72 protein-coding genes and 1 other annotated feature (1 of these 73 running past the window's edge) are annotated in these 57,671 nt (G+C 31.8%); of the genes, 1 reads left to right on the plus strand and 71 read right to left on the minus strand.

Going from position 1 to position 57,671, the window contains the following annotated elements; translation table 11 throughout:
• The coding region (locus tag CAAU_RS12595) for a UPF0236 family transposase-like protein (protein WP_192811226.1) at nt 1–352 on the plus strand (352 nt) is incomplete at its 5' end.
• Between the two features lie 80 nt (nt 353–432).
• Here CAAU_RS12595 and CAAU_RS12600 read toward each other — a convergent pair.
• From CAAU_RS12600 to CAAU_RS12955, 71 genes are all read right to left on the minus strand, one after another.
• Nucleotides 433–996 carry a site-specific integrase gene (locus tag CAAU_RS12600; protein ID WP_008909816.1) on the minus strand — a complete coding sequence of 188 codons (564 nt, stop codon included), beginning with the start codon at nt 994–996 and terminating at the stop codon, nt 433–435.
• Between the two features lie 34 nt (nt 997–1,030).
• Complete coding sequence (locus CAAU_RS12605; protein ID WP_008909817.1) at nt 1,031–1,228, minus strand: hypothetical protein; 198 nt, start codon at nt 1,226–1,228, stop codon at nt 1,031–1,033.
• Between the two features lie 9 nt (nt 1,229–1,237).
• The gene (gene spoIIM / locus CAAU_RS12610) at nt 1,238–1,843 is read right to left on the minus strand and encodes a stage II sporulation protein M (RefSeq protein WP_083852899.1); all 606 of its coding nucleotides are present in this window, start codon (nt 1,841–1,843) and stop codon (nt 1,238–1,240) included.
• Between the two features lie 87 nt (nt 1,844–1,930).
• On the minus strand, nt 1,931–2,461 hold the full coding sequence (locus CAAU_RS12615) for an NUDIX domain-containing protein (protein ID WP_008909819.1): 531 nt from the start codon (nt 2,459–2,461) through the stop codon (nt 1,931–1,933).
• A 59-nt stretch (nt 2,462–2,520) separates the two neighbouring features.
• A complete protein-coding gene (gene spo0A, locus CAAU_RS12620; RefSeq protein WP_008909820.1) occupies nt 2,521–3,324 on the minus strand; it encodes a sporulation transcription factor Spo0A in 804 nt (267 codons plus the stop codon).
• 136 nt (nt 3,325–3,460) lie between these two features.
• The gene (spoIVB, locus tag CAAU_RS12625) at nt 3,461–4,675 is read right to left on the minus strand and encodes a SpoIVB peptidase (protein WP_008909821.1); all 1,215 of its coding nucleotides are present in this window, start codon (nt 4,673–4,675) and stop codon (nt 3,461–3,463) included.
• Between the two features lie 161 nt (nt 4,676–4,836).
• A complete protein-coding gene (gene recN / locus CAAU_RS12630; RefSeq protein WP_008909822.1) occupies nt 4,837–6,546 on the minus strand; it encodes a DNA repair protein RecN in 1,710 nt (569 codons plus the stop codon).
• A complete protein-coding gene (locus CAAU_RS12635) occupies nt 6,546–7,007 on the minus strand; it encodes an arginine repressor (protein ID WP_008909823.1) in 462 nt (153 codons plus the stop codon). The genes recN and CAAU_RS12635 overlap by 1 nt, the downstream gene beginning before the upstream one ends.
• A gap of 20 nt (nt 7,008–7,027) precedes the next feature.
• Entirely contained in the window at nt 7,028–7,882 is an 855-nt protein-coding gene (locus tag CAAU_RS12640; protein WP_008909824.1) for an NAD(+)/NADH kinase, read from the minus strand.
• Between the two features lie 22 nt (nt 7,883–7,904).
• Entirely contained in the window at nt 7,905–8,711 is an 807-nt protein-coding gene (locus tag CAAU_RS12645) for a TlyA family RNA methyltransferase (protein WP_008909825.1), read from the minus strand.
• A gap of 18 nt (nt 8,712–8,729) precedes the next feature.
• Nucleotides 8,730–10,586, minus strand: coding sequence for a 1-deoxy-D-xylulose-5-phosphate synthase (gene dxs, locus CAAU_RS12650; RefSeq protein ID WP_156792100.1), 1,857 nt, complete (start codon nt 10,584–10,586; stop codon nt 8,730–8,732).
• 1,184 nt (nt 10,587–11,770) lie between these two features.
• The gene (locus tag CAAU_RS12660; protein ID WP_008909827.1) at nt 11,771–12,208 is read right to left on the minus strand and encodes a divergent PAP2 family protein; all 438 of its coding nucleotides are present in this window, start codon (nt 12,206–12,208) and stop codon (nt 11,771–11,773) included.
• A gap of 9 nt (nt 12,209–12,217) precedes the next feature.
• Nucleotides 12,218–13,093 carry a polyprenyl synthetase family protein gene (locus tag CAAU_RS12665; protein WP_008909828.1) on the minus strand — a complete coding sequence of 292 codons (876 nt, stop codon included), beginning with the start codon at nt 13,091–13,093 and terminating at the stop codon, nt 12,218–12,220.
• A 1-nt stretch (nt 13,094) separates the two neighbouring features.
• Nucleotides 13,095–13,334 carry an exodeoxyribonuclease VII small subunit gene (xseB, locus tag CAAU_RS12670; protein ID WP_008909829.1) on the minus strand — a complete coding sequence of 80 codons (240 nt, stop codon included), beginning with the start codon at nt 13,332–13,334 and terminating at the stop codon, nt 13,095–13,097.
• On the minus strand, nt 13,331–14,605 hold the full coding sequence (gene xseA / locus CAAU_RS12675) for an exodeoxyribonuclease VII large subunit (RefSeq protein WP_008909830.1): 1,275 nt from the start codon (nt 14,603–14,605) through the stop codon (nt 13,331–13,333). Before xseA ends, xseB begins: the two co-directional genes overlap by 4 nt.
• Nucleotides 14,598–15,446: a bifunctional 5,10-methylenetetrahydrofolate dehydrogenase/5,10-methenyltetrahydrofolate cyclohydrolase gene (locus CAAU_RS12680; RefSeq protein WP_008909831.1), complete on the minus strand. Its 849-nt coding sequence runs from the start codon at nt 15,444–15,446 to the stop codon at nt 14,598–14,600. The genes xseA and CAAU_RS12680 overlap by 8 nt, the downstream gene beginning before the upstream one ends.
• Entirely contained in the window at nt 15,446–16,369 is a 924-nt protein-coding gene (locus CAAU_RS12685; protein ID WP_008909832.1) for a tRNA (adenosine(37)-N6)-threonylcarbamoyltransferase complex transferase subunit TsaD, read from the minus strand. Before CAAU_RS12685 ends, CAAU_RS12680 begins: the two co-directional genes overlap by 1 nt.
• Nucleotides 16,362–16,784 (minus strand): transcription antitermination factor NusB, encoded by a 423-nt coding sequence (gene nusB / locus CAAU_RS12690; protein WP_242822593.1) that lies wholly within the window; start codon nt 16,782–16,784, stop codon nt 16,362–16,364. The genes CAAU_RS12685 and nusB overlap by 8 nt, the downstream gene beginning before the upstream one ends.
• Before the next feature lie 9 nt (nt 16,785–16,793).
• Nucleotides 16,794–17,015, minus strand: a complete 222-nt coding sequence (locus tag CAAU_RS12695; RefSeq protein WP_008909834.1) for a DUF2273 domain-containing protein — start codon at nt 17,013–17,015, stop codon at nt 16,794–16,796.
• Between the two features lie 10 nt (nt 17,016–17,025).
• Nucleotides 17,026–17,559: an alkaline shock response membrane anchor protein AmaP gene (gene amaP / locus CAAU_RS12700; protein WP_008909835.1), complete on the minus strand. Its 534-nt coding sequence runs from the start codon at nt 17,557–17,559 to the stop codon at nt 17,026–17,028.
• 65 nt (nt 17,560–17,624) lie between these two features.
• A complete protein-coding gene (locus tag CAAU_RS12705; protein ID WP_008909836.1) occupies nt 17,625–18,011 on the minus strand; it encodes an Asp23/Gls24 family envelope stress response protein in 387 nt (128 codons plus the stop codon).
• A 71-nt stretch (nt 18,012–18,082) separates the two neighbouring features.
• Nucleotides 18,083–18,568 (minus strand): SpoIIIAH-like family protein, encoded by a 486-nt coding sequence (locus CAAU_RS12710; protein WP_008909837.1) that lies wholly within the window; start codon nt 18,566–18,568, stop codon nt 18,083–18,085.
• Between the two features lie 59 nt (nt 18,569–18,627).
• Entirely contained in the window at nt 18,628–19,215 is a 588-nt protein-coding gene (gene spoIIIAG / locus CAAU_RS12715) for a stage III sporulation protein AG (protein WP_008909838.1), read from the minus strand.
• Between the two features lie 9 nt (nt 19,216–19,224).
• Nucleotides 19,225–19,782 carry a stage III sporulation protein AF gene (spoIIIAF, locus tag CAAU_RS12720; RefSeq protein WP_040306728.1) on the minus strand — a complete coding sequence of 186 codons (558 nt, stop codon included), beginning with the start codon at nt 19,780–19,782 and terminating at the stop codon, nt 19,225–19,227.
• A gap of 5 nt (nt 19,783–19,787) precedes the next feature.
• Nucleotides 19,788–20,939, minus strand: a complete 1,152-nt coding sequence (spoIIIAE, locus tag CAAU_RS12725; protein ID WP_008909840.1) for a stage III sporulation protein AE — start codon at nt 20,937–20,939, stop codon at nt 19,788–19,790.
• A 12-nt stretch (nt 20,940–20,951) separates the two neighbouring features.
• Complete coding sequence (gene spoIIIAD / locus CAAU_RS12730) at nt 20,952–21,338, minus strand: stage III sporulation protein AD (protein WP_008909841.1); 387 nt, start codon at nt 21,336–21,338, stop codon at nt 20,952–20,954.
• A gap of 11 nt (nt 21,339–21,349) precedes the next feature.
• The gene (gene spoIIIAC, locus CAAU_RS12735) at nt 21,350–21,547 is read right to left on the minus strand and encodes a stage III sporulation protein AC (protein ID WP_008909842.1); all 198 of its coding nucleotides are present in this window, start codon (nt 21,545–21,547) and stop codon (nt 21,350–21,352) included.
• Nucleotides 21,548–21,557: 10 nt separating this feature from the next.
• Nucleotides 21,558–22,076, minus strand: a complete 519-nt coding sequence (spoIIIAB, locus tag CAAU_RS12740; protein WP_008909843.1) for a stage III sporulation protein SpoIIIAB — start codon at nt 22,074–22,076, stop codon at nt 21,558–21,560.
• Nucleotides 22,077–22,088: 12 nt separating this feature from the next.
• The gene (gene spoIIIAA, locus CAAU_RS12745) at nt 22,089–23,024 is read right to left on the minus strand and encodes a stage III sporulation protein AA (protein ID WP_008909844.1); all 936 of its coding nucleotides are present in this window, start codon (nt 23,022–23,024) and stop codon (nt 22,089–22,091) included.
• Nucleotides 23,025–23,133: 109 nt separating this feature from the next.
• Complete coding sequence (locus CAAU_RS12750; RefSeq protein ID WP_008909845.1) at nt 23,134–23,535, minus strand: CD1247 N-terminal domain-containing protein; 402 nt, start codon at nt 23,533–23,535, stop codon at nt 23,134–23,136.
• 61 nt (nt 23,536–23,596) lie between these two features.
• On the minus strand, nt 23,597–24,154 hold the full coding sequence (gene efp / locus CAAU_RS12755; protein WP_008909846.1) for an elongation factor P: 558 nt from the start codon (nt 24,152–24,154) through the stop codon (nt 23,597–23,599).
• Between the two features lie 46 nt (nt 24,155–24,200).
• Nucleotides 24,201–25,277: an aminopeptidase P family protein gene (locus CAAU_RS12760; protein WP_008909847.1), complete on the minus strand. Its 1,077-nt coding sequence runs from the start codon at nt 25,275–25,277 to the stop codon at nt 24,201–24,203.
• Nucleotides 25,274–25,708 (minus strand): type II 3-dehydroquinate dehydratase, encoded by a 435-nt coding sequence (gene aroQ, locus CAAU_RS12765; RefSeq protein ID WP_008909848.1) that lies wholly within the window; start codon nt 25,706–25,708, stop codon nt 25,274–25,276. The genes CAAU_RS12760 and aroQ overlap by 4 nt, the downstream gene beginning before the upstream one ends.
• A gap of 58 nt (nt 25,709–25,766) precedes the next feature.
• Nucleotides 25,767–26,642: a TIM barrel protein gene (locus tag CAAU_RS12770; protein ID WP_008909849.1), complete on the minus strand. Its 876-nt coding sequence runs from the start codon at nt 26,640–26,642 to the stop codon at nt 25,767–25,769.
• Between the two features lies 1 nt (nt 26,643).
• Entirely contained in the window at nt 26,644–27,144 is a 501-nt protein-coding gene (locus tag CAAU_RS12775; protein ID WP_008909850.1) for a shikimate kinase, read from the minus strand.
• An 11-nt stretch (nt 27,145–27,155) separates the two neighbouring features.
• Nucleotides 27,156–27,602 carry a hypothetical protein gene (locus CAAU_RS12780; protein ID WP_207635477.1) on the minus strand — a complete coding sequence of 149 codons (447 nt, stop codon included), beginning with the start codon at nt 27,600–27,602 and terminating at the stop codon, nt 27,156–27,158.
• Nucleotides 27,544–27,915, minus strand: a complete 372-nt coding sequence (locus CAAU_RS12785) for a hypothetical protein (RefSeq protein WP_156792099.1) — start codon at nt 27,913–27,915, stop codon at nt 27,544–27,546. The genes CAAU_RS12780 and CAAU_RS12785 overlap by 59 nt, the downstream gene beginning before the upstream one ends.
• Before the next feature lie 20 nt (nt 27,916–27,935).
• On the minus strand, nt 27,936–28,346 hold the full coding sequence (locus CAAU_RS12790) for a hypothetical protein (protein WP_040306734.1): 411 nt from the start codon (nt 28,344–28,346) through the stop codon (nt 27,936–27,938).
• A gap of 8 nt (nt 28,347–28,354) precedes the next feature.
• Entirely contained in the window at nt 28,355–28,807 is a 453-nt protein-coding gene (locus tag CAAU_RS12795; protein ID WP_008909854.1) for a hypothetical protein, read from the minus strand.
• 8 nt (nt 28,808–28,815) lie between these two features.
• Complete coding sequence (locus CAAU_RS12800; protein WP_008909855.1) at nt 28,816–29,553, minus strand: prepilin peptidase; 738 nt, start codon at nt 29,551–29,553, stop codon at nt 28,816–28,818.
• 17 nt (nt 29,554–29,570) lie between these two features.
• On the minus strand, nt 29,571–30,044 hold the full coding sequence (locus CAAU_RS12805) for a type II secretion system F family protein (RefSeq protein ID WP_207635478.1): 474 nt from the start codon (nt 30,042–30,044) through the stop codon (nt 29,571–29,573).
• 110 nt (nt 30,045–30,154) lie between these two features.
• Nucleotides 30,155–30,670, minus strand: coding sequence for a type II secretion system F family protein (locus tag CAAU_RS12810; RefSeq protein ID WP_008909857.1), 516 nt, complete (start codon nt 30,668–30,670; stop codon nt 30,155–30,157).
• Nucleotides 30,671–30,683: 13 nt separating this feature from the next.
• Nucleotides 30,684–31,742, minus strand: a complete 1,059-nt coding sequence (locus tag CAAU_RS12815) for a type IV pilus twitching motility protein PilT (protein WP_008909858.1) — start codon at nt 31,740–31,742, stop codon at nt 30,684–30,686.
• A 13-nt stretch (nt 31,743–31,755) separates the two neighbouring features.
• A complete protein-coding gene (locus tag CAAU_RS12820; RefSeq protein WP_008909859.1) occupies nt 31,756–33,159 on the minus strand; it encodes a GspE/PulE family protein in 1,404 nt (467 codons plus the stop codon).
• A 44-nt stretch (nt 33,160–33,203) separates the two neighbouring features.
• The gene (gene aroE, locus CAAU_RS12825; RefSeq protein ID WP_008909860.1) at nt 33,204–34,019 is read right to left on the minus strand and encodes a shikimate dehydrogenase; all 816 of its coding nucleotides are present in this window, start codon (nt 34,017–34,019) and stop codon (nt 33,204–33,206) included.
• A complete protein-coding gene (locus CAAU_RS12830; RefSeq protein WP_008909861.1) occupies nt 34,012–34,530 on the minus strand; it encodes a YqeG family HAD IIIA-type phosphatase in 519 nt (172 codons plus the stop codon). Before CAAU_RS12830 ends, aroE begins: the two co-directional genes overlap by 8 nt.
• A gap of 114 nt (nt 34,531–34,644) precedes the next feature.
• The gene (gene sigK / locus CAAU_RS12835) at nt 34,645–35,328 is read right to left on the minus strand and encodes an RNA polymerase sporulation sigma factor SigK (RefSeq protein WP_008909862.1); all 684 of its coding nucleotides are present in this window, start codon (nt 35,326–35,328) and stop codon (nt 34,645–34,647) included.
• Between the two features lie 60 nt (nt 35,329–35,388).
• The gene (gene udk, locus CAAU_RS12840) at nt 35,389–36,012 is read right to left on the minus strand and encodes a uridine kinase (protein WP_008909863.1); all 624 of its coding nucleotides are present in this window, start codon (nt 36,010–36,012) and stop codon (nt 35,389–35,391) included.
• Nucleotides 36,005–37,237 (minus strand): peptidase U32 family protein, encoded by a 1,233-nt coding sequence (locus CAAU_RS12845; protein WP_040306740.1) that lies wholly within the window; start codon nt 37,235–37,237, stop codon nt 36,005–36,007. Before CAAU_RS12845 ends, udk begins: the two co-directional genes overlap by 8 nt.
• Complete coding sequence (locus tag CAAU_RS12850; protein ID WP_008909865.1) at nt 37,237–37,887, minus strand: O-methyltransferase; 651 nt, start codon at nt 37,885–37,887, stop codon at nt 37,237–37,239. Before CAAU_RS12850 ends, CAAU_RS12845 begins: the two co-directional genes overlap by 1 nt.
• Nucleotides 37,888–38,039: 152 nt before the next feature.
• Nucleotides 38,040–38,867, minus strand: a complete 828-nt coding sequence (locus tag CAAU_RS12855; protein WP_040306742.1) for a CPBP family intramembrane glutamic endopeptidase — start codon at nt 38,865–38,867, stop codon at nt 38,040–38,042.
• Nucleotides 38,868–38,954: 87 nt separating this feature from the next.
• Nucleotides 38,955–39,437, minus strand: a complete 483-nt coding sequence (locus CAAU_RS12860; RefSeq protein WP_008909867.1) for a QueT transporter family protein — start codon at nt 39,435–39,437, stop codon at nt 38,955–38,957.
• A gap of 13 nt (nt 39,438–39,450) precedes the next feature.
• A complete protein-coding gene (locus tag CAAU_RS12865) occupies nt 39,451–39,795 on the minus strand; it encodes a YlbF/YmcA family competence regulator (protein WP_008909868.1) in 345 nt (114 codons plus the stop codon).
• 24 nt (nt 39,796–39,819) lie between these two features.
• The gene (locus CAAU_RS12870; protein ID WP_008909869.1) at nt 39,820–41,484 is read right to left on the minus strand and encodes a ribonuclease J; all 1,665 of its coding nucleotides are present in this window, start codon (nt 41,482–41,484) and stop codon (nt 39,820–39,822) included.
• 123 nt (nt 41,485–41,607) lie between these two features.
• Nucleotides 41,608–42,048: a Fur family transcriptional regulator gene (locus CAAU_RS12875; RefSeq protein WP_008909870.1), complete on the minus strand. Its 441-nt coding sequence runs from the start codon at nt 42,046–42,048 to the stop codon at nt 41,608–41,610.
• A gap of 238 nt (nt 42,049–42,286) precedes the next feature.
• Nucleotides 42,287–44,128, minus strand: a complete 1,842-nt coding sequence (gene feoB / locus CAAU_RS12880; RefSeq protein WP_008909872.1) for a ferrous iron transport protein B — start codon at nt 44,126–44,128, stop codon at nt 42,287–42,289.
• A 17-nt stretch (nt 44,129–44,145) separates the two neighbouring features.
• Nucleotides 44,146–44,367 carry a FeoA family protein gene (locus CAAU_RS12885; protein ID WP_008909873.1) on the minus strand — a complete coding sequence of 74 codons (222 nt, stop codon included), beginning with the start codon at nt 44,365–44,367 and terminating at the stop codon, nt 44,146–44,148.
• A gap of 296 nt (nt 44,368–44,663) precedes the next feature.
• Complete coding sequence (locus CAAU_RS12890; protein ID WP_008909874.1) at nt 44,664–44,978, minus strand: DUF1292 domain-containing protein; 315 nt, start codon at nt 44,976–44,978, stop codon at nt 44,664–44,666.
• 64 nt (nt 44,979–45,042) lie between these two features.
• Nucleotides 45,043–45,456 (minus strand): Holliday junction resolvase RuvX, encoded by a 414-nt coding sequence (gene ruvX, locus CAAU_RS12895; protein ID WP_008909875.1) that lies wholly within the window; start codon nt 45,454–45,456, stop codon nt 45,043–45,045.
• Between the two features lie 12 nt (nt 45,457–45,468).
• A complete protein-coding gene (locus CAAU_RS12900; RefSeq protein ID WP_008909876.1) occupies nt 45,469–46,422 on the minus strand; it encodes an aldo/keto reductase in 954 nt (317 codons plus the stop codon).
• A gap of 51 nt (nt 46,423–46,473) precedes the next feature.
• The gene (locus CAAU_RS12905) at nt 46,474–46,728 is read right to left on the minus strand and encodes an IreB family regulatory phosphoprotein (protein ID WP_008909877.1); all 255 of its coding nucleotides are present in this window, start codon (nt 46,726–46,728) and stop codon (nt 46,474–46,476) included.
• Between the two features lie 112 nt (nt 46,729–46,840).
• The gene (locus CAAU_RS12910; RefSeq protein ID WP_008909878.1) at nt 46,841–47,428 is read right to left on the minus strand and encodes a peptidoglycan recognition protein family protein; all 588 of its coding nucleotides are present in this window, start codon (nt 47,426–47,428) and stop codon (nt 46,841–46,843) included.
• 172 nt (nt 47,429–47,600) lie between these two features.
• A complete protein-coding gene (locus CAAU_RS12915) occupies nt 47,601–48,917 on the minus strand; it encodes a pyridoxal phosphate-dependent aminotransferase (protein WP_008909879.1) in 1,317 nt (438 codons plus the stop codon).
• Nucleotides 48,918–49,089: 172 nt separating this feature from the next.
• A complete protein-coding gene (gene alaS, locus CAAU_RS12920; RefSeq protein WP_008909880.1) occupies nt 49,090–51,726 on the minus strand; it encodes an alanine--tRNA ligase in 2,637 nt (878 codons plus the stop codon).
• Between the two features lie 42 nt (nt 51,727–51,768).
• Nucleotides 51,769–51,971: a binding site (T-box leader), on the minus strand.
• A 49-nt stretch (nt 51,972–52,020) separates the two neighbouring features.
• Entirely contained in the window at nt 52,021–53,025 is a 1,005-nt protein-coding gene (locus CAAU_RS12925) for an AI-2E family transporter (RefSeq protein ID WP_008909881.1), read from the minus strand.
• A gap of 8 nt (nt 53,026–53,033) precedes the next feature.
• Nucleotides 53,034–53,528 carry a PRC-barrel domain-containing protein gene (locus CAAU_RS12930; protein WP_008909882.1) on the minus strand — a complete coding sequence of 165 codons (495 nt, stop codon included), beginning with the start codon at nt 53,526–53,528 and terminating at the stop codon, nt 53,034–53,036.
• A gap of 79 nt (nt 53,529–53,607) precedes the next feature.
• Nucleotides 53,608–54,687: a tRNA 2-thiouridine(34) synthase MnmA gene (gene mnmA, locus CAAU_RS12935; RefSeq protein ID WP_008909883.1), complete on the minus strand. Its 1,080-nt coding sequence runs from the start codon at nt 54,685–54,687 to the stop codon at nt 53,608–53,610.
• A 43-nt stretch (nt 54,688–54,730) separates the two neighbouring features.
• Entirely contained in the window at nt 54,731–55,162 is a 432-nt protein-coding gene (nifU, locus tag CAAU_RS12940; protein ID WP_008909884.1) for a Fe-S cluster assembly scaffold protein NifU, read from the minus strand.
• A gap of 2 nt (nt 55,163–55,164) precedes the next feature.
• Complete coding sequence (nifS, locus tag CAAU_RS12945) at nt 55,165–56,352, minus strand: cysteine desulfurase NifS (protein ID WP_008909885.1); 1,188 nt, start codon at nt 56,350–56,352, stop codon at nt 55,165–55,167.
• Between the two features lie 2 nt (nt 56,353–56,354).
• Nucleotides 56,355–56,795 (minus strand): RrF2 family transcriptional regulator, encoded by a 441-nt coding sequence (locus CAAU_RS12950; protein WP_008909886.1) that lies wholly within the window; start codon nt 56,793–56,795, stop codon nt 56,355–56,357.
• Nucleotides 56,796–56,891: 96 nt separating this feature from the next.
• On the minus strand, nt 56,892–57,671 hold the 3' portion of the coding sequence (locus CAAU_RS12955) for a replication-associated recombination protein A (protein WP_008909887.1). Its footprint extends 534 nt past the window's final position; the window shows 780 of its 1,314 coding nt (coding positions 535–1,314); its start codon lies off the right edge, out of view — the gene reads right to left on this strand; its stop codon occupies nt 56,892–56,894.

A 57,671-nucleotide genomic window follows, 5' to 3' on the forward strand; every position in this document is an offset into this window, starting at 1 on the left:
AGAAATATATAAAGATGACGATGATGTAATAGGATGCAGCGCAGAAGGGCATGTAAGCCATGTATTATCGGCGAGATTAAGCAGCAGGCCATTAGGATGGAGCAAGGAAGGATTAAAGATAATGGCAAAGCTAAGGGTATTTAGCAAGAATGGAGGAAATTTAAGGGAAATAAGTGTGTTTAAGGAAGATGAAAAAGCCTTCAAGGTAAGTAAGAAGAAAATAAAAGAAGCGATAAGAAAGATAAATAAATCTTCACGTGAAGTTATGAATAATATAACGATATTGAACATAGGGAAAGTAACGCCAATTTACAGGATATTAAAATCAATAAAATATGAAAATATAATTTAAGTTTTTTAAATTTAACAAACGCCTTGAAACTAGCTAATTTAAGGGGTTGTCTATAAAAATTAACCTACAATATCTTGACACTATCTATATTTTTCTAGGGATTGTAATGCTATTTTCCCCAAAGGTATAATCCTTTCTTTGCTGCCATTACATCTTAAATATCCCAATTTTAAATTTACATCATCTACATTAAGATTTATTATTTCTGAGACCCTAATACCCGAAGCATATAAAACTTCAAGCATTGCTTTATCCCTTATTGCTTTAAAATCTTCTCCTTTAGGCATTGCAAGTAACATTTCAATTTCTTCTAAGGATAAAATAGATGGAAGCTTTTTTTCTATTTTAGGGGTTTCAATCTCTAAAGTAGGATCCGATTGAATTAATGATTTTTTATAAAGCATCCTATAAAAGGATCTAATTGCTGCCAAGCTTCTTGAGATAGACGAAGTTGCTCTGCCCCTTTTTTGCATATTTAAAAAATATGCTATAATATTCGACTTTTTAATATTCTTATAATCTAAATTATTTTCTTCCAAATACATCAAAAAATTTTTAATATCTCTAACATAAGATTCCAATGTATTTTCCGATAATCTTTTGTTCTTTAAAAATACATTAAACTCCTTTAACAACTCTTCCATCGTAAAATCCCCTTTATTTTAGATTTAAATACATCTATCTAGGAATATTTATTATTTTTTTTACTATATCTAACAGCCCTTTATCATCCAAGCCATAGTTTACAACAAAGATAGCATCATCTTTATTGATGTTATGATTTTTTACCAATATTGAATTTATAAGGAGAGGAAATACAACACCAATTGTCAATATAATAATTAGTATCTTTAAAAACAATTTTATTTTTTTCATTCCATCACCTTACTGAATTACTAAATATGTAGATAATGCTTTAATAATCTTTGTTATCACAAAGGATTCTAATATGTTGCCAATAAATATAATGAAAAACAAAGCTAAAATGTTAAAAGAATATCCTATAACATCATTTTGGTTTCTAAAATTACTATGTTTTTTAATTAAGTTTAAGCTATAAACAAAACTAAAGGAGCAAATAAATAAATAGGCAGGGACATAAAATAAGTTTTGTGGTAAAAATGATAATAGTATAAATAAAAATCCCTTCATCCCAAAGGCTTGAAGTATAAAGGCTACATTAAAGCCAATAATAAATCCTTTAAAAAGAGATACTAAATTTGAAAAAATTAACCCTAAATATGTCAAGCTTAAAATCCATAATATAAAAATTATTATAAAATTATTCTTTAAAAGTTTCAAAAATATTATAAAACTATTAGTATTTTCCTTATTAATTACCTGAAAAAAATTATTTAAATACATTACAAGTTCCTGTTTTTCTGTGTAATTAATTCCCTTTGCACTTAAAGCTCCTAATGCGATACCAAAGGTAAACATTAGGGTTATTATAAAATAAATCCATAGGTTGTCCTTAATATTTGTATATATTTTATAATTTACTCGTTTTCTCGTAACAACCCCCCCTTTATTAAATGTTCCCTACAATAATATATGTGAAAAAGGGGGGTAAAATGATTAAATATAATCTTTAGCTAGTAATATACCAATAATTGTTTTTGCATCCTTGATTTCTCCTGTTTTTATCATGTTAAGTGCTTCCTCCCATGTCACTTCAAAAGTCTCAACATGTTCCCCTTCATCTAAGTTAACCTTCCCATTTTCTAATTTATCACTAAAATAAATATAAAGTATTTCAGAAGAATATCCTGGCGAAGGATAAAATTTAGTCAATAATTTTATTGATTTTGGAATTTTTCCCGTTTCTTCCTCAAGCTCCCTTATCGCACATGCTTCAGGATCTTCATTAAATTCAAGCTTACCTGCAGGTATTTCTATCAAAACTTCCTCTGTAGGCTTTCTAAATTGTTTTATAAGCAATATCTTCCCTTCATCTGTTATAGCAACAACACCTACTCCTCCATTGTGTTGAATAATCTCCCTTGTTGCCTCTTTTCCATCAGGCAATAATACCTTATCTTTCCTTACACTCAAAATCCTTCCCTTATACTTTACCTCAGATTCTATTGTTTTTTCATAAAAATTCATATATAACACCTCTTTAGAACTACATTAATAAGGCCATTCCTTTCGGAATAGCCTATTTTTTATCCAAGTTTCTGTTTTAATCTTAATTTGTCAGCAATCATGGCTATAAATTCTGAATTTGTCGGTTTTCCCTTGTCATTATGAACTGTATATCCAAAAATTTTATTAATCGTTTCCACTTTTCCTCTTGACCAAGCAACTTCAATGGCATGTCTTATAGCCCTTTCAACTCTGCTTGCTGTTGTATTATATTTCTTAGCTATTGACGGATATAATTCCTTTGTTACTGCACTTAATAACTCTATATCATTTACAACCATTTGTATTGCCTCACGCAAATATAAATACCCCTTTATATGAGCTGGAACCCCTATTTCATGTATAATATTTGTTATTTCTGCTTCTAAAGAATTTGAATTATTTATATGTATCGTTTCTGATACACTAACATTAGTTCTCCTTACTTCTGGTGCTGATCCTGAAGATGCAAATAGTTGTCTGATTCTTTTGCTAAATATATCCATGTCAAAGGGCTTAACTACGTAATATTCTGCTCCCAAGTTAATAGCCCTTTGAGTAATCTTATCTTGCCCAACTGCAGATAAAATTATTACCTTAGGCATTGGAATATCATCCATCGAATTTAACTTTTCCAAAACACCCAATCCATCCAAATGAGGCATTATTATGTCTAAAACTAAAACATCCGGTTTGTTAGCTGCTACAAGCTTAACTGCCTCAATTCCATCCTTTGCAACACCAACCACATCAAAATCCTCTTGAGTTCTAAGGTATTCACTGAGAATTGTTGTAAATTCTTTGTTATCGTCTGCAATTACTATTTTTATTTTTCTATCCTCCATCGAATAACCCCCTCACATTTCCATTATCTAACAATATATCTATTCGACAAATGAAATAAAAATCCTGCTAACAAATTAAAAAATTTTTTAAAAATTGAAATAAAATGAAAAAAAACTGTTAAAAAAATTAAGGGGACTATAAATCATACCCTTGTTCTTTAAGCATCCATTCTATATATATTCCATATCCCATATCAGGTCTATTAATAAAAACATGGGTTATTGCCCCTACTATTTTCCCATTTTGTAAAATTGGGCTACCACTCATCCCTTGAACAATTCCTCCAGTTTTTGCTAAAAGCTCAGGATCTACTATTCTAATTATCATGCTTTTAGGACTTGGTTTTGTTTGTTGAATAATTTTTTCTATTACAATATCATACTCCTTAACTGTATTTCCGTCTAAAGTTGTTAAAATTGTAGCCGGTCCTTCCTTAACTTCATATTGATGTGCTATTGGCATCGGATTTTCGTATATATTATTATTATAAACTTTTAACAATCTTCCGTAAATACCACAAACAGTATTTTTTTCAATTTCCCCTAATGAAGAATCATCCATGAATATCCCCTTTAATTCTCCTGGTTTGCCTCTAAGTCCTTGTTCTATTGCTATTATATTGGCATCATATATCTTTCCCTTTTTTAACGGAAATAGCATCCCTGTATCAACATCATTTATAGGGTGTCCTAAAGCTCCAAAATTTTTGTTTTTAGGATCATAATAGGTTAATGTTCCTATGCCTGAAGTTGAATCTCTAACCCACAATCCTATTTTATAATCATTGTTTTTTGCCTTTATAGGCTTTAATTTTATGATTTTAATATCTCCTTTTCTTTTTATTCTTAGCTTTATTTCTTCTCCTTTTGAGTTTTTAACAATACTTAGAAGGTCATATACGTTTTCTAATTCCTTGCCTTCAGCTTCTATTATAAGATCTCCTATCTCAACGCCACCTATTGCAGCAGGACTTTGTTTAAATCCTTCACTGGTTTCTATATCCGAAAAGCCTACTACTATTAGGCCATAACTATATATCTTAACTCCGATCGGCTGTCCACCTGGAAATAGCCTAATTTCAGGAGTAACATTTACCGTCATTGTTTTAACTGGAATTAACCCTAACAACTTTATCTTAAAATCAATTTTGGGTTGATTTTTATTTATATTCCCCTCTACTTTAAATAAATATTTATTCTTTAAAACATTTTTATAAAGAAATTCACTTGATATTTCGTTTTCTGTAGCATTTATAGTAGAAGGCATATATAAAATTTCACTTACTATTATTAAGGATAGGAATAAAGTTATATATATAAACTTTTGTTTTAAGCTTTTCAAACATTTCAAATTTATCACTCCTTATTCCTTTTTATTCCTCTCACCTTCCTTTCTCTATATCTAAATTAACCTTTTTATTGTCCATATATACTAGAATAATACTGTCATATTGGGCATTCTTGGACAATGTCTATTTTATCTATAAAATTAAAAAAGACTAGTAGAAGATATTAAATTCTTCCACTAGCCTTTATTGTTTGTTTCAATCTATTCGCTATTTCAATCATTTCCTTAGCATGTTTTATAGTTAATTCTGTTACAATCGCCCCACCGACCATTCTCGCGATTTCATTAACCTTTTCGTTATCATTAAGGTGATGAACAGTTGTTGTCGTTTTCTCATCACTTGTCTCCTTATTAATTACAAAATGTTTGTCTGCCATTGCAGCAATTTGAGGTAAGTGAGTAACACAAAGTATTTGATGAGTTTTTGAAATAAGGCACATTTTCTCAGCAACTGCTTGGGCAGTTCTTCCACTTATTCCCGTATCAATTTCGTCAAAAATTAGAGTTGGAATCTCATCTATATCTGCAATAACTGTTTTTATAGCTAGCATAATTCTTGAAATTTCTCCACCTGATGCAACTTTATTTAATTTTTTTAAAGATTCACCTGGATTGGCGCTAAAAAGAAACTGAACTTCATCTTTACCGTTTTGTGAAAATTTATCCATTTCATTAACACAAACAAAAAATTTAGCTCTTTCCATACCTAAATATCTTAATTCTTCTTCAATCCTTCTAGATAGATTTTCTGCTGCTTCTTTTCTTAATTTAGTCAACATATCAGCATAATGAGTTAACTTATTGAAGCATTCTTCACGTTCCTTCAATAGCTCGTCTATTATTTTTTCACTGTTTTCTATATTTTCATATTCATCTTTTATTTTTTCATAATATTCCATTATCTCTTCAATACTTTTTCCATATTTTCTTTTAAGCCTATTAATTAAGTCCAGCCTTTCTTCAATTAAGTTCAATTCATCTGGATTAAATTCGATTTTTTCTTTAAAGTCCCTTAATCTATCTATTATATCTTCAAGCCTATAATAAACATCCTCCAAATCCCTTTTTAAATTTTGGTAGGAATCATCAAATTTACTTATGTTATCTATTTGGGAAAGGCTAAAGGAAATTTCATCAAATGCAGAATAGCCTTCACTTTTTTGATAAAGACTTTCATAAGCATTTGCTAATGAAGAATAAATTTTCTCAGCATTTGAAAGTAAATTTCTTCTTTTAATAAGTTCTTCCTCTTCTCCAATTTTTAAATTAGCTCTTTCTATTTCATCAATTTGAAAAGACAAAATATCTAATTTTTGAAGCTTATATTGTTCATCTCTTTTTAACTCTTCTATTTTTTTGTCTATTTTATTAAATTTTTCATAATGTTCTACATATTTTATTTTAATAGAACTAAGTTCCTCACCAGAATAAAAAGAATCTAATATGTAAATATAATTTTCTTCATTTAAAAGGGACTGATGTTCATGCTGTCCATGGACATCGATTAAATATTGAGCTATTTGCTTTAAAAAGTTTACAGTTATCGTCCTACCATTTATCCTGGATATATTTTTTCCATTAATATTAATTTCCCTGGAAATTATTACATGTTCGTCAAAATCAATTCCGAAATTCCTCAATTCTTCTTGAAGTTTTTCATTATTACATAAAAATACGCCTTCTACATAAGCAAAATCCTTGCCTCTTCTTATTATATCTTTATTTTGTTTTTCTCCCAAAAGAAAATTAATACTATCTATTATAATTGATTTTCCAGCACCAGTTTCTCCTGTTAATATATTTAAATTGTTGGAAAATTCTAATTTTACCTCATCTATTAAGGCAAAGTTTTTTATATATAACTCAAGGAGCATTAATCTACCTCCTTATTTAAAATCCTTTTCATCCTCAGAGCAATCTCCTGAGCCTTTTCGTTAGTTCTTGCAAGAGCAAATATTGTATTGTCCCCCGCTATTGTCCCAACTATTCCATCAAATTTCAAAGAATCAATAGACTCTGCTGCGGCTGAAGCTGAACCTGATAATGTTTTAATCACTATCATATTTCCAACACAGTCTATATCTAAAACAGTTTGTGAAAAGATACTAACAAGTTTATCATAAAGTGCATTGTTTTGATACGAAAAGGGAGCATATTTATATTTTCCATCCTTTGTTTGCACCTTTATAAGCTTGAGTTCTTTAATGTCCCTTGAAACTGTAGCTTGAGTAACATCGAATCCCTCTTTTTTTAATTCATCAACAAGTTCTTCTTGAGTCTCAATATCTTTTTGGGTTATTATTTCTAGTATTTTTGAATGTCTGGTAATTTTCATAATAAAACCCCTTTCTTCCCTCAGCTGGAAAATTCCTTTAATTTTTTTTGCAAAACTTCAAAAAAACTTCTATTGTAAAGTTTTATAAACTCTGCGTCATAAGGAGCCTTTGTTATCAATACCCTATCCCCTCTTTCAAGTTCTAATCCTAATTGGCCATCGGCGGTTAGGCAAACACCTTCATTTGCACTTACAATATTTATTTCTAAAGTTTTATTGCTCCCTATTATTATTGACCTTGAATTTAAACTATGTGGACATATAGGGGTAACAACAATAATATCAAGCTCAGGATAAACGATTGGTCCTCCTGCAGAAAGGGAATAGGCAGTTGAACCTGTAGGAGTAGAAACGATAAGGCCATCTCCCCTATATGTTTCCATTACCTTATCATCTATAAATGTATCAAGTTCAATTATTCTTGATAATGTTCCTTTAGTGATACAGATATCGTTTAGACTATAAAGCTCCTTTATTAGTTGCTCTTCTCTGTAAATTTGTGCCTTTAACATCATTCTTCTTTCAATTTTAAAATCATAATTTAGAAGTTTTGAAAGAGCGTCAAACATAAACTCTTTTTCGACTTCCGTAATAAAGCCTAAATGTCCAAAGTTAATGCCCAATATTGGCTTTATAAAAGGAATTTGTCTTCTTGTAACATTTAATATGGTTCCATCTCCGCCTAAAACAACTAAATAGTCTGAACTTTTAAAGATATCTTCTTCACTATATCCTAATCCTTCTAGGTTAAGCTCGCCTGCTATATCCCTTTCTAAAATAATATTACAATTTCTTTCTATTAACCAATTAACAAGCTTTCTTGTTACTGTTAAATTGAAATCCTTTGTTCTATTTACTAATACTGCTATGTTCATCATGTTCATCCCATCTTTTCATCTATTTTAATTCGCTATGGGCTTCATTTACTATATTTATTATTAATGATTCTATGTTTTCGATGCCGTTATCGATATTTTTAGAAAGATAAAGAAGATATTCTATATTCCCCTCCGGACCTTTAATTGGAGAAAATTGCAATCCTTTTATCGTTAAATCAATCGATTTTGCAAAATCGATTATTTCTTTTATCACTTCCCTATGAACATCAGGATCCCTTACTACTCCCTTTTTCCCAACCTTTTCCCTTCCTGCTTCAAATTGAGGCTTTATCAATGCAACTATTTCGCCTTCATCTTTTAATAAACCTTTTACCACAGGTAGCACTAATTTAAGGGATATAAAGGATACATCTATTGATGCAAAGTCGGCAAATTCTCCTAAATCTTCAGGTTTTACATATCTTATATTTGTTCTTTCCATAACTACAACCCTTGGGTCATTTCTTAAATCCCATGCCAATTGGCCATACCCAACATCTATAGCAAAAACTTTTTTTGCACCTTTTTTGAGCATACAATCTGTAAATCCACCAGTTGAAGCTCCAATATCAATTGTAACTTTATCTTTTAGGTTAATGTTGAAACTTAATAAAGCCTTTTCTAATTTAAGTCCACCTCTACTAACATAAGGTATTGCGTTTCCTTTTATTTCAATTTCTGAATCAATATCCACCTTTTCCCCAGCTTTATCAACTCTAACTCCATCAACAAATACCAATCCTGCCATTATATTTTTTCTTGCCTTTTCCCTTGTATCGAAAAACCCCTTGTGAACTAATAATACATCAATTCTTTCCTTGCTCATAATCACCTTACCCTTTTCCTAAATTTCTTTTAAAATAGTGTTGTATAAGCCCTCAATATCCAAATTATACTTTTTGTAAAGTAAACTTATATTCCCATGTGTTACAAACTCATCAGGATAACCAATGTTTCTAATTTTGCCTTTATAGTTTTTCTTTGCTGCATATTCAAGAACTGCAGAACCAAATCCTCCACTTAAATAATGATCTTCAATTGTAAAAATTATATTGTAATCTTTAAAAATCTCATCCAATAATTTATAATCTAATGGTTTTATAAACCTTGCATTAATCAAAGTTGGAAAAATATCATGTTTATTTAGCTTTTCTATAACCAATTTAGCGTTTTGTGTTAATCTTCCTGTTGATATTATGCATACATCCTTGCCTATAGTTAATTCTTCCCATTTCCCATAGTTTATCTCATCATACTTTTCAAATTGAACATTTAAATCTCCACCTCGTGGATATCGAATAGCAATTGGTCTATTAAAATCTATAGCCCATTTAATCATCATTTTAAACTCTTCTATATCCTTTGGAGATATTATAGTTAAATTTGGAATTACCCTCAAAAATGATATATCTAAAATTCCCTGATGAGTTTCTCCATCCTCTCCAACAATTCCTGATCTATCTATTGCTAAAACCACAGGTAAGTTTTGAAGACAAATGTCATGAACAACTTGATCATATGCTCGTTGAAGAAAGGTTGAATAAACAGCAAAGATAGGTTTTAAGCCCTGCGTTGCAAGCCCAGCTGCAAAGGTAGCAGCATGCTGTTCTGCTATTCCAACATCAAAAAATCTGTCCTTAAAATGTTCTGAAAAGGGTTTTAACCCTGTTCCATCAGGCATTGCTGCAGTTATAGCGACTATTCTTTGATCTTCCTTTGCAAGTTTAATTAGCTCCTCACCAAAAACCTCAGAATATGTAATTTTAGATTGAGTAAAATTGTTTCCAGTTGCAACCTCAAAGGGCCCTACTCCATGATAAACATCCGGTTGATCCTCTGCATAAATATATCCTTTTCCTTTTTTAGTAATAACATGAATTAATATTGGCCCCTTTAATTTTTTTGCTCTTTGAAAAACATCAAGTAAATTTTCAATATTATGCCCATCTATTGGTCCTAAATATGTAAATCCTAATTCTTCAAAAAGCATTCCAGGTATTACAAGTTGTTTAACTCCCTCTTTTATTTTTTCCATCGACTTATATATGTTATTACCCAAAGCAGGTATTTTTTTTACTAAAAGCTCTATATCATTTCTTATTGTTATATATTTTGGACTTGTTCTTATCTTACTTAAATACATAGCCAAACTTCCAACATTTTGTGAAATAGACATTTCATTGTCATTTAAAACCACAATAAGGTCGTTTTTTGATGCCCCTGCATCATTTAACGCCTCAAGGGCCATACCTCCAGTTAAAGCACCATCTCCAATAACTGCAATAACATTAAATTTTTCTCCCTTTAAATCCCTCGCCTTGGCAATTCCAAGGGCAGCAGATATAGATGTGCTGCTATGACCCGCACCAAAAACATCATATTCACTTTCTTTTCGAGTAGTAAAACCACTCAAACCACCATACGTTCTTAATGTATCAAATTTATCCTTACGTCCTGTTAAAATCTTATGAACATAACACTGATGTCCAACATCCCAAACAATCTTATCCTTAGGCAGATCAAAAATCCTATGTAAAGCTATTGTAAGCTCAACAACCCCTAAATTTGATGCTAAATGTCCCCCCGTTTTAGAAACTTTATCTATTAAAAATTTTCTTATCTCATTAGATAGAATATTTAATTCCTTTAAAGATAAATTTTTTAAATCTTTAGGATAATTTACCTTTTCTAGCACCGCCATTATTCTTACCTCTTTTTCTTTTGATTTTTTTCTTTTTAGTATTCCTTCTAAAAAATATCCAAAGTAAAAAACAATATTGTTAGCTTGAGTAAAAGCAAAATTTTTTCCTATAGCCTTTCCGCCAATTGTCAGTGCTGCAATAATTGAACTTATTATTAATGCTATTAATGACTTATTTATATAAAAAACGTAAACTGATAAATTAGCTGCTATTACAGCACCAGTTGCTCCACTTATAATACCTACTATATCACCAATAACATCATTACAAAAATTTGAAACTCTATCTGCATTTCTAATAAGATAAACTGCCCAACTTGCCCCCTTAACCTTCCTCGATGCTAAGGAATGAAATGGTTCTTCATCAGCAGCAGTAACTGCAACACCTATGATATCAAAAAAAACACCAATTGAAATTATAAAAAGTAATAGGACGATCGCATTAAAAATGCTTACATTTGGAACTAAAAATTCAGTTAAGGAATTTATAACAAAAGAAATAATGAGAGTCCAAAAAATAATAACCAAAATCCATCTAATATTATTCTTATTATTAGTTTTTTTCTTATAAAGCTTAATTTTTTTATTTTTCCCCATGTCATCACCTTTATTTAATTTAGGTGGCAGCAGGATGAGTTAAGTTTGCGGCTTAGGTCTAGCAGGCTTTCCCATTTTCAGACCCAGGCGTCGCCGCCTAGGCGGTTTCCCTTTAACTGAAAATTCACACCGTTGCCGAATGTGAGGCTAGATTACCACTTAGTCCACACTGCAATCCCCATCCTGCCTCAAAACGAACAGTCTAGGAGCTTTCCTCGACGGCATCATCTATTCCTAGCCTCTTTTGCAAAAATGGTTTCCTATAGCGATAATCCATATTCTTAGGCCCTTATGAATATGGATCTGATCTATCCTCCACCATTCTTGCTCAAGGCAGGCTACGCTGCACGCAGCTTAACACCGCTTTGCAGGTTTAATCCCTTGCCGTAGGTTTCCCCACGCACAAGGGTCTCCGCGGGGGTAGGGTCGATTGCGCATGCCATTGCGGTCGCCCCATCCCCCTTACTCCCAGCACCAACCCACCACTGGGCGTAGCGAGCCAGCACAAGGAACTTCATCGATGTGCCCTTTAGCGGATTTTTAGCCCCGCCTTCAGAATAGACTAGCCGACTAGAATACTGCGCCACCTATTTATAGTATAATCCAATTATTAGCCCCAATATTGCTCCAGCTAAAACCTCAATCGGAGTATGTCCTATTAACTCCTTTAATTTTTCTTGTTTTAGTTTATTATGCATTAGATCATCGATAATTCTATTCAGAATTTCTGCTTGCTTACCTGCAGCCCTTCTAACACCTGCTGCATCATACATTACAACAAGTGCAAAACAAAAGGCAATAGCAAACTCAACACTATCATAACCTTTTAAAGAACCTATTCTTGTCGCTAAGGCAACAACAAAAGCAGAGTGGGAACTTGGCATTCCGCCTGATCCAACCATTCTTGATAAATCAATTTTCCTATGTTTTATAGAAACAATGATTACTTTTAAAAGTTGAGCAACAAACCATCCTAAAACAGCTGTAAGCAGCACTTCATTTCTTAGAATTTGAAGCAAACCCACTTTTTCCACCTAACTTTCACGATTCAAAAGGTATTTTGTTAAGTCTTTTAGAAATCCTGTATTATCTATTTTATTAGCAAGTTCTACAGCTTTCAAACTAAATTCCTTAGCTAATTCCCGCGATTTTTCCAAACCATATAAAGTTACATAGGTAGGTTTATTATTTTTCGCATCTTTTCCAACACTTTTACCTAATTTCTTCTCATCTCCTATAACATCAAGAATATCATCAACTATTTGGAAGGCTACACCAAGGTTTTTACTATATTCCCTTGTTATTTCTAAATATTCGTATCTATTTGCTATTATTGCCCCTACATTACATGAGGCTTCTATAAGCTTTCCAGTTTTCCTTTCATGCATTGAAACCAATAAATTCTCGTCTATAATATTGCCAACGTTAGTAATATCTATAACTTGACCTCCAATCATTCCCGTAATGCCACTGGCTTTTGCTATCTCGAAGGCCGCATCTACAAATCTTTTGTCATTTTTTCTTTTAATAACTTTTAGCAATGTCTCAAATGCATAATTTAAAAGACCATCACCAGCTAAAATCGCAATAGCATCTCCATAAACTTTATGATTCGTTAATTTACCCCTTCTATAGTCATCATTATCCATTGCCGGTAAATCATCATGAATTAACGAGTATGTATGAATCATCTCAATGCTACAAGCAATATCCAATACATCCTCCAAATTCCCCTCTAAAGCCTCACATACTGCAATGCATAAAATAGGCCTTATTCTTTTTCCTCCTGCAAACAAACTGTATTTCATTGCCTCTATAATAATTTGAGGAGCATCAACATATGAAAGAAGTTCTTCAAGCCTTTTATTTATAAGTTGTTGTTTATCTTTAAGTGCTTTTTTAAAATCCATCTTATTCCTCCTCGAGTTTAAACTCCTCTTCTGTTACTTCACCATTTTGACCCTTCAATATAATATTGATCTGTCTTTCAGCTTCATCAAGTTTTTTATTGCAATAATCTGAAAGCTCAATTCCTTCTTTAAACAATTTTAGTGACTCATCTAAAGATAAACTATCACTCTCTAATTTTTTTACAATATCCTCCAGCCTTTTTATCGCCTCTTCAAAGTTCAAATTAATCTGTTCCTTCATAAATTTACCTCCATCTTCTCTAGAACATCGCAATTTAATTTTCCATCATTAAGATGTAAAACTATTTTATCTCCTATTTCTACTTCATTAATACTCTTAACTATATTATCATCCTTTTGAACAAAGGCATAACCCCTAGTTAATATTTTTAATGGGCTCAAAGCGTCCAGCTTACCAACCAAAGCAGAAAAATCTCCTTTGCGTTTTGACAAAATATTTTTTCCTATATTACTAATTTTGGTCTTTTCTAAATCCAATTTTCTTTTTTGTTCATCAATTTTTCTAGTTACAATATGAATAAGTTTATTATGCAAATTATCAATATACTGGACATTTTGGACAATCCAATTGTTAGGTGAATAGCTTAAAAGCTTTTGATTTAAAGTTTCAATAAACATTTGATTCCCTTTAATTTTGTTTTTTAAAGACCTATATAAAGCTTCTTGATAACTATTTATCTTAAATTTTAATTCATCAAATCTTGGAACTGCAATTTCTGCAGCATGGGATGGAGTTGATGCCCTTACATCAGCAACAAAATCTGCAATTGTATAATCAGTTTCATGTCCCACTGCTGAAATTACAGGAATCCTACTTTCAAATATTGCTCTTGCCACAATTTCCTCATTAAAAGCCCAAAGCTCCTCTATTGAGCCTCCACCTCTTCCTATTATTATAACATCTATGTCATCTCGCGTATTAAAATATCTTATCCCTTCAACTATGCTTTCAGCAGCTCCATCTCCTTGAACCTTTGCAGGATAAAGAAGAATACTAATTCCACAAAAGCGTTTTGAGGATACATTAATAATATCTCTAATGACAGCACCTGTGCTAGATGTTACTACTCCAATCTTTCTTGGGAAAACTGGCAGTTTCTTCTTGTATTTTTCATCAAAAAGTCCTTCCTTTAGTAATTTTTCCTTCAATTGTTCAAATGCAAGATAAAGGCTTCCATACCCATCGGGTTCCAACTTGCTACAATAAAGCTGGTACTGCCCATCCCTCTCATATACAGTCACAGAACCATAGGCAATTATGTTCATCCCATCCTCTGGCATAAATTTTAGTCTAGAACTATATCCCTTAAACATAACGCATTTTATTTTTGCTTCATTATCTTTTAAAGTAAAATACATATGTCCTGAAGAATGTAATTTAAAATTTGATACTTCTCCCTTTACTATTACATCATTTAGCACTTCATCAAAGTCAAACACTTCTTTTATATATCTTGTTAACTGACTTACACTGAAAATCAAATTATCCATATATTCCCGCTGCCTCCAGAACGTTTTCTATCAGCATTGTTGTAGTCATCGAACCTACGCCACCTGGAACAGGAGTTATCATAGAAGCTTTTTTTACTACATTTTCAAAATCCACATCTCCTACAAGCTTTTCCTCTACCAAAGTTGTTCCAGCATCAATGACTACAGCACCTTCTTTAATCATATCTGCAGTTATCAATTTAGGTTTACCAACAGCACTTATAACAATGTCTGATTCTAACAAAATATCCTTTAAATTTTTAGTCTTAGAATGGCAAATAGTTACTGTTGCATCATTGTGGAGCATCAAAGCAGCAACTGGCTTTCCAACGATATTGCTTCTTCCAACTACTGCAGCCCTTGCACCTTTTATTTCAATTTGCATTTCCTTTAAAATTCTTAGTATGCCTTTAGGAGTGCAGGGCATTAAACATCTTTCCCCTCTATAAAGTTTTCCTGCATTGATAGGGTTAAAACAATCAACATCCTTATTTACTGCTATTGCATTAGCTATTTTGTCTTCATCAATATGTTTTGGCAATGGAACTTGGACCAAAATCCCATGAACAGTTTCATCATCATTCAATTTTTTAATCAAATCGAGTAGTTCTTTTTCCGAGGTACTTTCAGGCAATTCATATGTAATGGATTTTAGTCCTGCCTCAATACAAACCTTTTCTTTATTTCTAACATAAGAGACAGATGCAGGATCTCCGCCGACTATAATAGTCGCTAAGCATAGTTTTTGTCCATTCTTATCCTCATACTGTCTAATTTTAACCTTTAACTCTTCCCTTATGTTTTTAGCTATTGATTTACAATCTATTATTAAGGCTGCCATTATATTTCCCCCTTTAATATTTTATTTAATCCAATATATGCTACCCCAACTGCATTATCTGAAGCAAATCTTTTATTGGAAAAATAAATATTATTACCAAAGATCTTTTCTAACCTTCCTCTTAAAAATTCGCTTGAAGCAACACCTCCTAATAAAAGTATAGGCAATTTATATTCAATTATCAAATTGTTTATTAATTTTTCCAAAGTTTTAGCTACACAAGTCATAGCTGCATGTGCTATTTCTTCTTTTGATTTAGCTTCAGCTATATACTTTAACGCTAAGGTCTCTTGCCCCGAAAAATTAAAATCAAATCCATCTACCTTGGATGGTATTCTTAAAGGGCTATTTCTTACACCCATAGCTAATTGATCTAAATATTTTCCTGCTGGAAAATCAAATCCAAGTGCCACTCCTATCCTGTCTAAAAATTGACCTATACTTATATCCCTTGTTCCGCCAATCTTTTTTATTGTATAATCTATAAATCTATCAACCATCAAAACTTCAGAAGTTCCTCCTGAAATATGTAAAGCTATAAAACGTTTTAAATTGAGATTAGCTGTCCTTATTGCAGCTTCAATATGTCCCTCTTGATGGGTGGTAAAAAATAATGGAATTGAATTAGTAACAGATATCACCCTCCCAAAGGATTCTCCTGCCCTAAATACGGGCATATATGACCCCTCCACAGGTCTTGGTGCTATGCTTACACAAACAGCATCTAAATTGCTGCAACTTAAATCTTCAAATAACGTAGGCAAATTCATTACATGTTGAAAAAGGGCTTCAGATTGCCTTAAGCCCCTTTCACCCATCTTAACATTTAAAATTTTTCTTGAATCTAATTCTATTCCATTTTCACTAACGACTGCAATTGAAGTTGTATAATTGCTTGTATCAATTCCTAAAACTCTAACCATACAAGCCAATCTCCTCAACAACTTTAGCTAATACCCCATTAATAAATGCCGGTGACTGGTCAGTTCCATATATCTTTGCAAGTTCAACAGCCTCATTTATTGCAACCGGAGTAGGCACATCTTCTCTTTCCATTATTTCATATATAGCAAGTCTCATTATCGATAGATCCACCTTAGCTAATCTGTTAAGTTTCCACCCATGCGCATGCTTGTCAATCAATTCATCAATTTTAGCTAAATTTTTTTCTACTCCATAAACGCAATCCTTTATGTATTCAATATCTTCATTAGAGAATTTTAATTCATTGTTATCAAAAAAGTCCCTAATTATCTCATCTGCTGGATAATTTGTCAATTCCATCTGGTAAATTAACGTCATAGCTTTTTCCCTTGCATTTTTTCTTCCCATGATCATTCCTCCATATTATCTCCAGGTGTTTAATATATTTTGTATGTCATTTAGAAGATTTTCATTATTATCTATCTTCTTACCTATATAATAACCAAAAAATATGCAAATAACAATAAAAATAGTTTTAAAAAAGCCTATAACAAGGACAAGAATAGAAAATAATAAACCTAAAAGGGTTCCTATAAATTTACCCGTATGGTTTTTAAACAAATTGATTAAATATTCTTTCCACATAACTATCCCTCTATTCCATTCGAAGCTTCGTATTGCTTGCAATTTCATCTACAATTACCTTAACTTCAGCAACAGGGATCTCAGCAACAGACTCTAGGTAGGTTTTTGTAGCCGTTTGAACTTGTAATACTAAATTGGGAATGTTGTGATCCGGAAATACTATGGCTTTAATCATTACACTTAATTTATCTTTGTTGGGTTTTAGAAACACCTTAAAATCCTTTAATCCTTTTACGTCACTTAGTGATTTCGAAATTAATGCTTTTATAGCTTCATTTGATATAATAAGTTCTCCTTCAGAAGTATATCTTGAAACACCAAGCTTAAAATTTTCCCTCTTAAAAAGATTTAATAAAACAATTAAATTTATAACTAAAACTATAAAGGCGAAAATAGTCACATAAAAATTTTTATTAGCTTCCTTAACAAAGCTTACAATAAAATCATTAGATAAAATATTTAAAGGCATCAACCCTACGACAAAAACTAAAATAGAAGTTATTATTAAATAAAAAAACAGAAAAAATTTGTTTAAACTGTTCATTCGTAACACTCCCTATTCATAAATTAACCAAAATTAACCCTCTGCAAGCAGAGGGTTAATTTTGGTTATTTTTTTAACTTATCGTCATCCTTTACTTCTTTTTGAAAGTTTACGCCTTGAATATGGACATTTACTTGAGTTACATTAATTCCTGTCATTGTTTCAACAGAAAGCTTTACCTTCCTTTGAACTTCCTTTGCAAGTTCAGGAATAACCACTCCATATTCAACGATTAAATAAACATCTATTAAAACTTCATTTTCTCCTAATTGAACCTTTATGCCCTTACCTGGTGATTTAACACCTACCTTTTCAAGCATATCCCCAGTAAAGCCAGCAGTTAAATCTGAAACTCCTTGAACTTCACTTACAGCCATAGACGCTATAAGGGATATAACCTCAGGAGCTATTTTTACTTGCCCCATTTCATTCACATTTATTTCTGTTTCCATTAATTACACCTCCTGTCGTATCCATCCTTATCATTAGTTTATTACTATTAAATAAAAAAATCAAGTAAAAATTATTTCTGTCTTACAGTAATTCTTGATGGCGATATCCCTGTAGTTTTTACTATAATATCCTTTATTTGATTAGCCTCTTCACTTGTTAGTGGGTTATCAGCTCTTACGCAAACCTCTACACCATTATCATCGATAAAACATAATGCATCTTCAAATCCCTTTTCTTTAATAAGAGTCTCAATCTTGCTCTCCTTAAGTGCTCTGTCGTTAAGCTGCATTAATTTAGTTGTGGCAGCTTCCTTTGCAGACTTTGTTGCCTCCTGGCTATTTATTATTTTTTCAAGCTCTTGTTTTACTACGCTTCTTTCCTGTTGCCTTGTGATCCTGCTTTCTGCAAAATAATTAGTAGCTTCTAATTTTTCAGCATTTTTACCTATTGTAGTTAAATAAGCTGAATCGTTAAATCTCTTGGCTGCCCATCCCGCCACTGCTATTAACATTATTAGCACAGCAATTATAGCAGTTTGTCTTTTTACATCAGACATAGTCCCCCTCCTAAAATATAATCTAATAAATTTATATGATATATATAATTTTTATATAATTAATTTTTCATAGGAAGAACAGATACTTTATTTGCCGGAATGTTTAAACCAGTTTTCACCGCATTTATGATTTGTTCCTTAATTATAGGACTCTTAGCTCCCTCTGCTACTACAATAACACCTCCAATCCTTGGGCGAATTTCTTTTATAATAAAAGGTTTATTCGAAGTCCCCTCATTCATAAGAACAACATTTATATTTCTGCTATTTTCTGTTGTTATTCTGGTTCCTCCTTGGTTATCTTTTTCTTCTATTTTTCTTATGCTATTATTTTCATTGTAGGCTGGAACTGTGCTTGCACCCTCTTCAAAATAAATCATAGCATTAACTTTTCCTACACCATCTATTTGCATTAATATATCTATTAAATCCTTCTTTAACTTTTCCTCATATGTAAGCTGTGGAGCATATGTTGAAACCTCAATAACAGACTTTTCCTCCTTTTTCTTTTTGTCTGCTAAATTGATACTTTTATAAACATTTGAGATAAGCATCATCAAAATACCTATCAAAATTACTATAATCATGTTTAAAATAAACTTCTTTGGATTTTTCATATTTTTATCTAAAAGGCCCTTTAAATTCATACCCATCCCTCACTTTATAACAATTATTTCATCTTGATTTATTTTAAGATACTCAGATAAATATTTTTTTACCTTTATTGTCTCAGCATCTTCCTCATTTGTCCTTCCTATTACTACCTTTTCAACTGGTTTCACATTACTTTTGTAGCTTCTAATTAAAGTTAAGGAATATACCTTACCAAAGCTTAGCGAACTCATATTTTCATCAATTTTTATATCTTTAACAACATATTCAAGGTTTAACCTATTTTTTATATCCTCTTCTATCCTCTTTGATAAATTATTTTTAAACTCCAAAATTAATTGCTTATTGTATTCATTCAAATTAGTATTCTTTCCATCCTCTAAACTATATTTTTCATAATATGACGCGACGGTATTTTCAACATCAATATTTTTGCCTATAAATTGAAATATAGGCATAATTATTGTAATTAAGATTATAAAGCCTAAAACAAACCTAACATATTTTTTAAATTTATTTGTAGGCAAGACTATTTCTACTAAAGTAGCGAAAATATATATACTCAATATCATCTTAACCCAAGAACTTAAAAAACTCAGCATACCCATCACCCAACATTAACAATAACTTTGCCAGCAGAAGCTAAAATAGTTATCATTATAAAAAACATAACAGCAACGGATAAAACAGCAGCAAACACAATCGTTAAAGATTTACTAGCTGCATTTAAACCCTCTACAATTTTTTTGTCTACTATAGGTTCTAAAACTACACAAGTGAATTTATAAATTAAACTAATAACCATTATTTTTATAAGAGGAAAAACACAAATTCCAACAATCATAACTACACCGAATACGCTCAAAGCATCTTTTAAAATTAAAGAATAGCTTGCAACAGTTGCAACCGCATCCGAAAGAGCACCACCAACAATTGGGATCAACTTATCAACAGCAAACTTAGTGCTTTTAAGAGCCACTTCATCAAAGGTATTAGCTGTTATTCCTCTAACTGTAATAATCGCTATAAAAACCGTCATTAAAAATCCTAAAACTAAAGTATTTATTGTATTTATAAAATCCCCTAATTTCCCAATTTTTATATCATCGCTTAAATTATCTACTATATGGACAGCTACAACGATTATAGTTACAGGTAAAACAAAGTTTTTTATAATATCGCTGGAAAACTTTATAAAAAACATAATGATCGGATCTAAAGTTGTTGCTGTTGCTACGCTACCTGTTCCAATCAAAATACTAATCATCGACGGAATCAATGCATTCATAAATTCAACCATATCAGTTATAGCTTTAGCTGCAATTGAAATAGCATATGTAAAACTTTTAATTATAATAGTAGTTATTAAAAGAAATATTGCAAAATTAGCGATTTTAGCTATACTATTTTCATCAAAGGAATTTTGAAGGTTATGCATAAGAGCCGAAATAATTCCAATTACCAAAAGTTCAATCAACAATTTATAATTAATCAAGATTTCTTTAATCGAAAATCCAATAATATTCTTAGTAAAATCCTTAAAAGTTAACTTCAACGATCCAGAACTTTTATAATCATCTAGAATCTTTTTTAAACTTAATTCTGGGAAATATTCATACGTTTGTTGTAACGATTTCGATACTTTTTCTAAAGAAGAAAAATCAGTATAAGTTGGATCTTTATTCATAGAAAATACATATATGTTAATAAAAAACAAAAACAAAAATATTAATGCTGATGTTTTTAACATTATTTTCATATTTACCACATCCTATGGTAGAATTTTAATTATTAAGTCGATTACCGCAAGCATTATAGGCAAGGATAAAATCAATATCAATATTTTCCCAGCAAATTCAATTTTACCCGCAATAGAACTTTGACCTGAATCTTTACAAATTTCAATCCCAAAGGAAGCCAAATATGCTATTCCAATTATTTTAAAGACAATGCTTAAATATGTGTAGTCTATATTAGCCTTTACAGCAATTTGTTGAATGGCTTGTATTACTATAGTAAGTTTAGAAATCATCATAAAAAATATTATTAAACCTGTAACTATACTCAAGTGAACTGCATACTCAGGCCTGTCTTCTTTGATAAATAATATTAATACTGAAGCTATAAAAGCAATTGAAATAACCTTTATTATTTCCATGAAATCACCTTCTAAAATTGGAACATGGATTTTACAGTATCAAAAAGTTTTATTAGCATATTTATTGTTAAGAATAAAATTATAATTATTCCCCCTAGTGTAGTTAAGGTAGCAAAATCGCTTTTACCTTGGCTATCAAATATTTTATCGAGAATAATTATTACAATTCCTATCATTCCAATCTTAAAGATAATATTAACATCAAACATAATCCCCCTCCTAAACTAGTATAACAACTATAAGTATTCCTGAAGCAAACCCTAAGTATTTAACCAGTTTATCATTCCTTTGTCTTTTATCATCCGCCTTCTTTTCAAGCATATCTAGTTTTTTCATAGTTAAATTAAAATTCTTTTTTTGTCCCTCTAAATCGCTTGTCCCTAAACTAGAAAAGAAACTAACTAAAACCTCAATTTCTTCCTTTTCTAGCAAAAAGCGATCCTTGTGTCTGTCAAAAGAATTTATAAATATATCATGCAATGTGTCCTTCTCAAAATCCTTTATTGAATTTGCTAAATCTATGAAAAGAGCTTTTAATGGTTCATTTACTTTTAACGATAAATTTGATAATGCCACATATAAAGGTTCTGCCGAATAAATTATCTCACTTTCTAAAATCTGAAGAGCATATTGCAGTTCCCTAAGCTGCCTTACCTTCTCATAAAGCAAATGAGATATGTAAAAACCTGTTATAGTAGATGCTATAATAATAATTAATCCCCCTATTAACTTTAGCATTTTACCCCTCCTTTATGTTAGGTAAATAATTTTTTCTATTGTGCCCGGTCCCCTTTTATTACTTAAAATTATAACTACATCAAAAAAACTATTTTCTATCATTTCCTTAAAACCAGCTCTTACCTTAATCTCATCAAAAGTTCCTGCATGGGCAGTTGCAATAATTTTTACTCCTGCCTTTAAAGCATCCTGAATTGCTTTTGTATCATCTAATCCACCTATTTCGTCAACTGCAATAATTTCAGGTCCCATAGACCTTAAAAGCATATAAATTCCTAATGTCTTTGGACAGGAATCTAATACATCCGTCCTTAAACCCACATCAAGCTGTGGAACTCCTTGATGACATGCTGCTATTTCTCCTCTTTCATCAACAACACCTATTCTATATCCTCTTACATTTAATCTCTTATTGCCATCACTTAAATTTCTTATTATATCCCTTAAAAGGGTTGTTTTACCACATCCTGGTGGTGATATAATTAAAGTATGCTTTATACCATCTGAATATAATTTTTTTACAATTGCATCAGAGCAACCCTTAATTTCCCTTGCAATTCTTACATTTAATGCAGAAATATTCTTAAGCGTTTTAATACCTTCACTGCCTAAAACCGTTCTCCCTACAATTCCTACCCTATGACCACCTTTTAGTGTCAAATAGCCATTTCTAAATTCATCTTCAAAGGAATACAAAGAATAATTTGTCATCCTTTGAATCGTCCTCTCAATATCCTTAATATTAACTAAAAACGCACTATTACAATCATAAGTAATGCCGCCATTTATCCCAATAAAAAAATCTGAATTGTTTTTTACAATCATGAGGGGCTTATTTGCTCTTAGCCTTATTTCTTGAATGCCTTGCATATCGTTAGGCTCTGTCCTTCTAAAAACTAATGATATTTCTTCAGGAAATATTTCTATTATTTCTTTCGTTAAAATCAAACATATCCCCCCTTTCTTAATATAAAGTTTATTATTGTCCTCAATTTTTTATGATAAAAAGTTACTTATTATTTTACGCATAAAAAAAGAGTCCCTAAAAATTTAGGGACTAACAATTGCAATTTTCATCATCACAGTTGCATTCATCTTTTATAAAAATAGGTTCGCTGCAGTTAGGACATATAATTTCATCTTCATCCTCATCTTCAAAAACATCTTCATCAAGATATATCTTCTCATGGCAGTGTGGGCATTCAACTTCAACAAATCCGTCGTCCTCATCATCCTCATCATATATTTCATCCTCTAATCTTGTTAAATCTTCGTCTATTGCATCAACATAATCCTCAAGATCAGACTGTTCATCGTATATTCTTTCTATTTCCTCTGCGATTTCATCCAAAACATCGATTATAGCTATTAATAGCCTGCCTTCCTTTGTATCTTCATTGATCCCAAGACCATCAGCCAACCCTTTTAAGTATGAAACCCTTTCCTTAACTATGTTCATAAAATCACCCCATTTTAAAATTTAAGCAGTGGTATTTACCACTGCTTAATAATAGTATGCATCAAACTCTGCTCATATATTCACCTGTTCTTGTATCAATTCTTATAACATCGCCAACATTTACAAATAGCGGAACCATAAATGTAGCACCAGTTTCAACTGTTGCTGGTTTTAATGCGTTAGTTGCTGTATCACCTCTAACACCTGGTTCAGTTTCAACAACTTCTAACTCAACAAATGTTGGTGGTTCAACTGAAAAAGCTTCTCCTTTGTAGAACTTGATTATAGCAGTCATATTTTCCTTTAAATATTTGATAGCATCTTCTACCTTATCATAGTTTAATGGAATTTGTTCATAAGTTTGAGTGTCCATAAAGTAATATAAAGTTCCATCATTGTAAAGATATTGCATTTCCTTTCTTTCAATAACTGCTTCTGGGAACTTTTCAGTTGGGCTAAAGGATTTTTCAATAACTGCTCCTGTTACTACATTCTTTAGCTTAGTTCTTACGAAGGCAGCTCCTTTTCCAGGCTTTACATGCATAAAATCAACAACTGTAAAAACTTGTCCATCGAGTTCAAAAGTAGTTCCTTTTTTAAAATCACCAGCTGAAACCATGAATATTATCCCTCCATATTGTGAATTTTATCTAAATTATTAAAAATTACTCGATTTCAATTAAATGCTTTGGTGAATGAGAAAGAACTCTATATCCATCTTTAGTCACAACAACTAATTCTTCAATTCTAACTCCACCAAAGTCTGGAATATAAATCCCTGGTTCATCAGTAATAACCATTCCTGCTTCTAAAACTTCATTGCTTCTAAAGTTAACCCTTGGAAGTTCATGAACCTCCATTCCAACTCCGTGTCCTAAACCATGGCTAAATCTTTCCCCATATCCTCTTTCAGTTATTATATCCCTTGCTATTTTATCAAGGTCAAAGCAGCTAATACCTTCCTTTACTGCCTTTAATGCCGCTTCATTTGCATCTAAAACTGCATTGTATATCTCCTTTTGCTTTTCTGTTGCCTTACCAACAACAATTGTTCTTGTCATATCAGAACAATATCCATTATATATACATCCAAAATCTAAAGTTACAAAATCCCCATACTCTAACTTTTTATCAGTTGGAGTTCCATGTGGCAAGGAAGACCTAGCACCTGAAACTACTATTGAATCAAAGGACAGCCCTTGTGCACCCTGCTTTTTCATAAAGTATTCTATTTCTAAAGCAATATCTCTTTCTGCAACTCCTGGCTTGATAAATTTTAAAATATGTTCAAAGGCCATATCGGCAATTGAAGCAGCCTTTGCGATAAGTTCTATTTCTTCTTCTTCCTTTATCATTCTTATCTTTTCAATAGTATGATTTAGTTTAACTATTTTTATGTCTCCTAATTTTTCTTTATATATTTCTAGATCTTGAAATGTAAACCTATCTTCTTCTACTCCTAAAACCTTTACATCGTTTTCTAACAATATGTTTTTAACGGCATCGTGTATAGGTGGCTTATATTCTATAACTTCGTAGCCTACAACTTCCTTGTGAGCTTGTTCTATGTATCTACCATCAGTTAGAAAGTAAGCTTTATCCTTTAAAATGACTGAAAAACTTTCATGGCCTGTAAATCCACTTAAGTAATTTCTGTTGTAGTCACCAATGATTAAAGCAGCATCAATTCCTAATTCATCAAAATGACTTCTAAAATTTTCTAATCTTTTTAAAATATTCATACTTCTTCCCCCTTTGTAAAATAAAAAATTGCCAAAATATATGAATAATAGCCAAAACCACTTATTTGGCCAACACAAGCAGGAGCAATAACCGACTTTCTTCTAAATTCCTCCCTCGAATAGATATTTGTCAAATGAACTTCAATAGCTGGTATTTGAATAGACCTTAATGCATCATAAATAGCGATACTATAATGTGTATAAGCACCTGGATTTATAATAATCCCATCATAGATTCCCTCAGCAGAATGAATTTTATTTATTATCTCACCCTCTACATTGCTTTGATAAAAATCAACTTCAACATTATGCTGTTTAGCAAAATCAGATATCTTTTGGCACAATTCATCGTAAGTTAATTCTCCATAAAGGTCTACTTCACGTTTTCCAAGCATGTTTAAATTTGGTCCATTGATTATTAAAAGTTTCATAAGATCACATCCTCTTAAACAACAATTGTATTTTATCAAATTTATGCCAACAATGCAATTAATATTTGTCTTTTAAGCTGCTTAATGTATCAAGATATATTCTTTTAAGCTTTAATGCATCTTCCGCCATGTTTTTTCTTGATTCACATATTATCCTCAATGATAAATCTTTTTTAACGAGAACTATTGCAAGATCCTTAAATTCAGGACCAAAGTCTATATCGTCAATCGTCCAATGCTTTTTTTCACCTGCATTTGTCCACTCTATTCTGCTAAAATGGCAATGGATATCTTTAACTCTATCTTTTCCAAGTTTCTCTTCAACTTTATTTATAATATACTCAAAATCATTAACGCTATTTAATGCTCCTCGTCCTAATGCATGAATATGTCCAAAATCTATTGTGGGAACTATTTTTTCGTCAAACTCACAAATCTCTAAAATTTCATCTAAAGTTCCTATTTGGTTTTGTTTTCCCATAGTTTCAGGGCATATCATTATATCTGGATATAGTCCTTCCTTTACAAGCTCATCTATTGCTTCATATATTCCTCTTTTACAATTATCAAAGGCTCTTTTCCTATCTGTCTTTGCTGAAGAACCTGGGTGAAAAACTACCCTATCTGCTCCCATTATTTTAGCAAAATATGAACTTTTTTTTAAGTATCCTATTGATTTTTGGACAATATCTTCATCTTCGCTTGCAAAGTTAATATAATATGGTGCATGAATAGATAATTGAATACCATATTTTTGGGAATTCTCTCCTATTTTTATTGCTGTTTCTTCCTTTAAATTTATTCCCCTACCAAAGGAATATTCATAAAGTTCCAATCCCATCTTATTTAACCACATTGGATAATCAATAGATAATTTATAACCATCCTCATAAAAAGAATCAGAAATCCCCGACGGTCCAAATTTTGTTGTCATATTAAACCTCCCGTCTAACAATCATCATTATATGCTTTGCAGTTTCATAAGCTGATTTGTCATTGATAACTAAAAAGTGTGCACATTTTTGATATATCTTATGCCTTTTATTATATAGCTCATATATTGCATTATGATTATCCTTCAGCAAAGGTCTTTTTTCAATATCAATATCCTTTAATATATCCTTTAAATCTCTTTTTATATAAAAGACTAAAGAATTTTCCCTCAATATCTTTATGTTTTCTTCAACTGTAATAACGCCCCCGCCCGTGGCTATCACTTTTTTTGATCCTGCTATAATCTCTTTTAAGGATTCTGATTCTAATTTTCTAAAAAATTTTTCTCCTAAATTTTCAAAAATATAATCAATTCTCATCCCACATTTATTCTCAATGTATTCATCTAAATCAACAAAATAGTATCCTAATCCTTCTGCTAATATTCTTCCAATTGTAGTTTTCCCACAGCCGGGCATTCCTATTAAAGAAATATTCTTCACTCTTTAACCTCCTAATCATTTTTAATGGTTATCTGCTCACTTAAATAAGTTAAATAATCGTCATAAACTCCCTTGGCAGATATATTGTAAGTAATGTATCCTACTCCATTAGTGCAGATTATCTTTATATAAGCATATCTTTTACCAAGTAGGGTCTGTGAAACGTTAATATAGTCACCTTCGAATAATAAATAAAATTGCCTGTTTCCAGTAAAAATCTTATTTTTAATCCCTTCTATTGCATAATTAAGTCCTATTTCAGCATAATATTTAGATTGAGTTTTATTTTTTATTTGATATATCTCATTGAAATTATTGTAAGCTGTATTTAATGCAAAAAATGATATACTCATTAAGACAGCAAAAATAATTATAAGGATTAGTTCTACAAATCCCTTTTTACCGTTTTTTAACGATAACTTTATTAACATAGCTTCCCGATGATATATGAATTTCATAAACTCCCCTTCCAAGATCTATAACGTTAAAATAATTTATTTTATCTACTACTGGAGTAGAGTTATATTCATAAATTAAAACATCTTTGTTTAGATAAATTTTTTTGTTGTCAACCGTCAAAATACCATTATTAAAATAAATATTTTTAGAACTAAGTATTTTATCTTGTAAAAATTCTGTAGCAATTCTTATATTTTCTCTACCCTCTAGACCTTTAAAAATATTTTTATATAACTTGTTTGAAAACATAAAAAACTCAATAGTCAGAATAAATGTTAGACTAATTACTAAAAAATATATAATAACTTCCATTAATAAGTAACCTTTGTTTTTCATAATGGTTTAGCATAAAAAAGCTCTACCTCACTCCTTATTCCTTTACATTTAATTTTAAATATTTCAAAACCATAATTATTGAATACTTTTATCATCAATTGATATCTTTTATCTTCTTGAACATTAAAATTTAAATTTAAAAAATTTCTAACACCAAATAAAAGTATTTCACTTTTCAATTCATCAAAATCATCAAATGGGACGATAACCTCTAGTGGCCCTATCCTTTCTTCTTCAGATTTATACAACTCAACAATGCTTCTACATGTATTTAGCATATATTCAATTTCATCGGCTTTAAATATATTGTTTAACATTTTATTATTTAAATTAATAAATGACATTAAAAGAATTGATACAATCCCAGCAATCACAATTGTTCTAATAACAATAAACCCCTTTTTCATAATCATCACTACTTATCTGTAATCCTCGTAAATCCAATTGTTAAAGTTATCTTTTTTATCGTATTAGTTTTTTTATTTATTAAAACAATCGTGCAGGCATAAGGAGAAACACTTCCATTAGAATTAAAGGTTAATAGACCACTAGTTGGAATAGTGCTTAAACTTTTTGAAATAATTATATCCTTCGGAAAATAGGTCTTTTTTACAAACTTAAGTCCCTGTGAAACATTATAGCCTATGTAATCATTAGATTTATCGTCTTTAATAAAAGCGAAAGTTACTTCTACCCCCTTTGAATATGCCATAATTTTGCTAAGTTTTAAATCGCTTATCAGCATATTCTTCGAATATCCCAAAAAAATATTACTATAATTTTTAAAAGGGAAAACAAGTCCTGAAAAAACTAATAGCATAATTGATATTGATAAGGTAAATTCTAATAAAGTAAACCCCTTTTTCATAATCACCACTAAAACAATAATTTATTAATTATAAACTCCCCAAACAAAATAGAAATTACTGCTCCAATCGAAATAAAAGGACCAAATGGGATATAATCCTTTCTTGATTTAATTTTTAATATTATTAGGATACCTCCGACAATTCCACCAATTATAAAAGATAAAAATAAAGTAACTAATGTCAACCTAACTCCCAAAAATAGACCAATAATGAATAAAAGCTCTGCATCTCCCCATCCCATTCCATTAGTCAATAGAATAATCAACGAAATGACTCCTCCACCGATTAAAGAGCCAATTATATAAATCATAATACTTCCTTCAACAAAGAAACTAATAATTGCAAAAGCTATTCCTACAATTAATCCCACAATTATAGTATTAGTATAAATATCAGTAGTAAAATAATCGATAACACCAATTACAATAACTAAAGATGCCAAAAAAGCAAATTTTATAAACTCTAAATTAAGCCCATATTTAATATAGATTAAAAAATATAAAATAGCATTTAAAAATTCAATAAATGGATAAACAGGAGATATCCTGGCTTTACAATATCTACATCTGCCTCTTAAAACCGCATAACTAATCAAAGGAATTAAATCTTTCAATTTAAGGTTTAATTTACAGTTCGGACAATGGGAGGGAGGAAAAACTATCGATTCCTCCCTTGGAATTCTATATATACAAACATTTAAAAAACTTCCTATTATAAGCCCAATAATAAAAATCAATATTGCCAAAATAATTCCCCCTGTATCTATAAATTAAAATTATTTAAAAGTTCAAACATCGGAAGCATTATAGATAAAACCAAAAAACCTACATGCACTGATATGATAATTATTATTATGGGGTTGATTATATTTACTAACGATTTTAATCTTTTTAAAATCTCTGCATTTAAAAAATTCGATATATTTTTCAGTGAATCTTCCAATTCACCAGTTTCCTCACCAACTGAAATTAATTCAATAAAAAACAAAGGAAAAGTTCTACTTATATTGAAAGCTTCTGATATACTTTTCCCCAGTTTAATGTCATTTATTGCTCTTTCAACATCTTCATACATAATTAGGTTCCCTATAAGTTTTTTTGATGATTCAAGAGCTTCTATAATGGAACCTCCACTTTCTAATATTAAAGCTAAACATTTTGTGAATCTTGATATTTCTAAATTAGTTTTTATATCTTTATATAAAGGGACACTTAACATAATCCTGTGATAAAACATTTTTATCCTTTTGTTCCTTACAATGGACAAAACAAAAAATGCCAAAATCATAAAAGTAAAACCTAAAATAAAATAATAAAAAATTTTGTTAAAATAAATTGCATATTTTGTTATTTGCGGCAACTCTTTAATATTAAGTTCCCGGAATAAAACAAAAATTTAGGAATTACTTGTTTGGAAATAATTAAAAAGGCAACAAATGATGTCGATAGTAAAAATATAGGATAATAAATGGCTTCCTTAAGTTTTGCTTCAAAATTGTATTCTTCTTCATAATAGCTAGAAAGTTCTAAAAAAATTTCCTCAAGTTTTCCTGTATTTTCACCAATTTTTATTAATTCAATTACAAAGTCAGGGAAGCATCCAGTAAGTTTCATTGACTCGCTCAAACTATTGCCAATAGCTATATATTGAAAAATATTATTAAGAATATTATTGTATTTTCTATTCCTCAAAAAACCTTTTAATATATTGATACCTTTAACTAAATTAATTCCTGAAGATATAACAAAATAAAAGCATCTAAATAAATTTGACAAATCACGTTTTGAAAAGCAAAAAGTTTTTATATTAACAGAACCCCCCTTAAGGATTTTATTTTTTAATTCAATCCTAAGGGGTAGCATAAAAAACACCTCTTTATAGTCTCATTAATCTTTCCATAATATCCCTATCTACAGCATGGGTTAAAGCGTCTTCTTGTGATATCAATCCTTTTTTGTAAAGTTCAACCAAAGATGAATCCATAGTCTTCATTCCATATTTTCCACCTGTTTGAACTACAGAATCTATTTGATGCGTTTTCCCTTCTCTAATTAGATTTCTCACTGCAGGAGTTGCGACCATTATTTCCATAGCACAAACTCTTCCAGAAGCATCAGCTCTTGTTATAAGCTGTTGAGAAATAACACCCTCTAATACAGCTGCAAGTTGCACCTTTATTTGCTGTTGTTGATGGGGTGGAAAAACATCAACTATTCTATCTATAGTTTTTGAAGCTCCAATGGTATGGAGTGTTGATAATACCAAATGTCCAGTTTCTGCAGCGGTAATTGCTATTGATATAGTTTCAAGATCCCTCATCTCGCCAACCAAAATAACATCAGGGTCTTCTCTTAGGGCAGCCCTTAGTGCACTTGCATAGGATTTTGTATCATAGCCAATTTCCCTTTGATTAACAATGCTTTTTTTATGTTTATGTAAATATTCTATAGGATCTTCCAATGTAATTATATGGCAATTACGGGTATTGTTAATTTCGTTTATCATTGCTGCTAATGTTGTAGATTTTCCACTTCCTGTTGGTCCTGTGACCAATATCAATCCTCTTGTTTTTGTGCAAAGTTCTTTTAAGACTGGAGGCATTCCTAATTTTTCAAGGGTTGGAATCTGAAGAGCAACTATTCTAATCGCCAGTGCATCGCTCCCTCTTTGTTTAAAAATGTTTATTCTAAATCTTCCAACACCTTGAATAGAGTAGGATAAATCTATTTCACCATTTTTTATATAATATTCATACTGATTTTCATTTAAAATGTGTTTAACAAATTGTTCCGTATCCTTAGGAGTTAACTTTTCTTCACCTATATGTTGTAGAACACCATTAATTCTAAAGGTTGGTGGAATACCAACAGTTATATGAATATCTGATGCTTCAAGTTCAACAGCCTTTTTTAGCAATTCATCTACACTAAGCAATGTCCATTCCCCCTTAATCATATAAATAAGCTATTTTTAAATATTCATCAAAGGTTGTAATCCCTTGGACAACAAGCGTTTTGCAATACTCTATTAAATTTTTATAATCTGAGCATGTTTCTTTTATTTTTATCTCATTAAAATTGTTTGCAATAACCTCCCTTTGTTTTTCTTTAATCTGCAAAAGTTCAAAAATACCAATTCGGCCCTTATAACCAGTAAAATTACATTTTCTACATCCTTTAGCCTTATAAATATTTTGGTCCCACCCCAAAGTCTTCATTTCAAAATTTGAAGGCTTATATTCTTCTTTACAATTGGGGCAAATTTTTTTTACAAGTCGTTGTGATATTATAAGATTAATTGCTGAAGCTAATAAATATGGCTCTATTTTCATTTCTAGTAATCTAGTTATAGTTGTAAAAACATCATTCGTGTGAAACGTAGAAAGAACTAAATGTCCTGTAACTGCTGCTCTAACTGCAATCTCTGCAGTTTCCTTATCTCTTATCTCACCTATCATTATAACATCCGGATCCTGCCTTAAAATAGCCCTAAGTCCCGTTGCAAAATTGAGCCCTGCCTTTGGATTAACATTTATTTGATTTATTCCATCAATAGAATACTCTACTGGATCTTCAATCGTCATAACATTAAGGCTTTCCTTATTTAATAACTTTAAAATAGAATATAAGGTCGAGGATTTACCGCTACCTGTTGGACCCGTAACTAAAATAATACCATTACCTTTGCTTAATGCACCAAGTAAAATTTTTTTATGTTCTTCTGCCATACCTATTTGATTTAAATCTAATATTTTAGATTCCCTATATAAAATCCTTATCACAATTTTTTCAGAATAACAAGTAGGGATTGTTGAAACCCTTAAATCATAATTTATTTCATTTGATTTAACAGAAAATTTTCCATCCAATGGAATCCTCTTTTCTGCAATATCCATGTTTGCAAGGAACTTAATCCTGTTAGTAATTAAATTATAAGCTTCATAGGATATTCTTAAAATCTCGTTAAGTTCTCCATCAATCCTTATTCTTACTCGTGCATATTTTTCAAAGGGCTCAATATGAACATCGCTAGCATTCTTAAAAACTGCATACTCTATTATCCAATCAAGTAAATTAGAGACGGATGTTAAATCATAATATCTATTTTTGGATAAAAAATTGGTAGTAGGTTTTATTTTTAGTTTTAATATCTCTTTATGAGAAAAATTTTCTAGATCTCTAATCACTATTTCATTTGAATTTTCATTCACACCTAGAACCATTCTATTTTCATTTACATACAGTGGAATAATATTGTTATTTTTCAGTATAAGATGTTCTCTTTGAATAATATCATCTAAATAAAACAAATCTAAACTTATTCCATCAAAATTTAAATTTTGAACTTCCATTTTATCACCTGTAAAAATTTTCTTATTATAATTTTTACAGGTTTTTACATTTTTAAAACATCTTTATTAAGAATTTCTATTATTTTATCTGTTAATTTAATATCTAAATTTGTTCCATTCCAAACTTCCTGAGCCTTTATCGCCTGGTAAACCAGCATTGCCATTCCATTATAGGAAGGAATATTAAATTGTTTTGCCCATTTCATTAGGATTGTTTCCTTTGGATTATAAATTAAGTCATAAACAATACTAAAATTAGCAATGATGTCTCTTTCTATAGGTAAAATATCCAAATCCGGATTCATACCTAATGGAGTGCAATTGATTAAAATATCCCCTTTTCCTTTCTTTGATAGCTCATAATAATCAATAAGTTCCACATCCAGATCCTTTTTATTTTTTTTGTTCCTTGTTACAGCAATTATTTTCTTTGAATTTAAATCCTTTAGGGCTTGAATAACAGCCCTTGATGCTCCACCTGTTCCTAAAACATAAACTATCTTATTTTTAACATCAATGTTATATTTTGATAATGATCTAATAAAGCCAAAATAATCCGTATTATAACCTATAGAATATCCTTCCATAAACTTTATCGTATTAATTGAGCCTATATTTTTAGCTTCCAAAGATAATTCATCAACCAATTCTATAGTTTTTATTTTATATGGAATAGTTACATTGATACCCTTTATTTTTAATATTTTAAATCCTTCAAAGGCTAAATTTAACTTATCCTCTTCAACTTCAAATAAACAATATAATCCATTGATATTTAATTCTTTTAAAATAATGTTATGTATTATTGGCGAAAAGCTATAACCAAGTTTTTTGCCTAATAGCCCATAAATTTCATTCATCTTTCATTATCTCCTTTGAATAGTTTAGGCTATTCCTTATTTTTCCTTCAAATTGTCTTATTAATTTTGTAGTAATAAATTCTTTTTTTTCTGTAGGATCTACTAAAATAGTAATAATCCCGCACCTTTTGGCACCTAAAACATCAGTATAAATCTGATCTCCTATACAACAGGTCTCAGTAGGTTTAGAATTTAATATCTTTAATGCCCCTTCAAACATTTTTTTCATGGGTTTAATTCCAAGAGCTGAATAATATTCTATATCAATGTTTCCTTTAAACCTTGTTATTCTCCTTTTAGAGCTATTAGATAATAGACATACTTTAAAACCTTCATTAACAAGATAATTTAAAAGCTCCTTTGCTCTTTCATCTGGATTCTTTGCTCCCCAATACATTAATGTATTATCTATATCAACAATTAACGATTTTATTCCTATTTTTTTTAGTTTAGAAAAATCAATTGAATAAATACTTGGAACATAAAAATCCGGTCTTATATCCCTTAACATACAGCACCTCATAATATAGTATTCACATATATTATACATGTAGCGAATATTAATATAAAGTTTTTTTTAGAAAATTTTACATAAAAAGAGCATTCCAGATTTTCTGAAATGCCCTTAAACCTTCATAGCCTTTGCAAGTTTTTTAAGAGCCCTTTTTTCTATTCTTGAAACATACGACCTTGATATCCCAAGCATTTTAGCAATTTCCCTTTGTGTTAAAGGCTCACCTGATATTCCATATCTCAATTCGATTATTATTTTTTCTTTTTCATCTAAAATTTTATTTATAAGGGTCTTTAGTTTTTTTGTTGAAATCTTATTGTCTACTTCATCTACTATTTTTTCACTATCTGTTCCTAGTATATCAATAAGGCATATCTCATTGCCTTCCTTGTCAACTCCGATTGGATCTTGAAGGTAGACTTCAGATTTTGATTTTTTAGTGCTCCTTACATGCATTAAAATCTCATTTTCTATACACCTTGCTGCATAGGTTGCAAATCTGCTTCCCTTTGCCTTATCAAAAGTCTCAATCGCTTTTATAAGACCAACTGTTCCTATGGATATCAAATCATCAGAATCCTTTGGATTAGGGTTAAACTTTTTAATGACGTGGGCAACTAATCTTAAATTACGAGTTATAAGTTCGTTTTTTGCCTTCTGATCACCCTTTTTATAAGCTAAAAATAATTCTCTTTCCTCCTCCTCTGTAAGGGGCTGTGGAAAAGACTTGCCATTCGTTAGATATCCAATAAAATTTTCTGTAGTTTCAATAATTAGAAGAATAATTTGCAGCAACTAAGTTTCACCCCCCAGGTGGCTATGTATTATAATATGCCAACTGGAGGGTATTTGTTACTAATTTTTCGCTAAAATTTGTTTTATTTTTGCTATTAATATATCTATTGCTACCTTATTACATCCACCCTCTGGTATTATAATATCCGCATATCGTTTTGTTGGCTCAACGAATTGCATATGCATTGGGCGGACAACATTCATATATTGATCTATTACCGAATCTATTGTTCTTCCTCTTTCCTTAATATCCCTTTGAATTCTTCTAATAATTCTAACATCGGCATCGGTATCAACAAATATTTTAATATCTAACAAATTTCTAATTTCTGGTTCTGCCAATATAAGTATCCCTTCCAAAATAATTATATCCTTTGGTTCAACCTTTATAGTTTCTTTCTTGCGATTATGGACCTCAAAATCATACATTGGCTTTTCTATTGCTTCCCCATCAAGAAGCATTTTAAGGTGTTTTACTAAAAGTTCTGTATCAAAGGCATCGGGATGGTCATAGTTGGTCTTTTTTCTCTCTTCTAATGTTAGGTGACTTTGATCCTTGTAGTAGGAATCTTGTTCAATTACTGCTATACTTTCCCCCGGCAGACTATAAAATATCTCATTTGCAACAGTGCTTTTTCCTGAACCAGTTCCACCTGCAATCCCAATTAATATAGGTCTACTCATCTTTATCCCCTTTCTCTTTAACCAACATATCATATGGTTTTAATTTTTTATCCGTTTTTATTTTATATATCATCTGTGGATGTGGAGTAGAATCTATTTCTTCTCCTTCAGCATTCCACATATGCTCTAATGTTAAGGTAAAATTGTCACCCTTTGGAGTTAAAATTTCAACCATATCACCCTTGAATATTTTATTTCTTTGTTCTATTGTAGCTACTTTGCTATTTTCATCGTAATCAACAACGATTCCGACAACATCATGGGTTCTTATATATGAAGATGTTGAATAAATTTGCTTTTGTGGTTTACCAAAATAAAAACCAGTTGAAAATTCCCTATGGCTTGCCTTTGAAACCTCTTCAAGCCACTTAGGATTAAATTTATAATTATCCTTATCCTCAAGATAAGCATCAATTGCTTGTCTATAAGCTTTAACAACCGTTGCTACATAATAGGAACTTTTCATTCTACCTTCTATTTTAAAGCTTGTTATTCCACTTTCAACTAGTTCAGGGATATGTTCTATCATGCACAAATCATTAGAATTTAATATATATGTTCCACGTTCATCTTCATATATTGGGAAATACTGCCCAGGTCTTTTCTCTTCAACTAAATAATATTTATACCTACAGGGGTGAGCGCAAGCACCTCTGTTGGCATCTCTGTAGGTCATATAATTTGATAAAAGGCATCTTCCTGAATAGGATATACACATCGCCCCATGAACAAATGCTTCTAGTTCTAAGTCCTTTGGAGCCATTTTTTTTATTTCCTTTATTTCCTTTAAAGATAACTCCCTTGCAAGAACTACCCTTTTTGCTCCAAGCTTATACCAAAACTCACAGGTTTTATAGTTTGTATTGTTTGCCTGAGTGCTTATATGAACTTCCATATCAGGTGCAACTTCCTTAACTATTGAAAAAACACCTGGGTCTGATACTATTATAGCATCTACGCCTATATCATTTAAGGTCTTTATATATATAGGCATACCCTTTAAGTCCTCGTTATGTGCAAAAATATTAACTGTAACATAAACCTTTGCACCATGTTCATGGGCAAATTTAAGTCCTTTCTTCATATCCTCAAGGTCAAAATTATCCGCCATAGCCCTAAGGCTATAGGCTTCACCGCCTATATAAACTGCATCTGCTCCATATAGAACAGCAACTTTGAGCTTTTCAAGATTTCCAGCTGGTGCTAAAAGTTCTATCTTCAATATTACACCTCCTTAATCTTAAGGCTTATTGCAAGCCCATCTCCTATAGGAAGAACGACGGTTTCTAAATTAGGATGATTCGATATCGCATCAAGATATCTTCTAAGTCTTTTAACTATTGTAATTTTTCTTCTTTTTACAAGTTCATTTGTTGCTATCATTCCTCTAAATAAAACATTGTCAGATATTAGCATCCCGCCATCTTTTAAAAGCCTTAGACAATCAGGTAAAAAATGAATATAATGTCCCTTCGCAGCATCTAAGAAAATAAGGTCGAACTTTCCTTCAAGATTTGGCAAAACCTCACCTGCTTCACCAAAGATTATTTTTATTCTATTATTAAGGTTTGCTTTGTTTATATTTTCCATTGCTTTATTTAACATAGTTTCGTCTCTTTCTATGGAAGTGATTTTGCAATCTTCACATGCCTTTGCCATTAGAATAGCAGAATAACCTATTGCTGTCCCAACCTCTAAAATATTCTTAACATCATTTCCTTTTATTAATATCTTCAAGAGCTGTCCAACTTCCTTATGGATTATTGGAACACTATTTTTTGCTGCATAATCTTCTAATTCAAGTAGTATTTCATCCTTTTGTTGTATTAACCCTCTAATATAATCTTCGACATAGTCATGAACTATACTACTCATTTTTCCCTCCATGCAATATAAATGCTTATATATATTTTAACACAACTTAATTGCAAATATTTTGTTGAAATTTGTTGATATTAACTTTTTAAATTATAGCACTTAATTTTATTTAACTCAAGCAGCAAAAGGGTAATAAATAAAAGGAGTAGTTATAACATACTACTCCTAGAAAATGCTTTATTCTTATTTAAATAAGCAATTACAAAAACAACAGTTATCACACTAACAAGTATCGCCAAGGGTGAAAAAAGTAATTCATTATTGATAACTCCTGCCACATTGAAACTTATGTGTATTATAATTGGCACCCATATAGTTCTTTCCCAATAATATAAAATTCCAAGAACTAAGCCTAATAATGCTGCATAAAGTCCCTGTATTAAATTCATATGATAAACACCAAATATAACGCTTTGCAAGGCTAAAGCCAAATAAATATTAATATTATTCTTAAGCTCATTAAAAATCATACCTCTAAACATAATCTCCTCAAATATAGGCCCAATTAATAATACAGCTATTATAATTAAAGCTATATTATTACCAATAGCATATTCGGTTATTTTGTTATAATCATTTACGGCATTTCTAAATAAATCAGACATTGATAAAATTCCAACTAGAAATCTAATTAATATTGAAAACGATGATCCTAAAAGTATATATAATATTACCTTGATGAAAGAAACTCTTGAAAAATTGCAAACTTTTACAAGGTCTAAATTTCTTGATTTATAAATAAAATAGTAAATCCCTAATGCAACTATCTCGGCAACTACCATTGAGATCAAACCATACTGACTAAAAAATTTTTCCATAACTATAATCATAGAATCGTCATTGATTTTATCTGGATTTTGAATAACATATATTATTCCTCTAATAAAAGCAATAATAAAAACATATCCAAAGTTTAATGCAAAATACACCAATCCAAACATTATTAGTAGTCCGATGAGTTTTAGTATTTTTTTCAACCATAACACCTTCTTAATCAGATTTAATATATTTATTTTCCACTTTAACACAAAAATAAAATAAGATAAATGGGTAAATATTCCCATTTATCTTTTAATCCTTTCAAAAACCGTTAATAGCATTAATCCTAAAATTCCCGCAGTAACAAATTCACCAAATCCAATTGTCCCAACGGTAACCCAATAGGGGCTAATGCCCTTTATTTTCACTTCCTCTCCAATAAATTGTTGAACCCATATTGCAACTATAAAGGCATTTAAGAAGATAGGTGGCAGCACGGCAAGATATTTATTAGGCATTTTTGAAGTTAAATATGCTGCAAGTAACGTTGTTAAACTTCCAAAAACAATATCTACCCATCCTAACCCACCGAAATAATTAGCAAAAATGCATCCGACAAAAAGTCCGGGAATAGCTGCAGGTTCAACAAAAGGTAATACAGTCAGGGCTTCTGAAATTCTAAATTGAACAGGCCCATAGGATATCGGCATCAAAAATATCGTAAGCACAGCATAAACTGCAGCTATTATCCCTGCCTTCGTTAGATATTGAATTTTTCCCCTATCCATGGCAACCTCCATATTATAAGTTTGGATTTAAATCAATTCCAATTGTATCAGTAATTATCTTAAAAATATCCTGCCATAAGGTTAAAAATCTCATTTCAGCTTCTAAAAATTCTTTAACTTCTGGATTTAAACTAATAATATTAGATAAACTTTCAAAGGCCTTAATCTGATCTTCGCTAGGCTGTTTACCTTGAAGCTGAATAGAGTAAATTTCAAATTGCATTTTTCTTAGGTCTTCCACCATTTTTTTGTATTTTTCATTTGAATTGATCTTGTCAAGGGCTTTTTTGTAGTTTACAACTTCAGGCGTATTTTTAAGTTCCCTTGCAAATTCGTGAACTTTGTCATAAATATACAAAGAAACCACCCCCTAAAGTAAAATTTATATTTCCATAATTATAGGTAATATCATTGGTTTTCTCTTAGTCTTTTCATATAGAAAATCCCTTAAAATATCTCTTATATTTGATTTTATTGTAGCCCATTCAGTAATTTGATTGCTTAGACATTCATCTATTGCTTTTTTTACTAGTTTTTTTGCCTCTTCAATAAGGTCCTCCGACTCTCTTACATAAACAAATCCCCTTGATATAATATCCGGTCCTGCTAAAATTTTCCCATTTGATCTGTCGATGGTAACAACAACAGTTAAAATTCCATCTTGAGATAAATGCTTTCTATCCCTTAAAACTATGTTTCCAACATCTCCAACTCCAAGGCCATCAACAAGAACCTGGCCTGCTGGGATATTACCATTTAATTTTGCTCCATCTTTAGTAATTTCAAGAACCTGTCCTATCTCAGCAATAAATATATTTGATCTATCCATCCCTAGTTTTTCTGCTAAAAAGGCATGCTGTTTTAAGTGCCTAAATTCACCATGAACAGGCATAAAATATTTGGGCCTTGTAAGGGTATGGATAAGTTTCAATTCCTCTTGGCAAGCATGGCCAGAAACATGAACATCAGCAAGGGATTGATAATAAACATTAGCTCCCTTTTTAAATAATTGATTTATAACTCTTGAAATTAATTTTTCATTACCAGGAATAGGAGTTGCTGAAATAATAACAAGGTCTCCCTCTTTTATTTCAACCTTCTTGTGCTCAGAAGTCGACATCCTTGCAAGGGCCGACATTGGTTCCCCTTGACTTCCCGTTGTTAAAATTACTATTTGTTTATCGTTATATCTGTTTATATCATCAATGCTAATTAAAAGCCCCTCTGGTATATCAAGATAACCAAGGGCATAGGCCACCTCAACGATATTTTCTACGCTTCTTCCTGATACCGCAAGCTTTCTATTGAATTTACAAGCAGAATTTATAATCTGCTGAATTCTATGGACATTTGATGCAAAGGTTGCAACTATAATCCTGCCCGTAGCCTCTTGGAATATGTTATCAAAGGTCTCTCCAACAACCCTTTCAGACATCGTATAACCTGGTCGTTCAACATTTGTGCTATCAGCAAGTAGTAGAAGAACTCCCTTTTTTCCCAGTTCAGCAAATCTTGCAAGATCCATAGTCGCCCCATCAATTGGTGTATAATCTATTTTAAAATCTCCAGTATGAACTATTGTCCCAAGGTTTGTATGGATGGCCAATGAGCATGAATCTGCAATGCTGTGGCAGTTTCTTATAAATTCTACCTTCATAGTATCAAGCTCCACAATATCCCCTGCGGTTACAACCCTCAGATCAGATGTGGTTAAAAGCCCATGATCCTTAAGCCTTGTTTCAACAATTCCAAGGGTTAATCTTGTTCCATATACAGGGACGTTTAACTGCTTTAAAATATAAGGAAGTCCACCAATGTGGTCCTCATGACCGTGGGTTAAAAATATCCCCTTAACTTTATCTTTATTTTTAATTAAATACGAAACATCAGGAATAACAACATCTATTCCGAACATCTCTTCTTCTGGAAACATAAGACCACAATCTATAACAATTATCTCATTTTTATATTCAATCATGGTCATATTTTTCCCTATTTCATTAACTCCGCCCAATGGAACAATCTTTAGTTTATCTTTTTTTGTCAAGCAAATTCCCTCCTTTATATCCGACATAACTTCTATATGTATTTTACCACAAAATCCAAAATATATATAATCATTATGTTAAAAAATAAAGCATGAAAAGCTGTCAAGCAGCTTTCATGCATTTTACTTGCACCTTTTACAATAGCCGTAAAACTTAACATCATGGTTTTCTATTGAAAAATCATATTTCTTTGATATCCTATCCTCCAAAACCTCTAATAAATCATCCTCCACCTCTTCAATTGCGCCGCACTTTAAACAAATTAAGTGGTGATGTTGATGATCCTCTGTGCTATGGACCAATTCATATCGACTAACACCATCATCAAAATTCATTTTATACAGAATACCCATTTTTTCAAGAAGCTGAACAGTTCTATATACGGTTGCTAAACCTATTTCTGGGCATTCCATTTTTACTTGATCATAAATTTCCTCTGGCGATAAGTGTTTTCCTTCATTATCAATTATAACATTTAAAATTGCTCTTCTTTGTGGCGTTAATTTATAACCTCTTTCCTTTAAATCTTGTTTTAGTTTTTCTGTTTCTTCCTTTGTCATCATTATAATAACACCCCAATGAAAAATTTTCATTAGTTAAATTTTACATTGGTAATTCTTTATTGTCAATAGAATCTCAATTGAAAAAAGTTATTTTTTATCCTTTTTAGCCAAACTGCACTTGGAACAATTGCCGCTGCAATTAAAGCAAGAAATTAATTTTGTCCTACACCTTGGGCAAATGACAGAATCTTTAACAACATATCCACAGGTTGGACATTTTATTTCCATAATATCACCTTCATATTAAGATAAGTGCTAATATTCCACCAACTAAAAATGCCATGATAAAGCTTCCTATCCAAATTGATAATGCCTCCTGTTTACTCCTTTCCTTAAACATTACTATTATAGAAGCAATACATGGAACAAAAAGAGTGATAGTAACAAGTGAAACCACCGTCTGTTCAGGAGTTAAAACTAAATCTGTAAGACCTGCCGCACCAAAATCTCTTCTTATTATTCCCATTATAAATGCATTAGCAGCTTCCTTGGGAAGTTTTAAAATATTAACTGTAAATGGTGCAAAGAAGTTTTGAATATAGATTAATAAATTTGTTTCATTTAAAAACGTTATAATTAATGCACCAAGAGCAAATAACGGAGTTGCTTCTTTTAAAAACATCCAGGTTTTAGTCCATGTCTTTTTAAGCACATTGGAAAGTCTTGGTATTCTTACTGGTGGCAAATCTATAAATAAATATGATGATTCTCCAGGCAACAATTTATTTAAAATCGTTCCTGTTAGTGCAAATACTATAAATATAGTGGTCAAGTATATTAATAGATATTTCGCTCCAAGTGGCGCTATCATCCCAGCAATAACACCAAGCTGTGCAGAGCATGGAATAGTAAGCCCTAATAGTGCTGTTGCAATAATTTTTTCCCTTCTTGTTCCTAAAAGCCTTGTTGTGATCGTTGCCATAGTTATGCATCCAAAACCAAGTATTATAGGTATTATTGCCCTTCCATTTAAACCAAAGAAGGATAATACTTTATCAGTTAAAGCTGCAATTCTTGGAAGATAGCCCGAATCCTCAAGCAAGGACATAAAGAAATAAAAAGCCACAACAAGGGGCATTAAAAGGCCTAAAACATATGTTGGAGTTAAAGTAAATAATCCAAATTCCCCTGCAAAGGCTCTAAATAATGCGCTATTTCCCCCAAATAAGTTAGAAAATATATTTTTTATAAGTGGTTCATAGTAACCCTGCATTATAGTCTCTTCCGTTATCCCAACTATAGTTCCAGCAACAAACACTCCTATAACTTTATATATAACATATAAAACCGCAATTAAGAGTGGAATACCTGTAATTGGGTTTAACATAAAGTATCCTATTTTTTGTCTTATCGTGCTTCTATCATAATCTTTTAGGACTACCTTTGAAACAATATCATCAACCCTCTGTCTTCTTAACCTATAAATTTCCTCTCTAAGATTTAGAGGTTCTAAATTATAGTTATTCAGCATCTCCTCATCATCTTCTAAAACCATCAAAGCTTCACTTTGCAATTGAACCTTATCCTTTATTCCTTCTAAATATTCTAAAATCTTTGGATGCATCTTCCCTAGCTTAGCATCATAAATTCTTTTCTTAACTTCGTCTATTCCCTTGCCTTGAATAGCAACAGTTGGAATTACCGGAACACCTAAAATTTCACTTAATTTATCTACATCAATCTTGATCCCATTTCTTTCCACATCATCCATCATATTAAGAGCAACTATTATTGGCTTTCCCATATCGATAAGTTGTAAAGTTAAGAATAAGTCCCTATCTAAATGAAGTGCATCAACTACATTTAAAATAATATCGCCATATATAATAACATCTTTTGCAACTCTCTCTTCATCATTAAAAGACGAAACTCCATATACACCTGGTGTATCCATAACAACGTCTTTACCAAATTTTCCATGGGAGATATCAACTGTCGTTCCCGGAAAATTTGAGACATCTACATACATACCTGTCAATGCATTAAAAAACACAGACTTTCCAACATTTGGATTTCCTGCAAGGACTATTTTATTAGCCCCCTTAGGTATTTCAATCTTTAATCCTTCACAGCAGTTCATACATATCCTCCTTTAAGTTAATTTAGAACATCGATTTGAATTTTTTTTGCAAGTTCCCTTCCCACAGCTATCTCCTGCAATCTGTTTCCAATTATAATGGGCCCAAAGGGTATTTTAGCCGAACACTTTACATTAGCACCTTCATATAGTCCTAATCTTATGGCTTGAACTCTTATGTTATCATCGAGTATATTTTTAATAATTATTTTCTGACCAACCCTTGCCTTATCCAAAGTCATATGGCCACCTCCATATTTATGTAAATGATTTTTATTCTCATTATTATTATACAATTGGTGATAATGATTGTCAATATTACAATATTTTTTAAAATATTAATTTCATAACCCTACAAACGTTTATTTTTAATCATCTATAAGCCCTCTTGAATTCTTCAGCGGACTTAAAAATACTTTTGTAACGGTCTGATTTATTTTTCTGATTTAAACAAAATAAAGGTGAGCAAAACTATTATTTGCCCACCTGAATTTGAACATAGAACCAAATTAAAAAGGTAGGTAAATACCTACCTTAATTAGAATTCATCTTCTTCGTCATCTTCGAATTCTTCAAAGTCTTCCTCTTCTAGCCATTCCTCATAAGCCCTAGCAACTTTATCAAACTCTTCATCATCTTCTATAGCTGCTAAAGTTCCTTCTCCATTTTCATCCTCATCATATCTTAAAACAACAGCTTCATCATCTTCTGAATCTAGAGGATAAAGGACATAGTATAGTTTATCATCAACTTCTAAAGATGTGATAATCTCGAACTCTGTTTCAACGCCGTTTTCATCAGTTAAAACAACTATGTTTTCATGTTCATGGTCATGATGATGTTCATGTGACATAATTAACACCTCGTTTCATTTAATATATTGATATTTTAAGATTAAATGAAATTTTTGTCAACTATTATTTTCTATTTCTATCTAGATATGTCTGAAGAATAAAGGTTGCAGCAAGAGAATCAATAACTCCCTTCCTTTTTTTTCTTGAGAGGTCTGCATCAATAAGAACCTTTTCTGCAGCCATGGTGGTAAGCCTTTCATCCTCATATATCAATTCAATATTTATTTTTTCCAAAAGCTTTTCACAAAAATTCATAACTTTTTGTCCTGATTCACCTAACGTTCCATTCATGTTCTTTGGAAGACCCACCACCACCTTTTCTACTTGATAATCATTGATTATTTTTATTATTTCCTCCACATCGTTTTTAATACTTTTTCTTTCTAATGTTTTTAAACTTTGGGCAATCCATCCTAATGGATCGCTTAGGGCAATTCCTATCCTTTTTTCTCCAATATCAAGTCCTAAGATTCTCACTCTTTTTCCTCCTTAAATTATTTTTAAACAAAAGTTCTTACAATATGCAGAACAATATCCGCAAAGAAGGCATTTTTCTCTGTCACAAAATAGTTTGCCACCTTTAACATAAAGGGCATCATTAGGGCAATTTTCAACACAATTTCCACATGCCTCACACCATTCTTCTATATGCAATCTTCTTCTTTTATTTTTTAATTTTTCCTTTAAATCTTCATCAACTTTTTTCCCTTCAAACCTTTGAACATTAGCATAGACCTCTTCAATGTTTTGCATTCCAACTGCTACAGAATGGACATATGGAAAGTTTAAAACAAAATCAAAAGCCTCGTCTACATTCTTTATTAGATTACCTCCACCAAGAGGTTTCATTGCAATTATTCCCTTTCCGTTATTGTAAGCCTTTTTTATTGCGGCAATCATATCTTCTATAGTTCCATCGATTATTCCAAGACCTTTTTTGTTGAAAATAGGATGAACTATATCAACTTCTTCCATTTCTGATATTGCCTCAACAACCTCTACAGCATGGGTAGATACTCCAATAGCTTTAATAACGCCAGACTTTTTAGCATCTACTAAACATCGAAGTGCATCCTTATGTCCCTTTAGAGTTAATCTACTCTCCTGTTCATGAAGCATAAATATCCCAAGGGATTTAACACCCATTTCCTTTAATGCCTCATTAATGCTGTCCTTCATTCCACCATAGGTGTAATCATAGGATTTGCTTGAAATAATAATTTTATCCCTATCATCAAACATTTCAAGAGCCCTTTTTATATAAGGATATGTTTTATAAATTTTTGCAGTATCTATAATATTAACGCCAAGCTCAAAGGCCTTTAATATAATTTTTGCACCCTCTTCAATCGGCAAATTTGCCTGCAAAGGACCTATAGTCAAACTTCCAAAACATAATTTAGATGCATTAATATCGGTATTTCCAAGTTTTATATATTCCATATAATGCCCCCTTAAAAGCAAAAATTTAGCATGCAAGACATCTTGCATGCATTACTTTTCTAGATATGCCCTTAAAAGCTCCTCCAAAAGCTCATCCCTTTCGATTTTCCTAATTAAAGATCTTGCATTCTTAAAACTCGTAATATAAGTTGGATCGCCAGATAGTATATATCCTACAAGCTGATTTATTGGATTATACCCCTTTTCCTTCAAAGCAGCATAAACTTCAGTTAAAATCTCTTGAACTTTTGTATTTCCCTCAAGATTAAATTTAAACTGCATTGTTCCTTCTTTATTCTCAGCCATCCAAACCACACCCTTCTTATGTGACTGTGAAAAGATACTTATATAAATATTTTCCAATGTTTATTATAATTATACCAAATAAGGATAATAAATCAATCATAATATAGTAAGTTTATAATTTTTTTAATTCATCCAAAATAAGTGGAATAAAATTTTTCTTTGCAGCTTCTACAGTATTTCCTCCAAAAAAGTTTGTTCCAGGGCAAGATTTTGTTATCCCCTTTCCGTTTAATCTTTTTCCAGTTTCAAGATCAAACCAGTGGTGATATACTATCGTATCGGTGCTTGGTGTTAACTTGAATTTTTTGCATAGCAGAGCATTTACAAATATAATGCTCTTTTTTTGTTCTTCCGTCATCTTATCCCCGCCTATATCAAAATTTCCGACGCTTTCTATACAAATTCCATTTTCATTTGCCCCCTTTATGCAGGCAGGCGGAATATCAAGAGGCCTACAGATTGCAATCAAACCGTCTGGAAATATTGTAATGTTTTGCCCTATCTCATTAAATCCCCTTGCAAGGTGGCTTCTTTCCATCCCCTCTAAAAGTCTGAAATGATTATTCTTAAATTCCTTATAGCTTGGAATATAGGTATGGTGATTTTGAATTAACTTAATTATCCTTTTAACTTTAAGTTTTAATATATATTCTTTAAAGTCCTCTCTATTCATAAGAATAAATTTCCCCTGCTGTTTCATAATCTCATCCCCTTTTAATTCTTCTTATCTTATTTTATGAATAATGATGTCATTTGGGGACAAAAATCAACTTCCCTTTTATTCAAGCCATCCCAATTGCCATGTATATCTAATGCCTATAGCAATTTCCAAAATAATCAAGGGTGGAATTTTAAGCATCCCACCCCATCAATTATCTTTGTGCTTCATATTGTCTTAGAAGCTTTATGAATAATTCAGGAACCTTTGCCATGTTTTCTGGTGATTCTACGAATGAAATTCTAAATTGTGTAGTTCCTGGATTATATTCACCTTCTTCAACATTGTAGAATCCCTTCATAGGTGCTACTAATAAAGTTGTTTCAACTCCATCTATTATAGCTGAACCTTTTTCTGCACAATAGAGGACAAAATCTATTGAATCAAATCCTGGCTTTACAACATTTCTAACGTCAATTACCAAATATATTGAAGCATCTGGACTGGAAATAATTAAATTAGGCTCTAGCTTTTTGAATCCATTGTATACGTTTATAATTTGTTCCTTATAATAATCTCTAACGCTCTTGCACCAACCTAATATTTGTTCCTTTGATTCATGGGCAAGTGCTCCAAATATATATTGTCCTATTACGTTAGCACATAGGTTTGCAGTATATTCTGCTACAGCACGATTATGGAATTCATAATTATCAGTAATTATTGCACCGATTCTTAAGCCGCATGCATTCCATACCTTTGATGCAGTTTCTATGCTTATTCTTCTTCCTTCTATTCCAGGAACTTCTGCATCAGTTACTCCCCATATGCTTACCAATTTTGTATCTTCTGTATAATAAAGTTCACGATATGCTTCGTCGCTAATCATCCACATGTTATATTTTACGCATAATTTAGCTAACTCAATAAGGGTTTCATAATCATAAAGTTGTCCTGTAGGATTATCATATGGTATAACAAGAAGTGCTCCTGGGTTATGTTCCTTAATCATTTCTTCAATTTTGTTTATTTCTGGTAGACTAAATTTTCCATTTTCATCCAAACTACGTTTTACTGTAACTATTTTTCTTCCTATTCTTTCTGCAAAGGAAATATAATTAGTATAAGCTGGGTCAATCATAAGTAGTGGTCTTTCATCTGAACCTGCTGGGCCGCATACGCCTAATAAAACAATTTCCATCGCAGCAGAACCACCATCAGTTATCTGAACATAAAGCTTGCTTGTATCAAATCCTTCAGCCTCAAGGATATTTTTAAAAGCATCCTGAGTTTCTTTAAAGCCAACTGTAGTTGAATATCTTATAACACCCTTTGCAAATGGACTTTCAGGTGCATCGAGTGAAAACATTCTTTTCATCATTGCTGGATTTGTTGGGAGAGAAACATTACCAATACCAACGTTAATAACAGCTTGAGGTTTAACTTTTCTTTCTTCATATTTCATCTGTGCTAATCTAACATCTGACGGCGTTCTTGATTCAAAATGAGCAGATAAAACCGGTTTACTCATTTTAAAAGCTCCCTTCTATAAATATTTTTAATTATTCAGATTTTTACCCCAATTATTATTTTAACACTATTTTTTACTCATTTCTACTAAAAACTTAAACTATCATTAAACAAAGCACATAATTTTTCTTTTCTTTGTCAAAAATTAAGAGGCTGCAAATGCAGCCCCTTTACTATTTAACTATATCCTCCACCAATTTATAAACAGTATCCAATGCTTCATTAACCTTTGATTTATCCTTTCCACCAGCTTGAGCCATGTCCGGTCTTCCTCCACCGCCACCACCTGCTACTTTTGCTACTTCTCTTATTATATTTCCTGCATGAACTCCCTTTGATACTGCATCCGTTGTTGCCATGGCAACAAAGCTCACCTTGTCATCCTTTGTTGATGCAAGAACAACAAGACAAGTCTCAAGCCTTTCCTTTAATTTATCTCCAAGTTCCCTTAAGGCATCTACATCTAAATCAAAACTTGCAGTTATTACCTTTACTCCTTTAACATCCTTAGCATCGTTTACAAGATTCATTGCAGCATCCTTTGCAATTTTTGATTTTAAAGCTTCTATCTCCCTTTCCTTTTCCTTGAGATCTTGAAGGAGTATTTCTGTTCTTCTTGGAACATCCTTTACATTGCTCTTTAGTCTAAGGGCAACATCCCTTAACATATTTTCAAGGGATTCAATATATTTTAGTGCACCCTTTCCTGTTACAGCTTCAATTCTTCTAACTCCAGCTGCAACTCCTCCTTCAGAAATAATCTTAAATAAGCCGATTATAGCTGTATTTAAAACATGGGTTCCTCCACAAAGTTCCATACTGTATTCACCAGCTTTAACAACCCTTACAATATCGGCATACTTTTCATCAAACAGAGCTGTTGCTCCCATCCTTCTTGCTTCATCTATTGTAGTTTCAATAGTTTCAACCTCAAGGGATTCCATTATTTTATCATTAACTATATTTTCTATTCTTCTCAAGTCTTCAGATGAAATAGCTTCAAAGTGGGTAAAGTCAAACCTTAATCTATCTGGTGCCACTAATGAACCTGCCTGATTTACGTGACTGCCAAGAACATCCTTAAGGGCTTTATGAAGTAGATGGGTTGCTGTGTGGTTTCTTGCAATATCCATCCTTCTTGCCTTGTCAACAATAGCAGTAACTTCACTGCCCTTTTTAATTTTACCTTCTATAACCTTGCCTTTGTGGACTACTTTATTGTTTGCCGTTTTCCTTGTATCTTCAATCTCTACTTTAAATCCTTCGCCTTCTATTATTCCCGTGTCTCCAACCTGTCCTCCCATTTCTGCATAGAAGGATGTTCTATCAAGGATTATCTCAACATTTTCTCCCTTTTCAGCATAATCAACTATATTACCATCTTTAACTAAAACCAAAACCTTACCCCTTGATATAGTGTTATTATATCCTTCAAATACAGTATTAATGTCAGCAGGTAAAGTCATATAAACATCTATATCTGTTCCCATATAATTTGTTTCTTCCCTTGCAGCTCTTGCTCTTTCCTTTTGAGCCTCCATTTCCCTATTAAAGCCCTCAAGGTCTATATCCATTCCGCTCTCCTGTAAAATTTCAAGGGTAAGCTCTATAGGAAATCCGTAGGTATCATAAAGTTTAAAGGCCTTTTCACCATCCAAAATATTTTTATTTTCCTTCTTAAGTTCATCGATATATGCCTCTAATATATTCATTCCTTGATCTATCGTTTCATCAAATCTTTCCTCTTCAACCTTTAAAACCTTCTTTATGTAATCCTTCTTCTCTTTAAGTTCTGGATATGCATCCTTTGAGTTTTGGATAACGACATCGCTTATTTCCCAAAGAAAGGCCCCTTCAATTCCAAGAAGTTTTCCATGTCTTGCTGCTCTTCTTAAAAGCCTTCTTAATACATATCCTCTTCCTTCATTTGATGGCAATACTCCATCAGAAACCATAAATACAACGCTTCTTATATGGTCGGTAATAATCCTTACGGAAACATCCTTCTTATCGTCGCTGCCGTATTTATAATTTGCAACTTCGCAAACTTTATTTAAAATATTTTTCATGGTGTCTATTTCAAATATGCTATCTACACCCTGCATTATAGTTGCTATTCTTTCAAGGCCCATGCCTGTATCTATGTTTGGATTTTTTAGTCTGTGGTAATTTCCTTCTTCGTCTTTGTCAAACTGGGTAAATACAAGGTTCCAGAATTCAACAAATCTATCACAGTCACATCCTACTCCGCAGGTTGGCTTACCGCAACCCTTATCTTCTCCTCTATCAAAGTAAATTTCTGAACATGGGCCGCAAGGACCAACTCCAATCTCCCAGAAGTTATCCTCCTTGCCCATTCTTACAATTCTTTCTGCTGGTATTCCAACCTTCTTGTTCCATATTTCAAAGGCTTCATCATCATCCTGATATATAGTAATCCATAATCTTTCCTTTGGTAGTTTCAAAACCTCAGTTACAAATTCCCATGCCCACGGTATAACTTCTTCTTTAAAATAATCGCCAAAGGAAAAATTACCTAGCATTTCAAAAAAAGTGGCATGCCTTGCAGTTTTACCTACCCTTTCAATATCACCTGTTCTTATGCATTTTTGACAAGTAGTTATTCTCCTATTTGGTGGAACCTCCTGTCCTGTAAAATATGGTTTTAATGGTGCCATACCTGCATTGATAAGCAAAAGACTTTTGTCATTCTTTGGAATCAATGAAAAGCTTGGAAGCCTAAGATGGCCTTTACCCTCAAAGAAGGATAAATACTTTTCCCTTATCTCATTAACTCCCATATAATTCATAATATCACCTCCTAAAAAACTATAGCAAAAAACCTTCGCCCCTAAAGGGACGAAGGTTAACTTCGCGGTACCACCCTAATTACCGAAATGGTCACTCATTTGGATAACGGCAAAGCCGTCTCTGCCTACTCAAGTTCGGCAGGAAGCTCCGAGACTGCTTCCACATCCCCTTGTAAAGGCTTGCACCAACCGCCTTCTCTCTAAAATCAAAAAGGATGTGTACTCCTTCCCTTCACAGCCTTTATAATATTACTAATTAACATTATATAGAAAATACCGAAAAAATCAAGCATTTCAGTAAAGCTTATTTACTATATAATTGTATGTAACCTTAATTATCGCAAACACAGGCACTGACAAAATAAGTCCCCAAGCCCCATAGAATTTGCCTCCTATTATTAAAGCAATAATAACAAATATTGGATGAATCCCCATTGTATTTTCTAATATCTTAGGCGCTATAATGCCACTTTCCAATTCTTGAATTATAAAAAAGCTAAGGGCCACTAATACTGCCTTTGAGGTCGAATCGGAAAGAGCAGATAAAAAGGCAGGAATAAATCCAAGAACTGGACCAAAATAAGGAATAATATTAAAAAAACCATTAACTACTGATATCAAAAATGCATATCTTACTTTTAAGATTATCAGCACGATCATCGTTGAAATAGTAATAATAATTGATAATATAATCTGGCCTTTGATAAAATTCCCAACTATTTTCTCATAGCTTCTAAAAAGCTCAATAACCTTTTCCCTTCCTTTATAGGGAATCAATGATTTAAGACTTCTTTTAAAATATTCTGTATCAACAAGAAAATAATAAACGAAAACAGGTATCAATATATAAGTAGGAAGTGAGGATATAAATTTTAAAATAATATCAAATAAATTTCTCATTTCATTAAACACTCTGTGCTGAATCTTCAAAAAAGTATCATCTAAAATCGATCTTAAATATATTGGAACTTTAATTTTATCTATAATGTTGAAAAGTCTTTTAATTTCATTGGAAATATTATCTGCGTTGTTAATTAACTCTATAAGTTCCTTTGTTATAATCGGAAAAAGATAATAAATTATGAAAATGATTAGAAATATAAATAAAGTCAATGTTATAAAGACGGATATTTTATAATTTTTAATCCTTTTATCGATATATTTAACAACTGGATGTAGTATATAAGCAATAAAAATTGAAACAAGCATTGCTTTTAAATAATTTATAACTATATATAAAAATATAAAAATAAAGACCAAATACAAACTAATCAAAAACCATTTAATCACTCTATTCATAATACCCCTCATACAATTGAAATTTCGTTAATTATTTCAAGAGAAGTATTCTTTACAATTATTTCCTTACTATTTAATATATCTTCATTATCAAGCAAAATTACTCTTCTTCCATTAACTAAGTCATCAAATATTCCAAGGGAAATAACAAGGGCCCTAATATTTCCTGTTTTTTCATCAAAGATAACATCAGCAAGGGAACCATAGTCCTTTGAATTATCATCCATTACATTAACCCCCAAAATTCTACTTAACAAATATTTTTGAAGCCATTTATTTTTAATATTGTTTACCTTATAACACTTATTGTTTAAAACTATGTTATCCTCTTCAAAAGTAACATCATTAATTCTAGCATAATAAAAACCTTTTTCATTAGTAGGATTAATAACGTATAAAGCAATTTTTTTATTTTTGCAATCAACAATTATATCCTCTAAAAAACCAATTTTTCTATTGCTGAAAAAAACTTCCCTTCCCTTAATATCCAAAAATCTCAACATACAACCACCCCAAATTACTACTACTTATTATTTACCATTTTCAAAAAAATAAGCCTTAAAGATGTAATCTTTAAGGCTTCTATAAAACTTCTTTAATTACTCCTCCACCAACAACTATATCACCATCATAAAATACAACCGACTGTCCCTTTGTAATTGCCCTTTGGGGTTCATCAAATTCTACCATAACTCCATCCTTATAAGGTGTTATAATAGCCTTTGCCTCCTTTGCTGTGTATCTTATCTTAGCACTAACCCTCATAGGGCCATCTAACTTATCAAATGGAATAAAGTTTAAATCCTCTGCATAAAGTTTATCCTTAAATACTTCCCTTTCATCGCCTATTACAACTAAATTCTTCTCTGGAATAATATCCACTACAAATACAGGTCTACCAAGAGAAAGTCCAAGTCCCTTTCTTTGTCCAATTGTATAATGAACTATCCCTTTGTGTTCACCTAAAATATTCCCATTAACATCAACAAAATATCCCTTTTCAACCTTATCAGGGACTCTTCTTTCAATAAATCCTGCATAGTCGTTATCAGGAACAAAGCAAATTTCTTCGCTATCAGGCTTATTAAATACCAAAAGCCCTATATCCTCCGCTATTTTCCTTACCTGTTCTTTAGTATATCCCCCTAAGGGCATTAAAGTATGGGCAAGTTGATGCTGAGTTAAATTATACAGCATATAGGTTTGATCCTTCTTAACATCCCTTGACCTTATTAAAAGATATCTTTTTCTTTCGTCATCATATTTAATCGAGGCATAATGTCCTGTTGCAACATATTTAGCCCCAAGAGCATTTGCCTTTCTTAAAAATTCGTCAAATTTTATATACTTGTTGCAAGCAATACACGGATTAGGTGTTCTTCCTGCAAGATATTCATCGATAAAATAATTTATTACCTTCCTTTCAAATACTTCCCTAAAATTCATGACATAATAGTATATTCCAAGCTGATCAGCTACCCTTCTTGCATCATTAACAGCAGAAATCGAGCAGCATCCTCCAACCTTTTCCTCATAAAATACATCCTTTGGAACTAAAGTCATAGTTATACCTATAACATTGTAGCCCTGTTCCTTAAGTAGGTATGCAGCAACAGAACTATCAACTCCTCCGCTCATTCCTACTACAACTGTTTCCTTCATTAAATCACCCCACTAAAATACCCCGGAAAATCCGGGGCTTTTATTATTCATGGTGTTCGTGATGATCATGGTCCCCTTTGGAGAATTTATCCTCCCAAGGTTCTAGACCGTTTTTAATCCTATAATCATTTATCGCCTTATGAATAGCTTCTTCGGCGAGAATTGAACAGTGCATCTTCACCGCTGGAAGCCCATCTAAAGCTTCAGCAACTGCTTTGTTAGTTAAATTCCAAGCCTCCTCTACTGTTTTCCCTTTTATTAGCTCTGTTGCCATGCTGCTTGAAGCAATTGCTGCACCACAACCAAAGGTTTTAAACTTAACATCTTTAATAATATTATCTTCTATCTTTAAATAAATTTTCATCATATCCCCGCATTTAGGATTTCCAACTTCTCCTATTCCATTTGCATCAGATATCTCACCAACATTTCTTGGATTCATAAAATGTTCCATTACTTTATCGCTGTATTCCATAGTTATTTTTCCCCCTTCATAAATTTTTCATACAAAGGCGACATCTCCCTAAGCCTTTGAACTATATTAGGTAATACCGAAAGAACATAATCAACATCTTCTTCTGTATTCATATCCCCAAGGGATAATCTCAAGGATCCATGGGCTATTTCATGTGGAAGGCCAATAGCAAGCAGAACATGGGATGGATCTAGTGATCCTGACGAACAGGCACTTCCAGTTGATGCACATATTCCAAATTGATCAAGAAGTAAAAGTAAAGATTCTCCCTCTATAAACCTAAAGCTTACATTTATGTTTCCAGGAAGTCTCCTTTCAGGATGTCCGTTTAGTTTTGTATAAGGAATCTTTTCCATAATACCATTCAAAAGTCTATCCCTTAACTTTCTAATCTTTTCATTATGTCCATCTATGTCCTCTGTAGCAAGCTCAATAGCTTTTCCAAGCCCTACAATACCAGGAAGGTTTTCGGTTCCGGCCCTCCTTCTTCTTTCCTGCCCTCCACCATGGATTAGGTTATCGATCTTTACACCTTTTCTTATATATAAAGCTCCAACTCCCTTTGGCCCATAGAACTTGTGGGCAGCTAAAGATAAAAGATCTATATTCATTTCCTTAACATCTATTTTTACATTTCCAATTGCTTGAACTGCATCTGTGTGAAATATAATTCCCTTTTCCCTTGCTATTTTTCCTATTTCAGCAATAGGCTGTATTGTTCCAATCTCGTTATTTGCAAACATTATTGTGATAAGGATTGTTTTATCAGTAATAGCTCTTTTAAGTTCATCAAGGTCTACCATTCCATATTCATCTACATCTAAATAAGTAACTTCAAAACCATGCTTTTCAAGATATTCACAGGCATGCAAAACCGCATGATGTTCTATCTTAGTTGTTATTATATGGTTTCCTTTATCTTTATTAGCAAAGGCAACTCCTTTAATTGCCCAGTTGTCCGCCTCAGAACCACCGCCTGTAAAAAAGATCTCATCCGGAAGAGCATTTAAAGCCTTTGCTACCTTTTCCCTTGCATCTTCAATAGCCCTTTTTGATTTCCTTGCAAAGGTGTAAACCGACGATGGATTGCCAAAGTTTTCTGTAAAGTAGGGAAGCATTTCCTCTAAAACTTCTTTTTTAACATATGTTGTTGCGGCATGGTCCATGTAAACAAATCTTTTCCCTTCCATACCTATTCTTCCTTTCCTTTAGTTTTTTCTTGCAGGTTATTATAATCGTTAACCACATCTTGTAAAGTAGTTGAATTTAAAATATCATTGATGCTATTGCTAATCTTTAACCATAAAAGTCTTGTTGCACAATAATTAATCCTTGAACAATTCATTTCTTGCGTTATGCAATCAGAAACTTCAATTGGTCCTTCTAAAACATTAAAAATATCTGCTATAGTTATTTCCTCGGGTGGACGTGATAAAACGTAGCCTCCTTGTGCTCCCCTAATGCTCTTAACAAGCCCAGCCTTTCTAAGGTTTGAAAAAAGCTGTTCTAAATAATATTCAGATATATTTTGCCGTTCTGCAATTTCTTTTATTGAAACGGGGGTGCCACCATGGTGAAGGGCAAGTTCAAACATCGCCTTAACCCCATATCTCCCCCTAGTTGAAAGCTTCATCCTATCACCTCTAATTCTGACTAAAAAAGTAGGATTTCATTTTAAGATTAACATATCCGAGTAAAATTGTCAATTTTATAGTTAAAAAAATTTCAATTATTTTTTCCATAAGCGGTTAATTCTTTCTTTAATTTTTGCTTCATAACCATTTCCAGAAGGCCTGTAATACTTTCTATCCTTTATTTTTTCTGGTAGATATTCTTGATATACAAAATTTCCTTCAAAATCATGGGGATATTTATAGCCTATCCCTCTACTGAGACTTTTTGCACCTTTATAGTGGGCATCCCTTAGAAAGCCTGGAATTTCTATATTAGGATTCTTTCTTACGTCTTCTATTGCCTCATCGATTGCTAAATAGGAAGCATTGCTCTTTGGTGCACAAGCTACATACAGAGCAGCCTGGGATAATATAATCCTTGCCTCTGGCATGCCAATAAATTCAACAGCCTTTGCAGCAGATACTGCAACATTTAGAGCCATAGGATCAGCATTTCCAACATCCTCGCTTGCACATATAACTATCCTTCTTGCTATAAACATCGGATCCTCCCCGGATTCTAACATTCTTGCAAGATAGTAAACAGCAGCATCAGGATCCGAACCCCTCATGCTTTTTATAAAGGCTGATATCACATCGTAATGGTTATCTCCATCTTTGTCATAATTTAAGGGCGGTTTTTGCATACATTCTGATGCATCCTCTAAAGTTATAACTACCCTGCCATCTTCCTTTTTAGATGTCAAAACCGCCATTTCAAGGGCATTTAGTGCTCTTCTTACATCCCCTCCGCTATATTTTGCAAAAAACCAAAGAACTTCATCAGAAACTTCGATATCCCTTCCTTTGTATCCCCTTTCACTAGTAAGTGCCCT

The sequence above is a fragment of the Caloramator australicus RC3 genome, assembly GCF_000297115.1.
Taxonomy (GTDB): Bacteria; Bacillota; Clostridia; order Clostridiales; family Caloramatoraceae; genus Caloramator; species Caloramator australicus.

Coding starts and splice junctions, on each gene's coding strand:
- CAAU_RS12600 (WP_008909816.1), bottom strand. CDS start 996: ATGGAAGAGTTGTTAAAGGAGTTTAATGTATTTTTAAAGAACAAAAGA.
- CAAU_RS12605 (WP_008909817.1), bottom strand. CDS start 1,228: ATGAAAAAAATAAAATTGTTTTTAAAGATACTAATTATTATATTGACA.
- CAAU_RS12615 (WP_008909819.1), bottom strand. CDS start 2,461: ATGAATTTTTATGAAAAAACAATAGAATCTGAGGTAAAGTATAAGGGA.
- spo0A (WP_008909820.1), bottom strand. CDS start 3,324: ATGGAGGATAGAAAAATAAAAATAGTAATTGCAGACGATAACAAAGAA.
- recN (WP_008909822.1), bottom strand. CDS start 6,546: ATGCTCCTTGAGTTATATATAAAAAACTTTGCCTTAATAGATGAGGTA.
- CAAU_RS12635 (WP_008909823.1), bottom strand. CDS start 7,007: ATGAAAATTACCAGACATTCAAAAATACTAGAAATAATAACCCAAAAA.
- CAAU_RS12640 (WP_008909824.1), bottom strand. CDS start 7,882: ATGAACATAGCAGTATTAGTAAATAGAACAAAGGATTTCAATTTAACA.
- CAAU_RS12645 (WP_008909825.1), bottom strand. CDS start 8,711: ATGAGCAAGGAAAGAATTGATGTATTATTAGTTCACAAGGGGTTTTTC.
- dxs (WP_156792100.1), bottom strand. CDS start 10,586: ATGGCGGTGCTAGAAAAGGTAAATTATCCTAAAGATTTAAAAAATTTA.
- CAAU_RS12665 (WP_008909828.1), bottom strand. CDS start 13,093: ATGGATTTTAAAAAAGCACTTAAAGATAAACAACAACTTATAAATAAA.
- xseB (WP_008909829.1), bottom strand. CDS start 13,334: ATGAAGGAACAGATTAATTTGAACTTTGAAGAGGCGATAAAAAGGCTG.
- xseA (WP_008909830.1), bottom strand. CDS start 14,605: ATGGATAATTTGATTTTCAGTGTAAGTCAGTTAACAAGATATATAAAA.
- CAAU_RS12680 (WP_008909831.1), bottom strand. CDS start 15,446: ATGGCAGCCTTAATAATAGATTGTAAATCAATAGCTAAAAACATAAGG.
- CAAU_RS12685 (WP_008909832.1), bottom strand. CDS start 16,369: ATGGTTAGAGTTTTAGGAATTGATACAAGCAATTATACAACTTCAATT.
- nusB (WP_242822593.1), bottom strand. CDS start 16,784: ATGATCATGGGAAGAAAAAATGCAAGGGAAAAAGCTATGACGTTAATT.
- CAAU_RS12695 (WP_008909834.1), bottom strand. CDS start 17,015: ATGTGGAAAGAATATTTAATCAATTTGTTTAAAAACCATACGGGTAAA.
- amaP (WP_008909835.1), bottom strand. CDS start 17,559: ATGAACAGTTTAAACAAATTTTTTCTGTTTTTTTATTTAATAATAACT.
- CAAU_RS12705 (WP_008909836.1), bottom strand. CDS start 18,011: ATGGAAACAGAAATAAATGTGAATGAAATGGGGCAAGTAAAAATAGCT.
- CAAU_RS12710 (WP_008909837.1), bottom strand. CDS start 18,568: ATGTCTGATGTAAAAAGACAAACTGCTATAATTGCTGTGCTAATAATG.
- spoIIIAG (WP_008909838.1), bottom strand. CDS start 19,215: ATGAATTTAAAGGGCCTTTTAGATAAAAATATGAAAAATCCAAAGAAG.
- spoIIIAF (WP_040306728.1), bottom strand. CDS start 19,782: ATGCTGAGTTTTTTAAGTTCTTGGGTTAAGATGATATTGAGTATATAT.
- spoIIIAE (WP_008909840.1), bottom strand. CDS start 20,939: ATGAAAATAATGTTAAAAACATCAGCATTAATATTTTTGTTTTTGTTT.
- spoIIIAD (WP_008909841.1), bottom strand. CDS start 21,338: ATGGAAATAATAAAGGTTATTTCAATTGCTTTTATAGCTTCAGTATTA.
- spoIIIAC (WP_008909842.1), bottom strand. CDS start 21,547: ATGTTTGATGTTAATATTATCTTTAAGATTGGAATGATAGGAATTGTA.
- spoIIIAB (WP_008909843.1), bottom strand. CDS start 22,076: ATGCTAAAGTTAATAGGGGGATTAATTATTATTATAGCATCTACTATA.
- CAAU_RS12750 (WP_008909845.1), bottom strand. CDS start 23,535: ATGAACATAGTTAAGGAAAGGGTTTCATACTTAAAAGGGTTGGCTGAT.
- efp (WP_008909846.1), bottom strand. CDS start 24,154: ATGGTTTCAGCTGGTGATTTTAAAAAAGGAACTACTTTTGAACTCGAT.
- CAAU_RS12760 (WP_008909847.1), bottom strand. CDS start 25,277: ATGAATATTTTAAAAAGATTAGAAAATTTTAGAAGTCATTTTGATGAA.
- aroQ (WP_008909848.1), bottom strand. CDS start 25,708: ATGAAACTTTTAATAATCAATGGACCAAATTTAAACATGCTTGGAAAA.
- CAAU_RS12770 (WP_008909849.1), bottom strand. CDS start 26,642: ATGACAACAAAATTTGGACCGTCGGGGATTTCTGATTCTTTTTATGAG.
- CAAU_RS12780 (WP_207635477.1), bottom strand. CDS start 27,602: ATGAAATTCATATATCATCGGGAAGCTATGTTAATAAAGTTATCGTTA.
- CAAU_RS12785 (WP_156792099.1), bottom strand. CDS start 27,915: ATGGAAGTTATTATATATTTTTTAGTAATTAGTCTAACATTTATTCTG.
- CAAU_RS12790 (WP_040306734.1), bottom strand. CDS start 28,346: ATGAAAAAGGGGTTTATTGTTATTAGAACAATTGTGATTGCTGGGATT.
- CAAU_RS12795 (WP_008909854.1), bottom strand. CDS start 28,807: ATGAAAAAGGGGTTTACTTTATTAGAATTTACCTTATCAATATCAATT.
- CAAU_RS12805 (WP_207635478.1), bottom strand. CDS start 30,044: ATGTTTTATCACAGGATTATGTTAAGTGTCCCTTTATATAAAGATATA.
- CAAU_RS12810 (WP_008909857.1), bottom strand. CDS start 30,670: ATGCTACCCCTTAGGATTGAATTAAAAAATAAAATCCTTAAGGGGGGT.
- CAAU_RS12820 (WP_008909859.1), bottom strand. CDS start 33,159: ATGGAAGTTCAAAATTTAAATTTTGATGGAATAAGTTTAGATTTGTTT.
- aroE (WP_008909860.1), bottom strand. CDS start 34,019: ATGAATGAAATTTATGGGCTATTAGGCAAAAAACTTGGTTATAGCTTT.
- CAAU_RS12830 (WP_008909861.1), bottom strand. CDS start 34,530: ATGTTAAGGGATATAAGACCGGATTTTTATGTTCCAAGTATTTATTCA.
- udk (WP_008909863.1), bottom strand. CDS start 36,012: ATGAGTAGACCTATATTAATTGGGATTGCAGGTGGAACTGGTTCAGGA.
- CAAU_RS12850 (WP_008909865.1), bottom strand. CDS start 37,887: ATGAGTAGTATAGTTCATGACTATGTCGAAGATTATATTAGAGGGTTA.
- CAAU_RS12860 (WP_008909867.1), bottom strand. CDS start 39,437: ATGGATAGGGGAAAAATTCAATATCTAACGAAGGCAGGGATAATAGCT.
- CAAU_RS12875 (WP_008909870.1), bottom strand. CDS start 42,048: ATGATGACAAAGGAAGAAACAGAAAAACTAAAACAAGATTTAAAGGAA.
- feoB (WP_008909872.1), bottom strand. CDS start 44,128: ATGAACTGCTGTGAAGGATTAAAGATTGAAATACCTAAGGGGGCTAAT.
- CAAU_RS12885 (WP_008909873.1), bottom strand. CDS start 44,367: ATGACTTTGGATAAGGCAAGGGTTGGTCAGAAAATAATTATTAAAAAT.
- CAAU_RS12890 (WP_008909874.1), bottom strand. CDS start 44,978: ATGTCACATGAACATCATCATGACCATGAACATGAAAACATAGTTGTT.
- CAAU_RS12900 (WP_008909876.1), bottom strand. CDS start 46,422: ATGGAATATATAAAACTTGGAAATACCGATATTAATGCATCTAAATTA.
- CAAU_RS12905 (WP_008909877.1), bottom strand. CDS start 46,728: ATGGCTGAGAATAAAGAAGGAACAATGCAGTTTAAATTTAATCTTGAG.
- CAAU_RS12910 (WP_008909878.1), bottom strand. CDS start 47,428: ATGAAACAGCAGGGGAAATTTATTCTTATGAATAGAGAGGACTTTAAA.
- CAAU_RS12915 (WP_008909879.1), bottom strand. CDS start 48,917: ATGAGTAAACCGGTTTTATCTGCTCATTTTGAATCAAGAACGCCGTCA.
- alaS (WP_008909880.1), bottom strand. CDS start 51,726: ATGAATTATATGGGAGTTAATGAGATAAGGGAAAAGTATTTATCCTTC.
- CAAU_RS12925 (WP_008909881.1), bottom strand. CDS start 53,025: ATGAATAGAGTGATTAAATGGTTTTTGATTAGTTTGTATTTGGTCTTT.
- CAAU_RS12930 (WP_008909882.1), bottom strand. CDS start 53,528: ATGTTGAGATTTTTGGATATTAAGGGAAGGGAAGTTTTTTTCAGCAAT.
- mnmA (WP_008909883.1), bottom strand. CDS start 54,687: ATGAAGGAAACAGTTGTAGTAGGAATGAGCGGAGGAGTTGATAGTTCT.
- nifU (WP_008909884.1), bottom strand. CDS start 55,162: ATGGAATACAGCGATAAAGTAATGGAACATTTTATGAATCCAAGAAAT.
- nifS (WP_008909885.1), bottom strand. CDS start 56,352: ATGGAAGGGAAAAGATTTGTTTACATGGACCATGCCGCAACAACATAT.
- CAAU_RS12950 (WP_008909886.1), bottom strand. CDS start 56,795: ATGAAGCTTTCAACTAGGGGGAGATATGGGGTTAAGGCGATGTTTGAA.